This window comes from Pseudoclavibacter sp. 8L (assembly GCF_902506465.1).
Lineage (GTDB): Bacteria > Actinomycetota > Actinomycetes > Actinomycetales > Microbacteriaceae > Pseudoclavibacter.
Genome location: NZ_LR733199.1, coordinates 1 through 55,693 on the forward strand (window position 1 = coordinate 1; position 55,693 = coordinate 55,693).

Here is a 55,693-nt window from a genome sequence, read left to right on the forward strand (position 1 = left end):
GTCCCAGGGGGGGGGTCTTGTTTCAGGGGCTCGCCAACCCTGCAGTACGCCTATTGCAGCAGGCCTCTCCCTCCGTCTGATTTCGACCTCGACTCTCCACCTCCACCTCGACTCTCCACCTCGACTCCGTGCCTCCTCTCCCGCTCCCACTTCTGTCTCGGGATGGAAAAGACACTTCGTTCTGGGAACGTCTCCAGCACGAAGTGACTTCTCCAGCTCGAGACTGCTCGGCCAGCCCGAGACCGGCGCTCGGCGTGGCCGTCGACGCGGCCGTGCTTGCCGCCGCCGTGGCATCCAGGGAGCGGATGGGCCGGATCAGCGATTGCCGCTGTCCGCCTGCCGCGCTCCCTGCTTGAGTTGAGGTGGATGCGCAGAGCCGCGCGCCGAGAGGAGCCCCGTGCCTGAGACCACCAGCGCGTTCGCCGCAGCCGTCGTCGTGACGGGGGCCGCTTCCGGCATCGGCGCGGCCGTCGTCGAGCGGCTCCTCGAGGGCGACGTCCCGGTCATCGCCGCCGACCTGGCATGGCCCGCGGATGCTGCCCAACCGTCGGGCGTGCGACGCGTTGTCCTCGACGTGCGCGACCCGGAGGGCTGGGCGTCGCTCGCCGAGCTCGCCGCGACCACCGGCGCGCTCGCGGGTCTGGTGAACGCGGCCGGCATCACGAGGCGTGCCCGGCTCGAGGCAGCGACTGCGGAGGACTTCGAGCTGGCCTTCGCGGTCAACGCGACGGGCCCCGCCCTCGGAATCCAGGCACTCGCCCCGCTCATGGCGAGCGGCGCATCCATCGTCAACGTGGGTTCCGCGGCGGCGGTCACGGCCCACTACGCGGTGGCGTACGCGGCAAGCAAATGGGCGCTGCGAGGCATCACGAAGACCGCGGCGATGGAGCTGGGGCCGCGGGGGATCCGCGTGAACATCGTGCATCCCGGGTACATCGAGACGCCCATGACGGCGAGCGCCTCGGCGGCGTTCCACGACATCAACGTCGAGCTGACACCGCTCGGCCGGACGGGATCGCCGGGTGAGGTCGCCGACGTCATCGCGAGCCTGCTCTCGCCCGAGACCTCATTCGTGACGGGCGCCGAGCTCGCGATCGACGGCGGCCTCACCTCGCACGGCGTCGGCCTCCCGATCGCCCGCGCGATCAGCTGAGGCGGACGGCTCTCCCGTGCGCTGCACGGCGAGGGACGCCCGGGAGCTCGCGACGCCGAACCCGAGCTCAAGCAGCCCTATGGCCGCGAGGCCGCCGATGATGACCGGCCAGCCGATGCCCGCTCCGGCTAGCAGGCCGGAAAGCAGGGGGCCGGCCGCCGCGGCCCCGTAGCCGATGCCCTGGACCACGGCTGAGAACGCGGCAGTGGATGCGCTGCTCGGTGCGGTGAGCACGATGAGCGCGACGGAGATCCCGAACGCCGAGCTCAGGGCGACGCCGAGCACCGCGACGACTACGGTCATCGCCTCGAGGGGTGCGATCGCGAGGCCCAGCAGGCTCGCGGCGCCGAGCAGCGCGGTGACGACGAGCATCGGCGTGCGCCAGCCAGCTCGGGATGCGAGCATCGGCGCGAACAGGGCCGCCGGGAGCCCGGCGACGCTCATCCACGCGAGCAGCAGTCCGGCCGCCGCCGGGGTGGCCCCGCGGTCCATCGCGATCGTGGGGAGCCACGCGGTCATGGAGAAGTAGAGGAGCGCCTGGCAGGCGAAGAACCCCGTCACAGGCCAGAGCCCGCGGGCGCGCAGGATCGGCTGGCGCTCGCCAGCCGATACCGGCCGTGGCCCAGCGCCGCGGGTCGCGATGCGGCGACCGAAGGCCAGGGCGAACGCGAGAGCGATGAGGAGAGGGACTCCCCACGCTGCGAGCGCCGGCCCGACCTCATCGCCCAAGGCGTGGAACAGCGGCACCGAGAACGCTGCGCCGGTCGCGGCGCTGACGCCGAACGATGCCGTGTAGACGCCCGTCCAGAACCCGCCGCGCGTGGCGAGCGCGCTCCGGATGATCTGCGGGGCGAGGATGCCGAGGATCGCGATGGAGGCGCCGATGAGGACGGTCGACACGAACAGCGGCGCGGGTCCGAGCGGTCGCAGCAGGGTCGCGCCCGCGAGCACCGCGAGGAGCAGCGCGATCGATCTGGGCAGCCCGATCCGGCCGACGAGCAGCGGGGCGAGGGGCGCGGCGAGCGCGAAGAGGAGCACTGGGATCGAGCTGAGGACGGCGAGCGCCGACGGCGAGAGCGAGTAGCCGGTCCCGATCTCTCCGAGCAGCGCCGAAGTGTTCGTGATCGGGAACCTGACGCTCAGCCCGACGGCGATGACGAGGATGCCGGCCGCGACGCCCTGTCGGCGCTGAGCGCTCACCGCAGCACCCGGCCGTCGCGGATGACGCGAAGGGGAGCCGGTCGGTCGACGACGAGCTGAGCGAGATTCTCGGCAGCGAACTCGAGTCGGGTGTCACTGCGCTCATTCCACTCCGCGACGCTCGCGAGGCCCATCATCTCGCCGCCCGAGATGGAGGCGATGCGGAACGCCCGCTCAAGCTCCTCGTCGGTCATCGCACCGGTGCGGTAGGCGAGGAGGTGCGCGCGGTCGACCATGCTGCCCGTGCCGAACGGGCTCCACGCATCCCGCACCCCATCGGAGCCGGCAACCGCCCGCACGCCATGGGCTTCGAAGCGGTCGAGGTTGGGCACCGGGTCGGGGCCGAGCGCGCACACCGCGATCCAGAGGCCCGCTTCGGCGACGAGATCGAGTGTCTCGCCGAGTGACGCGAGTGTGGGATCGCAGAGCGCGAAGGCGTGGCCGATGGTCACGCCGCCCTGCCGGCCGCCGGCGATCGTGCGCCGCGCGATCTCCCGGGTCTGCGCCAAGCCCTCCTCGCCGCCGTCGTGCAGGTGGATGTCCAGCTCGCGTCCGGCGCGATCGGCGAGCCCGAAGATCGCGTCGAGATGCCCGTGCAGGTCGCCTTCCAGCCCCGCGGGGTCGATGCCCCCGACGAGGTCCGCGCCCGACTGCAGCGATGCCGCCATCGCCTCCAGGGTGCCAGGGTTCGAGAGGAGCCCGAACTGGGGGAACGCGACGATCTGCACCGTCAGGTCGCCGGCGAGGCGCTCGGCGGCGGCACGCACCCCCTCCACGTTGCCGATGCCCAGCTCCGAGGAGACGTCGACGTGCGCGCGCATCCCGAACGTGCCGTTGGCGAGCGCCTGCGAGAACAGGCCGAACGCGCGCTCCTCGACGCTCGTGTCGTAGGCCGCCTGGGTTGCGCGGTCGTTCTCGATCAGCTCGGCGAGCGTCGCCGCAGGTCGACGCGACTGCCAGGGCCGACCCCACGAGGTCTTGTCGGGGTGGATGTGCGCGTCGACGAGCCCGGGCGTGCGCAGTGTCTGCGGGGGCGTGGAATCGGTCATGGTGCTGCTTTCCCCGGGATGGTCGTGAGCTCCCGGAAGGCGAGGGCGTGCTGGGGGCCGGGTCACGCCTGGTAGGGGATCGTGGGCATGGCCTCCGTCGATGAGCCGTCGAGCCGGAGCGCGAGGGGCCCTCCGCGGCGCTTGCGGCGAACGAGGTACACGATGACGCCGATGATGAGCCACGCCGTGCCAAGCACGAACGTGAACGGAGCCAGCGAGGTCCACAGCCAGGCGACGGAGACGAACCCGATGATCGGCATGATGAGGTGCCGCAGCAGTCCCCATCCGCTGCGCAGGCGGAGGTCGAAGAAGAGCACCTTGGCGGTCGCGAGGTTCACCATGGCGAACGCCACGAGTGCGCCGAAGTTGATCATGTAGACGGCCTGGTCGAGGGTGACGAAGAGCGCGACCAGGGCGATGACGGAGACGACGATGGCCGCCACGTACGGCGTGCGGAAGCGTCGGTGCAGCTTCGCGAGCACCGGGGGCAGGATGCCGTCGCGGCCCATCGCGAACAGCACACGACTGACGCTCATCTGCGCCGCCGTGCCGCAGAGCACGATGCCGACGGTGTTCACGATCACGAACACGACCATCAGCACGTCACCGCCCGCCTGCTGCATGAGCTCCGTGCCGGCCGCGTCGAGGTTGTCGAGCTGCGTCCAGTCGGGGGCGATGAGACTGCCGGCGATCGAGAAGGCCAGGTAGCCGAGGCCCGCGAACAGCGTCGCGAGCACGATGCCCTTCGGGACCTTGCGACGCGGATCGTGCGTCTCCTCGGCGAGCGTCGAGACCCCGTCGAACCCGAGGAAGGCGAACGCCACGATCGCCGCCGCCGCGAGGATCGGCGCGAGCCCGCCTTCGCCGATCGAGAGCGGACCGGTCAGCGATGCCAAGGTCAGATCTGGGGCGTTGAGCACCGCCAGGACGAGGAAGACGACGATCACGAGCACCGACGCGATGATCACGACGAAGTTCATGCGCTTGAACCACTTGACGCCGATGATGCTGAACAGGGCGACGATCAGGATGCACACGAGCGTGCCGACCCAGGCCGGCACCGCGGTGAACAGGCTGTTGAAGTAGAGGCCGAAGAGCAGGAAGTTCACCATCGGCAGGAACAGGTAGTCGAGCAGCATCACCCAGCCGGTGACGAAGCCGACCGCAGGTCCGAAGCCGCGCGTCACGTAGGCGTAGGCGCCGCCCGTGATCGGCACATGCGCGGCCATGCGTCCGTAGCTGTGCGCTGTGAACAGCATGATGATGATCGCCGCGATGTACGCGGCGGGGAGGTGCCCGTCGCTGAGCTCGGTGGCCGGGCCGTAGACGGAGACGACCGAGAGCACGCCCATGGAGGCGAGTCCGTACCCGATGAGGGCGGGCAGCCCGAGGGCGCGCTTGAGGGTGCGCGGCCGCGCTTCCTCGACTGATGTGACGGTATCGGTCATGCTCAGGCTCCTTTGCGTGGGGGATGCACCGATGTCGGGCTGAGCCCGAACAGGAGCGATGGTATGCCAAAACTCGGCAAACGGGAAGTTGTTCGCACAGATTGCCTGCAACCCGGTGGTCTGGGTCTAAGTTTTGGCATACTAAAGTGTGGAGATGCGGTACTCGTCGGACCGGCCGCGGATGCACGAGCATCCCCGCCGCTGTGGGGTGCGTAACGTAGCCAGTCAGTGGATCGAGGAGGGGATGTTCGTGGCGATGACGAGTCCGAACGTGACGGGGGAGCCCTCGGGGGTCTCGATCTCTCATGGTGAGCGGGTGTACGAGTGGGTGCGCGATCGCATCATCGACGGCAGATTCCCTACAGGCAGTCGGGTGCGTGAGCGCGAGGTTGCCGAGGCGCTCGGCGTCTCGCGCATCCCGATCCGAGAGGCGCTGCCCAGGCTCGAGGCTGAGGGGTACATTCACACGCTGCCGCGTCGCGGTGCCGTGGTGGCGCCCATGGAGCTCGCCGACGTGATCGAGCTGTTCGACGTCCGCGCTTCCCTCGAGGTGCTCGCCGCGCGCCTCGCCGCCGCACGATGCGCCGGAGGGGAGTCGGGGGAGGGGCTCCTGGCGGCCCTCGCAACCGCAGACGCTGCCGTCGATTCCTCGGACGAGTCGAGGATCGCCGACGCCACCTCTGACTTCCACGATGCCGTCGTCGCGCTCGCGGGCAGCCGTCTCCTTCGTGACCTGCTCCTCCCCGTGCAGGGGCGGGTCAAGCGGCTCTTCCACATCGCCAGCGAACGCGATGACGATGACGTCCACCGTGAGCATCGCGACCTCTGCGACGCGATCGTTCGCGGCCAAGTCGAACGAGCGGCCGCGCTCGCTCTCGCACACGTCGAGCGCAGTCGGGCGGAGACCCTGCCGCTGCTCGCCGCCCCGGCCCTGCCTGCCTAGCGGGCCCGAAACTCGAGCTTCGGGCACCTGCTCCGTTGCCAGGCGTCAGCGGACGTGCGCGTCCGAGTGCGAGGCGTCTGGTGACGAGGTGGTGCACGATTCCGTGCGGGCTCGTCCCCCTACCCTCTACCCACCAATCGCACGTGAAATAAGTCAGAATCTCTCGAAATAGGGGATATAGGACTTGCGTGAGTTCGGCTGCGGCTGTGCCAGAAGTGTTCCTCAATTGAGTCGGGAGATTTCTGAGGTGATTTTGTCCGCTAAGTTGCTCTTCGCTGCGTTCCGCGGCGGCGACGAAATTAGGGAGAATGTTGCATTGGAATACGGCTTTCACCCCTCGCGGATTCCTGTCGCGACGGGTCGGAGGTGCCCTCGTCTCGGCTCTTGTTCCCGAGGTGCCCACAAGTTGTGTAGCGGACGTGGCTTCAGTCGTGGGCTGCCTCGGCGAGCGTGGTCACGGCCGGGCTCGTGGCGTTTCCGTCGCCTACATCCATTCTGAAGCCTCGTTGCCAGTTCGGGTCCAATTCACGAGGTTCGAGTCGAAGCTCTCAGAAAGGAATCTCAAGGGTGATCGATTTTCTCTCGAGTAATGCCGCCGCCTACATCGGCGTACTCCTTGCCGCCGTTGGGCTTGGTCTGATGGTGAATGTAGAAGAACGACTCTCGACAGTCGGTTTCATTGCTGCCAATATCTCGTTCGGGTTCCTCTACGACAGTTTGGGTCTTGATGTGCCGTTGGTGATTCCGATTTTGGTGACCGTGAGCGTGCTCGTCGGTTCCATCCGGAATATTTGGGGATATAGGGACAGCCCCCTGCTGGCCGGGGAGTCTCCGGCTCGAAAGATCCTCATCTCAATCGGGCATCCGGCACGTGTTCGTGCGGCGGCGCTTGATCGACGAGCGCAGGCTGATGTCTAAGGCCACAGATTGACGAGTCGTCGAATCCTGTCTCGAAGTTCAACGCGAGACGGTGTTCGGGGCGGATTCCCGAGCTACCGTGGACCGGTATGGCTGACATGAGCGCGTACGCAGGGCTGGCGACTGGCGGCAGGTTCCGTGCGCGTGGGTGGCTCGTGTTCGACCCGGCGCGCGCAGCGTCGTATCTCACTCCGTTCCGGCCATCGAAGGTGTTCGTCTGGGATGACCGTTTCCTGCCACTCCGTCTCGACGAGGTCGCGAAGACGGAACTGGCCTTTCTTGAGGGGTGCGTGGAAGTAGAGGGCTTTTGGGATGGAGAAGCTCTGCTGGTTTCCCGCTGGGATGAGGACGCTGCCGTCGATCCCGCCGTGGCCTCCCTCCGAGTCCTTGCGCAGCGGGTTCGGGAGGCTTTCGTTCACACGCACGAAGAGCATCCAGACTTCGAGGCATTCGCCGCCACGTTGGGGAAGCATCCGTCTGTGCTCGCCATGACTCACATAGCTCTGGCCGAGTACGGTCGGGTCTACGTCCTCTCCTCACCCGAGCCGGAGCGGGTCGAGGCGCTCGTGGCGCAGGGGTCGGCTGGCCCCGTCGTCGTCTTCCCCAGTCGGTGGAATGAGGCGCAGCTCGAAGACGCGCGAGCCCTTGTCGACTCGGTGCCGGCTGATCAGGTGCTGAAGATCGGGGAGGCAACGACCGACCGAGGCGAACGCTACGCACACGCTCTGGTGACCCAGCTGCCAGACGGTTTCGAAGCCGCCAGAGATCTTCTGCCGGAGGGGATCGTCGACGTTCGGCCCTGGATCGAGCACGTGAGCGGCCCCATCACCAGCCCTGATGCCCTGGATAACGGATCCCCGCTTGGCTGATGGCGCCGGACGCGGTTGACTTATGTCACGAACGCACCGAAGCGTCGTGAATTGGAGACCAGCCGTGACATCGTCGTCCGAAGGCCTGACCGCCGACTTCGCTCTTGCCCGCTTCAGTGTGGGGGAGGGGACGCCGCAGCTCGGACTCGTCGTGGCCGGCCGCATCCGCCCGCTGAGCAGCGAGGAGCTCGGCGCAGACTCCCTCAACGACTTCCTCGCTAAAGCGCCCGCCTCATGGGACCGCCTCGCGCAGCTCGCAGCAGCCGCCGATGGCGCCGATTGGCTCGCCCTCGACGACGTCACCCTCGAAGCACCCGTCGAGCCACGCCAAGTGCTGCAGACTGGCGCCAACTACCGCACGCACGTCATCGACCTCGTCGCTGCCGGCCGGGCGAAGAACGACCCGCGCCCCATTGAGGAGCTGCGCGAGTGGGCGGCCGAGATGATGGATGCACGCGCCAGGGACGGCGAGCCGTACTTCTTCATCGGCCTCCCCACGGCCGTCGCCGGCGTCGACGCCGAGCTCGAGCTGCCCGGCTACAGCGACCAGCACGACTGGGAGCTGGAGCTCGCCGTGGTCATCGGCAAGCGCGCGCACCGCGTCTCCCGCGAGGATGCCCTCGGCCACGTCGCCGGGTACACGATCGTCAACGACATCTCGACGCGCGACCTCATCTTCCGGAAGGACATGAAGGAGATCGGCACGGATTGGTACCGGGGCAAGAACGCGCCGGGCTTCCTCCCAACGGGACCCTTCCTCGTGCCGGCGCAGTTCGTGGCCGACCCGCACTCGCTCACGCTGAAGCTCACGCTCAACGGCGACACCATGCAGGACGCCGTCAGCGACGACCTCCTCTTCGACATCCCCGCGCTCATCTCGGCCGCCTCCGAGAACATGCCGCTCCTCCCCGGAGACCTGCTCCTCACCGGCAGCCCGGCCGGCAACGGCATCGTGCACGGCCGCCTCCTCCGCGATGGCGACGTCATGGTGAGCGTCATCCAGGGGCTCGGCACGCAGACCACGCAGGTGCGCGCAGAAGCGGCCTCCTCGTGACCTCCCTCACCGACACCGCCGGCACCGGTGCCGGCGGAGCCCCTGAAGTCACGGGAGCCCCAACCGCGAACCCTGCCGAGCTCGACCGCACCGACCCAACCACCGAGGTCGCCCGCGCGGCGAAGGCCTTCCGCAACTGGGGTCGTTGGGGCGAGGACGACCGCATCGGCACGCTCAACTTCATCGACGACGCCAAGCGCGCCGCCGCGGCCAAGCTCGTGCGCACGGGTAGCAGCTTCTCGCTCTCGCAGCCCTTCGACATGAACGGCCCCCAGATGGGGTGGCGGCGCCGTACGAACCCCGTGCACACGATGCTCGACACGGGCACGGATGCGCAGCTCGCGAACCAGGGGTTCCCGCACGGTCTCGGCGGGGCCGACGACGTCATCGCCATGCCGCTGCAGTGCTCAACCCAGTGGGACGGCCTCGGCCACATCTTCGACCACGGCTACGCGTGGAACGGCCGCCGCTCGGGCGAGGTCGTGACGAGCGAGGGCGACCTCGTGACGGGCATCGAGCACACGGCGGCCGAGATCGTGAGCCGCGGCGTGCTCCTCGACCTCGGCAGGCACCTGCGTGACAACGGAGAGCTCGAGGACGGCTACGCGATCACGACCGCCGACCTCGAAGCGTGCATCCACGCGCAGGGCGCCACCGCGGCGGTCGGCCGCGGCGACATCGTGCTCGTGCGCACTGGCCGCTACGCCCGCGCGCAACGCGACGGCTGGCACGGCTACGCCGGCGGGCCGAGCGCCGGGCTCTCGTTCACGACGGCCGGCTGGCTGCACCGCACCGAGATCGCCGCCATTGCAACCGACACGTGGGGTTTCGAGGTGCGACCCAACGAGTTCGACGAAGCCTTCCAGCCGCTCCACCAGGTGGTCATCCCCAACATGGGGCTCACCATCGGCGAGATGTGGGACCTCGAAGCCCTCGCGTCCGCATGCCAGGCCGACGGCGTCTACGAGTTCCTGCTCGTCGCGCCACCGCTGCCCATCACGGGTGCCGTCGGCTCGCCCGTCAACCCCATCGCCATCCGCTGAGCAACCACTCGACCACCCCAGAGGCAGCCCCGCCGCCGCTGACCCAGACACCTTCATCGTCAACGCAGACGCAGAAAGCAGGACCATCATGAGTGCAGTTTCCAAGGTCGCCATCGTCGGAGGCGGAGTCGCGGGCATGGTCTCGGCGATCATCCTCGCCGACGGCGGCGTCGAGGTCGACGTCTACGAGGCGAAGTCCGAGATCACTGCCCTCGGCTCCGGCATCACCCTGCAGGGCAACGCCCTGCGCGTCTTCGACCAGGTCGGCGTCTGGGAGCGCATCCAGGAGCAGTCCTACTCGTTCGACGACGTCAGCATGCGCGCCCCCGACCCCGCGGGCACCGTCATCGCGAGCCTCACCGAGACCCGCACGGGCGGCCCCGAGTACCCCGCGACGGCCGGCATGTACCGCCCGGACCTGGCCAAGATCCTCGCCGAGCGCGCCCTCGAAGTCGGTGCGCGCATCCACTACGGCACCACGGTCACGGGCCTCGAGCAGGACGCCGACAGCGTGACCCTGACGACGGATGCAGGCGACACGTCGCGTGTCGACCTCGTCATCGGCGCCGACGGCCTCAACTCGCCGACCCGATCGCTCATCGGCATCGAGACGAAGCCGGAGCGCACCGGCATGGGCATCTGGCGCGCCTTCGTGGCCCGCCCCGCCGAGGTCACCCACACCGACCTCTACTACGGCGGCCGCTGCTTCATCGCCGGCTACTGCCCGACCGGCGAGAACAGCATCTACGCGTACCTCGTCGAGAAGGCGCAGGACCGCAGCGGCCTCACGCCCGCCGAGAGCGTCGAGATCATGCGCGACCTCGCCGGCAGCTACGGCGGACCGTGGCAGGAGATCCGGGACTCGCTCACCGAGTCGGCCCGCGTGCACTACACGCTCTTCACCTCGCACGTCGTACCGGATGCGTGGAACCGCGGCCGGGTCGTCGTCATCGGCGACGCCGCCCACAGCTGCCCTCCCACGATCGCGCAGGGTGCGGCCCAGGCCGCCGAGGACGGGCTCGTGCTCGCCACGATGCTGCTCGAGCGCGAGCAGCTCGACCAGCCGTTCTGGGACGACTTCCACGCCCGCCGTCTCCCTCGCGCGGCCCACGTCGTCGAGGCGTCCACGACCCTCGGCCAGTGGCAGCTCGACGGCAAGCGCGACGGCAACGTGCCCGCCCTCATGGGCGGCGTCGCGCAGCTCGTGGCGGTGCCGGCATGACCGCCGCGACCGTTTCCGGCGGTGCTTCCGGCGCTGCCGGCCAGATCGTCGACGTGCACGCCCACCTCCTCCTCCCCGCACTCCAGGGCGCCGTTCAGGGGCGCGACCCGGAGGGCTTCGCCGCCGCTGGCGAGCTCGAAGCCAAGCGCAACGGGCCCGAGAGCCTCGCCGCCTCCGGCGCCATGATCAAGTTGCGCTTCCCGAAGCTCATCTCGCTCGAGGAGCGCCTCGCGATCATGGATGCGCAGGGCGTGGACGTGCAGCTCGTGTCCCCCTCGCCGAGCCACTACTACCCGTGGGCGGGCGAAGAGCTCGCCGTCTGGGCGGCGAAGGAGGCCAACGCGGCCATCGCCGCGCACGTCGCCGGTGCTCCCGACCGCCTCCGCGGGCTCGGTCTCGTGCCGCTCCAGCATCCGCACCGCCTCGTCGAACTGCTCGAGGACGCCGTGCTCGCCAACGGCCTGGCCGGCGTCGAGCTGTCGTCGTTCGCGGGCGATGTCGAGCTGAGCGACGCGCGCCTCGACGACTTCTGGCGCCGCGCCGAAGAGCTCGAGGCCATCGTGTTCCTGCACCCGTTCGGGTGCAGCCTCGACGAGCGCCTCGACCGCTTCTACCTCTCCAACACCGTCGGCCAGCCCGCCGAGAACGCCGCTGCGATCTCGCACCTCATCTTCAGCGGCGTGCTCGACCGCTTCCCGAACCTCGTGCTCATCGCGGCCCACGGCGGCGGCTACCTGCCGACGTTCATCGGCCGCTCCGACCACGCCTGGGAGGTGCGGCCCGAAGCGCGCACGTGCCTGCGCGCGCCGTCCACGTACCTGCGGCAGCTGAGCTTCGACTCGCTCGTGCACACGCCGACCGCGCTGCGCAACCTCGTCGCCGCCGTCGGCGCCGACCGGGTGCTCCTCGGCTCCGACTACCCGTTCGACATGGGCGTCGAGAACCCCGTCGAGCGTGTGCACGACGCGGAGCTCGGCGCCGACGACGAGGCGCAGGTCCTGTTCGGCAACGCCGCGCGCCTGCCGCGCCTGTGGAACACGGTGGAGGCGGCCCGGTGAGATACGCCAGGTGGATGCACGACGGCAGCGCGCGTGACGGGGTTGTCGTCGCGCACGAGGGCGGCGACCGACTCCTCGCCTTCGCCGATGGGCTCACCGTGCTCGGGGCGACCAGGCTCGGGCTCGAGCGCGCCAACGCGGCCGCGACCTCGCTCATCGAGCGGGCCTGGGCGGATGGCTCGCTCGGCCTCGCGCCGTCGGTGTCCGACGTCGAACTGCTCGCACCCATCGAGGCGCCGAGCGTGCGCGACTTCGTGGCGTTCGAGGAGCACGTCGAGGGCGTCGTGAAGTCCATCGACGGCGACTCGGGAGTCGTCGCCGAGTGGTACGACGCCCCCACCTTCTACTTCACGAACCCGCACTCGCTCGTGGGCAGCGGGGCGAGCATCCGCCCGCCCGTGACTGAGCGGCTCGACTTCGAGCTCGAGGTGGCCGCCATCGTCGGCGCGGTCGACGGCAGCGACGGGGCGAACCTCGACGAGGCCAGCGCCGCCGGGCACGTCTTCGGCTACAGCGTCTTCAACGACTGGTCGGCCAGGGACATCCAGTCGCGCGAGATGAAGGTGCGCCTCGGTCCGTGCAAGGGCAAGGACTTCGCGGCGACGCTCGGCCCGTGGATCGTCACGGCAGACGAGCTCTCGGATGCGCACGACGCCGACGGATTCCTCGAACTCGAGCTGCAGGTGCTTGTCAACGGCGAGTTGATTGGCAGCGACCTGCTCTCGAACATGGGCTGGTCGTTCCCTCAGCTTCTGGTCTACGCGTCCCGCAATTCGCGGGTCGTGCCGGGGGATGTGCTCGGCTCCGGCACCGCTGGGAACGGCGGGTGCCTCGCCGAGCTGTGGGGCCGCGCGGGCTCGCTCACGCCGCCCCCGCTCGCCGAGGGCGACGTCGTCGAGCTGCGCGTCGAGCGCATCGGCGAGGTCAGCAACGTCATTGGCGCGGCCGTCGAAGCCGTGCCGGTCCCGCGCGCCCGGGCGGCGTCGCGGGCACGAACGAGAGGGCGCGTCAGCGCATGAGCGTGGGAAACACCGGCACCGATTCGGTAGCCGGACAGGAGACCGGCGGTGCCGCTGGCGATGTCACTGCCCCTGTCTTCAGCGCGGGCGCGGTGCCCAGCACTCCCGCCGACGGCGCAGACCACGTCGGTAGCCGTCTCAACGCGGGCCGCGCTTCCACCCAAGCGGGCGAAAGCGAGCGCCAACTCGTCGATGAGCGGGTCACTCCTACTGGCGAGGCGGCGGGCGTCCAGAGCTCGCGCCCCAGCGACATCGTCATCATCGCCGCCGCGCGCACCCCGCAGGGCAAGCTCAACGGGCAGCTCTCAACCCTGACCGCTCCGCAGCTCGGTGCCGCCGCGATCAGCGGTGCTTTCTTGCAGGCCAGCATCGATGCCTCGCTGGTCGACGCCGTCCTCATCGGGCACGTGCTGTCCGCCGGCGTCGGGCAGAACGCGGGACGTCAGGCGGCGCTCGCCGCGGGCATCCCAGCCTCGGCGCACGTCGCCTCCATCAACAAGGTGTGCCTCTCGGGCCTGACCGCCGTCATCGACGCCGCTCGCCTGCTGAAGACGGGCGACGCGCAGCTCGTCGTCGCGGCCGGTATGGAGTCGATGAGCCAGGCACCGCACCTCCTCGCCGGTTCCCGCAAGGGCTGGGCCTACGGTTCTGTCGAGGCGCTCGATCACATGGCCCACGACGGGCTGACGGATGCGGCCTCCGGCCAGAGCATGGGCTTGCTCACCGAGCAGCACAACACGAGCCTCGGCATCACGCGCGAGGCGCAGGATGCCGTCGCCGCGCGCTCCCATCAGCGTGCCGCCGCGGCCGAGGACGCTGGGCTCTTCGACGCTGAGATCGTCGCCGTCGACGTGCCGGTGCGCCGTAGCGACCCCGTGCGAGTGACGCGCGACGAGGGCATCCGCCCCTCGACCACGGCTGAGTCGCTTGCCGGGCTGCGCGCCGCCTTCGCCGCGGACGGGACGATCACGGCTGGCAACGCCTCACCCATCTCCGACGGTGCTTCGGCGGTTGTGCTCACGACCCGTGCCTTCGCGGACGCGCACGGCTACGACGTGCTCGCCGTGGTCGGCGCCGCCGGCCAGGTCGCTGGCCCCGACGCGTCGCTGCAGTCGCAGCCGTCCCGCGCCATCGCCCGCGCCTGCGAGAAGCAGGGGATCGCGGCTTCCACGCTCGATCACATCGAGATCAACGAGGCCTTCGCCGCGGTTGTCGTCCAGTCGCAGGCCGAGCTCGGAGTGTCCGACGAGGTGGTCAACCCGCACGGCGGCGCGATCGCCCTCGGCCACCCGATCGGCGCATCCGGTGCCCGAGTCGTCGTGCATGCCGTGCACGAGCTTGCCCGTCGAGGCGGCGGAACCGCGGCCGTCGCCCTCTGCGGCGGAGGCGGTCAGGGCGACGCCCTCATCCTGACCCACTGACCCGCCAACCCGCTGACCCGCCGACCCGCCAACCCGCCAACTCGCTGACTCGCTGACCCGCTGACAGCTACCCCCTGGCCTGAACCCCACCTCTCCAGTTTCAGGATGGGTTTGTCACGTCTCGGGATGGGTTTGTCGCTGTTTTCGGGGAACCTTCCCGCAACAATGTGATTTCTCCATCCCGAGGTTGCTGGCCGCCCGAGGTGGCCGGCCTCTCGAGGTGACCGGCCTCTCGAGGTGGCCGGTCTCCCTGAGTTGCCGGCCTCCCGGGGTGCGGCGCCTCGCGAGTCGACCTGCCGTTACGCCGGCACGGCTTCCGATCTGACGCTTCAGCTTGCCCCGGTCCGCTCTCTTCGGGCAGTGTGCTCGTCTCGGTTTCGGGATGGGTTTGTCACGTCTCGGGATGGGTTTGTCGCTGTTTTCGGGGAACCTTCCCGCAACGAGGTGATTTCTCCATCCCGAGGTTGCTGCTCGCCCGAACCGAACCGAACCGAGCCGAACCGAACCGAGCTGCACGCCTACGCCGCGCCGACCTCCGCCTGCATGGCGGCGCCGGCCTGCGCGAAGAGGCGGCGCATCCACGCGTGCTCTGGGTCACTGTTGTGGGTGGGATGCCACCAGAGGGCGGCCGAGATGGGGGTCGCGTCGAAGGGCGGTTCGAGCACTCGGAACCCCTCGCTCGGAATGAGCACGTCGGTGAGCCGCTTCTGCATGAGGGCGAGCCGGTTGGTGCCTTCGACGAAGTGGGGGAGCACGTGGAATCCCTCGACGACGGCGGCCACGGTCGGCTCGATGCCGAGTTCGCGGATCTGCCTGCTCGCCGAGGTGAACGCCGACCGGGAGAGGTAGTTGAACACCCACGGCAGCTCGGCGATGTTCTCCATCGTGATCTGCTCGCCGACGTGCGGGTTGTCGTCGGTGCAGATGATGCGCCACTCGTCGGTGAAGAGGTCGTTGTAGGGGAGGTCGCTGAGGAAGCCGTGGGGGATCATCATGGCGTCGACCGAGCGGAGCTGCGCGATGGCGTCCTCGACGATGGAGGGGTTGTGCATCCGGAACCGGAAGCGCACGCCCGGGGCGGTCTCGGCGGCGAGCTTGGAGACGGCGGCGCCGATGGTCGCGAAGCCGTAGTCGGAGCCGAGCACCGTGAACTCGCGTGTCGACTGCGTCGGGTTCCATTCGGCCTGGCTGTCGAAGACGCGCCTGGCTGAGTCGAGGGCCGTGGCGGTGAGCTCGCTGAGGCGCACGGCGAGGGGCGTCAACTCGTACGTGTTGCCGGTGCGGGCGAGGATCTTGTCGTTGAAGTGCGTGCGAAGACGACCGAGGGATGCGCTGAGCGCCGGCTGGCTGAGGTGCAGTCGCTCTGCCGCTCTGGTGACGCTGCGTTCCGTGAGGAGGGCGTCGAGTGAGACGAGCAGGTTGAGGTCGAGCCTGGAGAGCGGTGTTTCTGTGGTCACGTCGTTGTGTCTCCGGATCGGGGGGTGTGGCGCCAGCATATCCGTCTCGGTGATGCGCTCGGCGGGTTCCGCGCCGTCAGTTATGCGGAGCATCGCAACTACTTATGTGTGTTTTGCGCACAAGCCTGCCAGACTGAACCCAGCTCCGGTACGGCCGGAGGATCTTCGACAACGCTGTCAAGAAAGGCAAAAAATGTCTCACTCCCGTAACCAGCGGATGCGCCTCAGCGCAGCACTCGCCCTCCCGGTTGCCGGTGTCCTCGCTCTCTCCGGCTGCGCAAGCGGCGGCGGCGGCGACACCGCAGGCGGCGGCGCCACCGAGTTCTCCCTCACCTACGCAACCTCGAACAACCTCGAGAACCCGTACGAGGCGCTCGCGAACGCGTACATGGAAGCCAACCCCGACGTGACGATCACGCTCAACCCGCAGCCGAACGACCGCTACGGCGAGACGCTCCGCACGCAGCTCCAGGCGGGCAACGCCCCGGACGTCATCCAGACGGCCCCCGGATCCGGCCAGGGCCAGGCTGTCCTCAGCCTCGGCGAGGCGGGCTTCCTCGCGCCGCTCGGCGAGACCGCATCCGGTGTCATCCCCGACGGCAGCGAGGCGCTCTACACCTACGAGGACCAGGTGCTCGCGCAGCCCGTCGACTTCACCGTCGCCGGCTTCGTCTACAGCAACTCTTCGGCGGAGGCTGCTGGCGTGACCAGCTACCCCGCGGACACGGCCGAGCTCATCGGCAAGTGCGGCGACCTCACCTCGCAGGGCAAGTCGATGATCGTCATCGCCGGTGCCGCAGGCCCCAACACGGGGATGACCGCCATGTCGATCTCGGCGACCCGCGTCTACGCGGAGACCCCCGACTGGAACGAGCAGCGTGAAGCCGGCGACGTCACCTTCGCCGACTCGCAGGGCTGGAAGGACACGCTCGAGACGATCATCGACCTCAAGGATGCGGGCTGCTTCCAGCCTGGTGCCGAGGGCGCTGGCTTCGACGTCATCACGAACAACATCACGCAGGGCACCTCGCTCGGCGGCTTCCTCCCCGGCTCCTCCGCCAACGAGCTGGCCGAGGCCAACCCGGACCTCGACTTCTCCATCGAGCCCTTCCCGTCCGCTGACGGCGGCAAGCCGTACGTGCTCGCCAGCTCCAACTACTCGCTCTCCATCAACGCGGCAAGCGACAAGCAGGAGGCTGCCCAGGCGTTCCTCGACTGGGTCGCGGGCGACGAGGGCGCGAAGCTCTTCTCCGACGTGTCCGGCGCGCTCCCCGTCTCCGGCATCGAGAACTACGAATTCGAAGGCTCCGCGTACGCGAGCGTCGAGCAGGTCCTCGTCGACGGCTCCTACACGCCGCTGCCGAACAGCCTCTGGCCGAACCAGGCCGTCTACGACGAGCTGCAGAAGGGCGTCCAGGGTCTCTTCACCGGTCAGACCACGGTCGATGGCGTCCTCTCGGCAATGGATGCGGCCTGGGACAGCTGACCTCCAAGGTCAGGCACCCACCGCATCCACACGTAGCAAAGGAGCCAGTTCATGACTGCGACACTGCACAGCGACGGCAAGACCGAGTCAGCTGCTGAAGATCAGTCGCCCACGGGGAAGGGTGGCAAGAACGCCGCCCTTCCCCGCAAGGGGCGTCCACTCCTGCAATTCGGTCACTGGTGGTGGGTGCTGCCCGGGCTCGTGCTCGTAGCGTTCATCCACTACGCCGCGACGGCCGCCGGAGGCTTCTTCGCGTTCACGAACTGGACCGGCATCGGCTCGTTCACGTTCGTCGGCTTCGACAACTTCGCCGACATCTTCGCCGACCCGACCAAGATCGGCGCCGTCGGGAACACCCTGTTCCTCGCGTTCGGCTCCGTCATCCTCACCAACGTCGCGGGCCTCATCCTGGCCCTCGCGCTCAACCGCGGCCTCAAGAGCCGCTACATCCTCCGCACCCTGTTCTTCATGCCGGTGGTGCTGAGCCCCCTCGCGGTCGCCTACATCTGGAAGTTCATCTTCGAGTTCAATGGCCCCCTCAACGCCTTGCTCGGGACGCTCGGCTTCGCCGAATACCAGAAGGCCTGGCTCGCCGACCCGAACTGGTCGATCTGGGCGGTGCTCATCGTCATCGTCTGGCAGAACACGGGCTTCACGATGGTCATCTACATCGCCGGCCTCGCCAGCGTGCCCGTCGAGATCGAAGAAGCAGCCGCGATCGACGGAGCGAGCCTCTTCCAGCGCTTCTGGTACATCACGCTGCCCTCCATCCGCTCGGCGGTCGCCATCGCGACGACGCTCGGCCTCGTGAACGGCCTGCGCATCTTCGACCAGGTCATGGCGCTCACGGGTGGAGGGCCGGCAGGTGCCACGGAGACGCTCGCGACCGAGGTCTACAAGCAGACCTTCTCGCTCGGCAACTTCGGCTACGGCGCGGCGCTCGCGCTCATCCTCACCGTCATCATCCTCATCTTCGCCGTCCTCCAGCAGAAGCTCACGGCCGAACGCCCCGAGAAGGGACGCTGACATGTTCAGGTACACCAAGTTCACGCTGATCAGGGAAGTCGCGGTCTGGCTCGTCGCCATCGTGTTCCTGCTGCCGTTCTACTTCCTCGTCATCACTGCGTTCAAGAGCGACCAGGAGGTCTTCTCGACCTCTGCCACCGAGCTCCCCGCAACGTGGACGGTCGAGAACTTCGCCAACGTCATGACGGCGACGGGGCAATCGAACGTGCTCATCGGCCTGCTCAACAGCATCATCATCACGGGCGGCACGATCCTCTGCATGGTGATCCTCGGGGCGCTCGCGGGCTACGTCATCACGCGCAGCACCCGCCGCTGGACGCAGGTGTCGTACTACATCTTCCTCATCGCGATCATCCTGCCAACGCAGCTCGGCACCGTTCCCCTTTACATGGGGGCCCGCGCGCTCGGCCTGACCGGTTCGCTGTGGGGCATGATCGTTCTCTACACGGGGATGCTCCTCCCGCTCGCGATCTTCCTGTACGCCAACTTCTTCCGCGGACTCGGCACCGACTACGAGGAGGCTGCGGCCCTCGACGGGGCGAGCCCCACGCAGGTGTTCTTCCAGATCATCCTGCCCCTCATGGCACCGGCTACCGGGACGGTCGCGATCCTCGCGGGCCTCATCGTGTGGAACGACTTCTTCACGTCGCTCATCTTCCTCGGCGGCTCCGACTTCCAGACGCTGCCCGTGGCCATGTACTACTACGTCGGCGCGCTTGTCTCGCAGTGGAACCAGATCTTCTCCATCGTCATCATCTCGATGGTGCCGATCCTCATCTTCTACCTCGTCGCCCAGAAGCAGTTCATGCAGGGCTTCGCAGGCGGACTCAAGCACTAGGAATCGAGACCTCACATGGCAACGCAAGACACCCTGCTCAGCGAGCAGAGCCTCTTCCCCCACCCGGACGGCGCGGCGCTCAGCCTGCAGCTGCCCTGGTACCGCAGCGTGTGGCTCTCCTCGGTCACGGGCCTCGCCCTCGAGATCGACGGCGCCGCGATCGACGCCTCGAAGCTGCGCCTCGAGCACCGTGGCGTGAGCTACCGCCTCGACGAGATCGCCGAGCAGTCGGAGGTGCTGTGGTTCCTGCAGGACCGCCCGCGCCTCGTCGTCGAACTCGACGAGCCGATCGCGGATGGCAGCGAGCACGAGGTCCGTCTCGTCGCCGACCTGCGACTGCCGTACATGCAGATCAAGCCGGGCAGCGAGACCGAGCCGGGCCTCTACGTCCCGAACCACGTCGACGTGACCCGCGCGCTCGTCGCGAGCGCGGCCGTCGAGGCTGCGACCACCCCGTACTTCGAGGCATCAGCAGCGGATGCGCTCGGCGAGTTCGCCGAGCCCCGCGACAGCGACCCGTTCAAGCTCGGCCTCACCCTCTACTCGGCGACCGCCGAGTTCGCGGCCGGCTGGTACGACTTCGACTCCCTCCTGGCGCGCGTCGCCGATCTCGGCGTCGGACCCGGCATCGAGATCGTCGCCTCCCAGATGGTGCCCACGTACCCGCACGTCTCCGACGAGTTCGTCGCGAAGTGGCGCAGCGCGTTCGACAAGTACGGCTTCGACGCCAGCTCCTTCGGCGCGAACCTCGACATGGGCCGCAACCGCTCCCGCGACATGAGCCTCGACGAGGAGTTCGAGTTCACCGAGACGCTGCTGCAGTCGGCGAAGAAGCTCGACTTCCCGCTCGTGCGCATCCAGAGCGCGAAGCCGGAGCTGCTGCGGCGCATCCTGCCCATCGCGGAGCGGCTGAACCTCAAACTCGGCTACGAGATCCACGCACCCCTCGGGCCGAACGCCGAGCCGATCGTCAAGGTGCGCGAGGTCTTCGAGGAGTTCGACTCCCCGCTGCTCGGCTTCGTCGCCGACTTCTCGTCGACCATGCACAGCATGGCGCCGACGCTGCTGCGCTCCGTGAAGAAGCGCGGCCTCGACGACGCGGCCGTCGAGAAGCTGCAGGAGATCTGGCGCACCGATGTACCCATGCGCGAGCGCCAGCAGGCGTTCATCGCGTACCTCCAGGGCCGCGGCATCAACCCGGGCATCCTCGGCTCGCTCGCCCATCTGTCCTTCAACATGCAGGGGCGAGTGGATGTGCGCGAGTGGTCGGACATCATGCCGCAGATCCTGCACGTGCACGCCAAGTTCTACGACATCGACGAGAACGGCGACGAGCCGGCCATCGACTACCGCGCGATCACCGAGGAGTTCGTGCGCGGAGGCTTCTCGGGCTACATGTCGAGCGAGTGGGAGGGCCACGCGTTCGCGGACCTCGGCGAGGTCGACCCGCTGGTGCTCGTGCAGCGCCAGCACGCCCTCATCCGCCGCAGCATGCGCGAGGTGCAGGCGCTCGCCTGACCGGCCAGCCGCGCTCCTCGCTGACCAGACGTGGGGGTTGCGCACGTGAATCCGGTGATTCACGTGCGCAACCCCCACATCTGCGCTCGGAGGGTGCGTGGGTGGCGTTGGTGGCGGCCCGGGGAGGCGGGGGTGTGGGTGGACCGGGTGGAGGCGCGAACCCGGCCGCCGCGCAGACCTTGGGGTTGTGCAGGCGCTGAGGCTCAGGTGGATGCGCGAGCCCCAGGTCTGTGGGCAAGTGGGCGCGCGGGCAGGGGGTTCTGCGCAGACCTGGGGTTTGCGCAGGCGGAGGGGCTCCCGCAGGTGCGCGAGGCCCAGGTCTGTGGGTGCGCGGGCGGGGTTCTGCGGAGACCTGAGGGTTGTGCAGCTGCTGAGGCTCAGGTGGATGCGCGGGGCCCAGGTCTGTGGGCACCGCGTGGGTGCGCGGGCGGGGGTTTTGCGGAGACCTGGGGGTTGTGCAGGCGGAGGGGCGTCTGTAGGTGCGCAAGCCCCAGGTTTGCGGACCGGCTGAGTTGAGGGCGGCTGGCCGGCCGGGCGGCCGGCCGGCCGGGCGGCGGCGGGTTCCGGCTGCTCCGGCGCGGTTCCTGTTGCCGGACTGCCCGCATCCGCAGCACCTAAGGCGCACATCAGCCTTTCTTATGACTGAAACCGACATAAGTGCGTAGAGTGGACGCACAGACACAGAGAGTGAGCAACGATGCTTCTCGAGAGAGACCTCATCCAGTCCGTCGGCTTCCGCAACGTGCGCGAGGGCGACAAGGTCACCGGATTCCAGTTCCAGCTGCGCATGCCGTCGTACCGCGGCATGGCCGCCTCCCTCATCGACGGGGTGGGCGTGCAGATCCCGGGCGTCGTGGACGTCGACCCGACCATCCCTCTGTGGACGCTCCAGGGGAACACGTACACGCTTGAAGAGCTGTGGGTGTCGAAGCATGTGCGCTGGCAGCTCGACGAACCGGCCACCGTCACCGTTCCGCTCGAGGGCGGCCTGCCCGACGGCGTGCACGAGCTCTCGGTCGACCTGCGCCTGCGCATGTCGTACATCCCGCTCGAGCACCAGCCGAGCCGATACCAGGTGACGAAGCACGTCACCCTCACCCCCGAGGCAGCAGGCGCTCAGTTCAAGTACGGCGTCTCCCTCTACAGCTACATGGGCGACTTCGGCACGGTCATGGACCTCGAGACGTCACTCCGCACGATCGCCGACCTCGGCGCGACGGGCGTCGAGATTCTCGGCGAGGGGCACATCCCGAACTACCCGAACCCGAGCGACGAGTGGGTCGATGAATGGTTCGCGCTGCTCGACAAGTACGCGCTCGAGCCCACCAACTACGGTTCCTGGATCGACACGCGGCTGCACTCGAGCGGACCGCAGGCCCGCGACCTCACGGCCGCGGAGGGCGCCGAGATCCTCCAACGCGACCTGCGCCTCGCCAAGCGCCTCGGCTTCAGGTTCGTGCGCCCGAAGATCGGCGTCGTCACGAGCGACCTCGTGCCCCACCACAGTTGGACGGAAGCCGTCGAGCTGAGCCTCCCGCTCGCCGCAGAGCTCGACGTCATCATCTGCCCGGAGATCCACTCGCCGACGCCCATCAAGCACGAGGTCGTCGACGACTACATCGCGCTCATCAAGCGCACCGGCACGAAGCACTTCGGGCTGCTCCTCGACACGGGCATCTTCCAGGACCGGCCGATCCCGCTGCGCCCGGGCGAGCTGCCGGGCAAGCGCCCCGACTTCCTCGACGGCATCGGCGTCGACCCCGCCGATATCGCCAGCATCATCGAGCACGTCGTGTTCATCCAGGCCAAGTTCCACGACATCGACGAGCACCTCGAGGACCAGCAGATCCCGTGGGAGCCCGTGCTCAAAGCGCTCAAGGACGTCGGCTACACGGGCTACCTCTCGAGCGAGTACGAGGGCGAGCGGGAGCCGTGGCGCTCCATCGAGCAGGTCCGCCGCCAGCACTCCCTCATCCGTCAGCTCGCAGACCGCCTCTGAAGCGTCGACCTCCCCACTTTCGATCACCGCAAAGGATCCACACATGTACCAGCTCGCACCGAACATCGAACTCCTCTTCGCCGAGGCAGGCGACTACCACGACCGTGTCCGCGCGGCCGCCGCAGCCGGCTTCGACGCCGTCGAAATGTGGGGCGCAACGGGCAAGGACGCGCCCGCCAAGCCCAAGGACATCCCCGCCCTCAAAGCGGCGCTGGAGGAGACCGGCACGCAGCTCACGGCGCAGCTCGCCGAACCGCGCACGCAGTTCATGATCCCGCCCAAGGACCACTCCTTCTTCTACCAGTGCCTCGATGAGGGCGTCGCCATCGCCCAGGAGCTCGGCTGCCCGCGCCTCGTCGTCGGCAGCGGCACGGGCTTCGGCGGCTCCAAGCGCCAGACGCAGCTCGACGAGCTCATCGCCATCTACGAGAAGGCCATCGCCCAGATCGACGGCTCCGGCATCACCCTCGTGCTCGAGCCGGTCAACATCCGCGTCGACCACCCGGGCGCGCTGCTCGACCGCACCTCGGAGGCCGTCTACGTCGCCCGCGGCGTGAACTCGCCCAAGTTCGGCGTGCTCTACGACATCTACCACTCCGCCGTGGAGGGGGAGGACATGGCGGCCGAGCTCGCCAACGCTGGAGACATCGTCAAGTACGTGCAGCTGGCGGATGCGCCGGGCCGCGGCGAGCCCGGCAGCGGCTCGCTCGACTGGGCCGAGAAGTTCTCCGTGCTGCGCGCATCCGGCTACGACGGCCCCATCGGACTCGAGTACTACCCGACCACGGAGTCGGCTGCATCGGTGGCCTTCGTGAAGGAAGCCGCGGCATCGGCATGAGCCGCTACCCGGAGCGCGTCGACGTCGCCATCGTCGGCAGCGGACCAGCCGGCGCGAGCTACGCGCGCATCCTGAGCGAGACGGCACCCGAGCTGCGCGTCGCGATGTTCGAGGTCGGGCCGACCGTCTCGAACCCGCCAGGCGCGCACGTCAAGAACATCGAGGACCTCGAAGCTCGGAGTTCCGCCCAGCGCCGCTCCGAGGGGACCGGGGAAGCGGCCTCCAAGCTCAACAGCCCCGTCGCCCTCGCGCAGGGGAAGCGACAGTCGCGCCCGGGCACGTACATCCTTCCCGACGGCGACTTCTCGGTCGACGGCGGCGACGGGATGCCCGTCGCTGCCATGTCGAGCAATGTGGGCGGCATGTCCGCCCACTGGACGGGCGCCTGCCCGCGCCCGGGCGAGAGTGAGCGCATCAGCTTCCTCGACGCGACGGGCGAGCTCGACGAACTCCTCGGCGAGGCCGAGCGCCTGCTCGGCGTCACGACCGACGCGTTCGAGGGTGCACCCTTCAGCCAGCTCATCCGCGACCGGCTCTCGCCCGTCGTCGACGAGGGCCGCGAGCCTGCCGCCCGCGTGCAGCGGATGCCGCTCGCCGTGCGGCGCCGTGACGATGGGCGCCTCGTCTGGTCGGGCTCCGACGTCGTCCTCGGTGACGTGACGCGCGAGAACCCCAACTTCGAGCTCCTCGACGAGTCCCTCGTCACCCGGACCGTCCTCGGCGACGACGGCGCGGTCGCGGGAGTCGAGGTGCGCGACCTCAGCGAGGCCGGCGCAGAGCAGCTCAGCGTGGTCGCGGCCCGAGTGGTCGTCGTGGCCGCGGACGCGCTCCGCACCCCGCAGGTCCTGTGGGCCTCCGGGATCCGACCCGACGCGCTCGGCCGCTACCTCAACGACCAGTCGCAGGTCGTCTTCGCCGCCCGGATCACGGGCATCGAAGCGCCGGAGGCGTCGGCAGCCGCCGTGCAGGACAAGGCCGCTGGCGCCATCAGCGAGACCAGTGGCGTCAGCTGGGTGCCGTACACGGACGCGAAGCCGTTCCACGGGCAGATCATGCAGCTCGACGCGTCCCCCGTGCCGGTCGCGGTCGACGACGCCGTCATCCCCGGCTCCATCGTGGGGCTCGGCATGTTCTGCGCGAAGGAGCTGCAACGCGACGACCGCGTGCTCTTCACCGAAGGGCACCTCGACAGCTACGGGATGCCCGCCGTGCGCATCCACTACACCGCCACCGACAAGGACCGGGCGGTGATGGATGCGGCGGAGGCCGAGCTGCGCGTGCTCGGCGACGCCGTCGGCGAACCCCTCGACGAGCGGGTCATCCGCCTTCCCTTCGGCGCGTCCCTGCACTACCAGGGCACGACCCGCATGGGCGAGACCGACGACGGCGAGAGCGTCTGCTCGCCGACGAGCGAGGTCTGGGGAGTGCCGGGGCTCTACGTCGCCGGCAACGGCGTCATCCCGACCTCGACCGCCTGCAACCCCACCCTCACGAGCGTCGCGCTCGCCGTGAAGGGCGCCCGCGACGTCGCGGCGAAGCTCACCACCGCACCAGCGCTCGCGTCGCAGACGACCGAGCACTGACCATGACTGACAACTGGCTAGGAGGCCACCATGATTCCTGATCGGATCATCGAGCAGGACACGCTCAAGACGAACGGCACGCGAACCTCGGTCGAGGTGCGCCTGCCCTGGTACCGCTCGCTCCCCGCATCCTGCATCTCGGAGTTCGGCCTCTCGGTCGACGGCATCGCCGCCCCGCTCGAGTCGCTGCGCTGGACCATGAACGGCCGGACTTACGCACCGGATGAGCTCGCCGGCGACACGAGCGAGTGGTGGTTCCCGACCGACTCCGTCGTCGTCGAAGGCGACATCCCCATCACGGCGGGAGACGGAGACCACACGGTCGACGTCGACCTGAAGCTCTACATCCCGTACATCATCACCGACCACGGGGTGCTCCGCATCGAAGAACACAACTCCAAGACGATGAAGGCGGTCTCCGCATGAGCAGCGAGCTCGGCACCCCCATCCAGGGGGTCACCCTCTACAGCTTCACCCGCGCGTTCCACGGGCGCGAGTACGACCTCGAAGGGCTCATCCGCAAGGTCGCGGCCGAGGGGTTCGGGCCCGGCCTCGAGCTCATCGGGTTCTCGAGCATCCGAGGCTTCCCGAACATCACCGACGAGTTCGCCGGCTGGTTCTTGGACCTCGTCGAGGAGCTCGACCTGGTCCGCACCTCGCTCGCGGTCAACGCCGACATCGGCATCCACCGCGACCGCCTGCTCTCGCAGGACGAGCTCGTCGAGTACATGACGCGGCAGATCGAGGCGGCCGCCAAGCTCGGCTTCCCCGTCGCCCGCGTGCAGATCTCCATCACGCCGGACTCGATGGAGCAGCTCGCGCCGATCGCCGAGAAGCACGGCGTGACGCTGGCCCTCGAGGTGCACGCCGACCAGTACGCCTCGCACCCCCGCATCCTCGCGCTCCGCGACCGCTTCGAGCAGGTCGGCTCCCCGTTCCTCGGCTTCACCGCCGACTGGGGCGCCACCACCAAGGCGTTCGCCCCATCGGCCGTCGAGGCCTACCGCCGCCGCGGCGCCTCGGAGGAGCTGCTCGCCGAGCTCGTCGAGCTGTGGGACGGCTACTACGCCGAGGGCCCGCCGGCCGACCAGGGCGTGCACGGCAAGCGCTTCGGCTCGTTCATCGGCCTCGCCGCCAAGCACGGCCGTCCAGACTTCGGCATCGACTTCGCCATCAACGGCACCGGCCTCTTCGGCCCGGCCCGCGTCGAGGACTGGCTCGAGATCATGCCGTGGGTCAAGCACGTGCACGGCAAGTTCTTCGGCATCGACGAGCACGGCGAGGAGCCCTCGGTTCCCGTGCGCGAGCTCATCGCGCTGCTTGTCGAGCAGGGCTACTCGGGCGCCGTCTCGAGCGAGTACGAGGGCTGGCACTGGAACCACTGGCAGAGCCCGTTCGACATCATCCGCGCCGAACACGCCGTGCAGCGCTCCGCTGCAGCGGATGCGGGATCGCGCATGATCACCGACCCCGCCGAGGCGCGCCGCATCCTCGCCGCCCACCATGCGCTGCCCGTACGCAGCTGACCGCCGGGACCAGAAGGAGAACACCATGACAGATGGAATCGCAGGAACGGGCATCAAGCTCGGCATCACCCTCTACTCGCTGACCTCGGAGTTCGCGGCCGGCCTCTACACGCCGGAGACGCTTGTCGAGGCGGTGCACAAGGAGGGCCTCGGCACTGGCGTCGAGTTCAACATCGCGCAGCTGCTGCGCACCTACCCGGACACCGACAAGGAGTTCGTGAAGTTCTGGCGCGACACCCTCGAGCGCGACGGCCTCGAGCCCAGCGCCGTCGGCACCAACCTCGACATGGGGCGCCGCAAGGACCGCGACATGACGCCGGACGAGGAGTACGAGTTCTTCGCGCGCCAGCTCGCGACGGCCAACGACTTCGGCTTCCGCACCGTCGTCATCCGCTCGGCGGGCAAGGAGCTGCTCGCGCGTCTCCTGCCGCTCGCCGAGAAGTACGACCAGCGCCTCGGCTACGAGATCCACGCCCCCTCCGGCCCGAACGCCCCGCAGATCCACGCGATCCGCGAGATGTACGAGGAGCTCGGCAGCGAGCGCCTCGGCTTCACGGCCGACTTCAGCTCGACGATGCACAGCCTCTCGCCGCGCCTGCTGCGCACGCTCAGCAGCATGGGCATGCCGGAGGAGTACTTCCCCGTCATGGACGAGATCTGGCGCCGCCCGCAGCCGATGCACGTGCGCAACCAGGCCTTCGAGGACTTCCTCACGGAGGAGAAGTTCGACTTCGCCCGCCTCGGCCCGTTCACGCGCCTGGCCTTCAACATGCACGGCCTCGTCGAGCCGGAGGAATGGCTCGACATCATGCCGCAGATGTTCCACGTGCACGCGAAGTTCTACGACATCGACGAGCACGGCGAGGAGCCGGCCATGGACACGGCGCGCATCGTGCGCCAGTTCGTCAAGGGCGGCTACCAGGGCTACCTCTCCAGCGAGTGGGAGGGCCACGCGTTCGCCGACCTCGGCGAGAGCGACCCGGTCGAGCAGGTGCGCCAGCAGCACGCGCTCATGCGCCGTGCCATCGAAGAGACCGCGGCCGAGGCGAACAGCCTCACGGTCGCCTGAGGCTAGGGAACAGACACATGGCAACACACAATTCGCTCTTCGCCGAGAAGGACGTCACCCGGCGCGAGGACGGCATCAGCGTCTCCGTGCAGATCCCCTGGTACCGCAGCCTCTGGCTGTCGGCCGTCGACAACGTCGAAGTCAACGTCAACGGGGTGTCCGTCCCGAAGGACAAGCTGCGCTTCGACCTCGCCGGGCGCTCCTACACGATCGACGAGCTGCCCGAGCAGTCGGAGACCCTCTGGTTCCTCTCCGACCGGCCCGACATCGTCATCCAGCTGGATGAGGTGCCCGCCGCCGGCGACAAGCTCACGGTCGAGGTCGTGCTCACGATGCGACTCCTCTACATGCAGATCGCGCCGGGCCGCTATGTCACCAACCGCGTCCCCGTCGAGCGCGAAGTGGTCCTCGCATGACCCGGCCGTTGCGCGTGGCCATGATCGGCTACGGCTTCATGGGAGCCGCTCACTCGGTCGGCTGGCGGCAGGCGCCTCGCGTCTTCGGCCTGCCAGCCGAGGTCGAGATGGCGGTTGTGGTCGGGCGCAACGGCAACGCGGTCGCGGAGGCCGCGAAGCAGTGGGGCTGGCAGGAGTCGGCCACCGACTGGCGTGAGGTCATCGCGCGAGACGACATCGACATCGTCGACATCGTCACGCCCGGTGACTCGCACGCCGAGATCGCCATCGCGGCGCTCGAGGCGGGCAAGCACGTCATCGTCGAGAAGCCGCTCTCCAACACGGTCGCCGAGGGCGAGGCGATGGCGGATGCTGCTGCGCGTGCAGCAGAGCGTGGCGTGAAGTCGATGGTCGGCTTCACCTACCGCCGCGTGCCGGCCGTCACCCTGCTCCGCGACCTCATCGCCGAGGGCAAGATCGGGCGCATCCACCGGGTGCGTGCGTCCTACCAGCAGGACTGGCTGGTCGACCCGGACGCACCGCTCTCGTGGCGCCTGCAGAAGGAGCTCGCGGGTTCGGGCGCGCTCGGCGACATCGGGGCGCACGCCATCGACCTCACGCAGTTCGTCACGGGCCAGAGCGTCGACCGGGTCTCCGGCACGATCGACACGATCATCGCCGAGCGTCCGCTCGCCGACGGCTCGGGCACTGGGGCGGTGACTGTCGACGACATCGCGATCTTCACCGGACGGCTCTCAGGCGGGGCGCTCGCCTCGTTCGACGCGAGCCGCTTCGCAACGGGCCGCAAGAACGCGCTCTCCATCGAGGTCTCCGGCGAGTTCGGCGCCCTCGCCTGGAACTTCGAGGACCTCAACTCGCTGCAGTACTACGACCGCACGGCGGATAGCCGGGCGCAGGGATTCGCGCAGGTCCTCGTGACCGAGCCCGAGCATCCGTACGTCGCAGCCTGGTGGCCGGCCGGTCACATGCTCGGCTACGAGCACGGCTTCACCCACCAGGTCGTCGACCTCGTCACCTCCATCGCAGACGGCACCCCGCTGCACTCGAGCTTCGAAGAGGGGCTCAGCGTGCAGCGTGTGCTCGACGCCGTCGAGCGCAGCTCGGCCGTGGAGAGCGCGTGGGTCGAGACCCGGTCCGCTGTCGCTGTCTGAGCAGCGCGGCCCAAGCATTCTGGAACGTTAGTTAAGAGGAGAAGCATGTCTCGTCCTGTCACGTTGTTCACCGGTCAGTGGGCCGATCTACCGTTCGATGAGGTCGCGCGCCTCGCGGGGGAGTGGGGCTACGACGGCTTGGAGATCGCCTGCTGGGGTGATCATCTGGATCCGTGGCGGTGGGACGACGCCGAGTACGTCCAGGGCAAGCTCGACGTGCTCGAGCGCAACGGTCTCAAAGTGTGGACGATCTCGAACCACCTGAAGGGTCAGGTCGTGTGTGATGACCCGATCGATCAGCGCCACCGGGACATCGTCTCCGACCGCGTGTGGGGTGACGGCGAGCCGGAGGGGGTGCGGCAGCGTGCGGCGGAGGAGCTGAAGAACACCGCCCGCCTCGCGGCGGCGCTGGGTGTGAAGACGGTCACCGGCTTCACGGGCTCGAGCATTTGGAAGTACGTGGCGATGTTCCCTCCCGCGACGGAGGCGATGGTGGACGCGGGGTATCAGGACTTCGCGGATCGGTGGAACCCGATCCTGGATGTGTTCGAGGAGGTCGGGGTGCGGTTCGCGCACGAGGTGCATCCGTCGGAGATCGCGTATGACTACTGGACCACGAAGCGTGCGTTGGAGGCGATCGGGCATCGGGAGTCGTTCGGGTTGAACTGGGATCCGTCGCACATGGTGTGGCAGGACATCGACCCGGTGGGGTTCTTGTGGGACTTCCAGGACCGCATTTATCACGTGCACTGCAAGGACACGAAGAAGCGCCTCAGCAATGGTCGGAATGGGCGGTTGTCGTCGCATCTGCCGTGGGCGGATCCGCGGCGTGGTTGGGACTTCATCTCGACCGGGCACGGGGACGTGCCGTGGGAGGACTGCTTCCGCATGTTGAACGCGATCGGCTACGAGGGTCCGCTGTCGGTGGAGTGGGAGGACGCGGGTATGGACCGTCTCATGGGTGCTCCGGAGGCGTTGGGGTTCGTGCGCAAGCTGTCGACGTATCGTCCGTCGGAGGCGGCGTTCGACTCGGCCTTCTCCAGCAAGCAGGACTAGCCACTGGCGGGTTCGCGTGGCTCGAAGAGTGCGGCAGATGCAGGCTCCCGAGAATGGGAGCCTGCATCTGCCGCACTTCTCTGCGTGGGCGGGGCAGTTCAGGCAGGCGCCGACGTGGAGGCGCCTTCCGAGATCGCCTCGCGGGCGAGGGCCAGGTGGGAGCGGGTTGCCTGCTCCGGCGTGAGCGAGTCGATCCACTCGTGGCCGCCCCACTCGCTGCAGAGCGTGCCCGTGAAGCCGACGGCGGCAAGCTCGGCGGAGATCTCGCGGATGGGGTTCGAGATGCGGCCACCGGTGTCGTCGAGGTCCCAGAACTTCAGGTGCACGCCGCGGACGAGGGGCAGGATCTCGCGCAGCTCGCGCGCGTCCGACCGCCCAAATCGGATGACGAGGTTCATGAACAGGGTGTGCACCTGCGGCGGCACGGTCCCGCCGCGGAGCGAGGCCTGGACGGCGTCGAGCGTCGCCGGGCTCCGCCAGTCGTGCTCGAGCGCGTCCACGAGTGACGCATCCACCCCGCCCGCGCGCAGCCTCGCGAGGTAGCTGGGCGGCAGCGACGGCATGAGCATGCTGATGTCGAGGAGCAGGCGGATGCTCGTGTCGTCCATCGCCGCGAGGGCCTCGACGGCCGCCGCGTTCTGCGGCTTGTCGAGCGACTGCTGGCCCTGCAGCTCCTCGTAGAGCGTGAGGCCGTGCTCGTGCAGGCGGGGGAGGAGGCGCTCGAGGAGGGCGGGGCCAGCCTGTCCCAGCGGAAGCCGGATGCCCTCCGCGCCGAGCCGCTCCGCTGCCCGAAGCTGGGGGAGCAGGAACTCGTAGCGCTCATCCTCGGAGCGGCGTGTGGTGGCCGTGAGCCAGTCGTCGAGGCTCGCGCCGACGATGCTCACCGAGGTGTCCGTGGCGTCGAGGGCGGAGCGGATGCTGGAGGTCTCCGCATCCGTCGGATCAGGGAACGTGCGCCACGTCTGGGCGGCCTCGAGCTCGATGACGTTCGCGACGCCGGATGCCCCGATGGAGGCCGCGATCTCGGGGGAGGTGCGGTCGGCGACCATGAGCTCGGGCGACCAGTTGAACGCCGAGGCGGCGAGCGTCCATCCCTCGGGCAGCTGCGTGCTCACGCGGGGCTCCCGACGGCTTCGAGCGGCAGGTCGCGGGATGCGCGCGGCGCGGCCAGCGGCGCGTCCAGCTCCAGGCGACGGGCGGCGGCGAAGGGCAGGATGAGCGGCTGGTTCGGGCCTGCGCCCATATTGGGGATGAGGAGCTTGAAGCCCACGAGCACCTCGTGCTGGCCGGGCTCGAGCCGCACGTTCGAGTGCACGACGATGCGGTCCTGCACGAACCACCACGTGGGGCTCGGCGCCAGCTCGGGGAGCGGGGCGCTCTGTCCGTCGATCGTGACGCGCAGCTCGTGGAGGCTGGCGAGGGGGAGGGATCGGATCCAGGGCAGGGAGACGCGCAGGGAGAAGCCGTCGCCATCGCTGCGGAGGGCGTCGTCGAGCAGGATCGCGAGGCTCACGGGCGTGCTCCCCGGTGGTCGGGGCAGCACGGGTCGATTCTGGGCATGACACTCCTTTGTGACGGCCGATACCGGCTTTAGGAGTGAACCTACAGGCTTATGTCGAAAATCGGAAGAAGTTCCAGGTGTGCCCGGGGTAGTGCGCTGGTGTCAGCGGCCGAGGGCGAGCCCCGCGATCGTGGGGCGCCCATCAGCGAACCAGCGCGTGAACGTCTCCTCGAAGAGCTGTTCGCGCACCATCGCGGCGCCCCCGCGCAGTGGTTCGCGGACATCGTTCGCGGAGACCACGATGTTGAGGTCGCGGGTCGCCAGCGGGAGTGAGTGCTCGTAGACCCGCTGCCGGACCTCGGCGAGGAAGATCTCGCCGGCCGAGGCGAGGGCGCCGCCGACGACGATGACCTTCGGGTTGAACATGTTGACCAGCGCGGAGATCGACTCGCCGATGATCTTCGCCGAGCGCTGCGCGAGCTGGATGGCCAGCGCGTCGCCGTCTTCGGCGCACAGTGCGATGAGCTCCGGGTTGAGTTCCTCCCCCTCCTTCGAGCGCCGCGCGAGGAGTCCGTCGTCGCCCGCTTCGATCGCGAGCTGGGCATCCCGAACGAGGGCCCATCCGCCGGCCTCCGCCTCGAGGCAGCCGATCTTCCCGCAACGGCACTGCGAGGTCGACCCGAACACCTTCACGTGCCCGATGTCTCCCGCCGCGCCGTTCGCGCCACGGTGGATGCGCCCCCGCGAGACGAGGCCAGCGCCGATTCCCGAGCCGACCTTGACGTAGATGAGATCGACCGACGGGACCTGGCGGTTGGTGCGCTCGTTGAGCGCAAGCAGGTTGGCGTCGTTGTCCACCCAGACGGGTGCGTCGAAGCGCTGCTCGAAGCGGCGGCGGATGTCGAAGCCGTTCCACCCGGGCATGATGGGCGGTGCAACGGGCCTGCCGGACTCGAAGTCGACAGGGCCGGGGACGCCGACCGCGATGCCCCAGACGGGGAGCTCGCTGCCTCGGCTCTTCGTGTCTGCGGCGAGGAGTTCTTCGACGAGCCCGAGAGCTGCGTCGAGGGTCGCGGCTGGTCCGCGCGAGATCTCCCAGTCGAGGTGCGCCTGTGCGATGACATCGCCTTCGAGCTGTGCGAGGCCGACGTGGATGTGCAGCGCGCCGAGGGCGCAGACGACGATGAGTCCGTTCTCTCCGCGGAAGCGCAGCGTGCGTGGCGCTCGCCCTCCCGAGGAGGGGCCGACGTCGCCCTCTTCGAGGTAGCCCATGCTGATGGCCTGCTCGACGCGCTGGGTGACGACGCCGCGGCCGAGGCCGGTGACGGTGCCGATCTGCGGGCGGGTCAGTGCCTCGCCCATGCGCACGAGGTTGACGACTCGGAGAAGGCTCGTGACCTCATCGGTCTGGGCACCGAAGCGCAACGTTGACTCTCTCATGGCCGAACTGTACCCAATATGTCGACCTTGCGCCGCAGAGAACGCCCAGATACGTTCGTGCACAGCAAACTTTCGTATCAAACACACAAAAGCGCACAAGGAAGTGGTCGCATGTGGTCAGTCGGCGTCATCGGGGCCGGGCCGGGCGTCTCCGCGCTCCACCTCCCCACGCTCGCGCGTCTCCCCGAGCTGTTCCGGGTCGTGCACATCGCGGACTCCGGGAGCGGCCGTGCGGAGGAGCTCGCTCGGCGCATCGGCGCGCGCAGCAGCTCCGGCATCGGCGAGGTGTTCCAGGACGAGCGGGTGCAGCTCGCCTTGATCTGCTCCCCACCCGCCGACCACGCGAGCCACGTGCGGGCCGCGCTCGATGCGGGGGTCGCGGGCATTCTGTGCGAGAAGCCGCTCGCGACGTCCGTTGCCGAGGCGGAATCGCTTGTCGTCGCCTGCCGGGAGCGGGGGGTGGCGCTGCTGATCGGCACCAACCACCTCTATGACCCCGGCTGGGTGCAGGCGCGACGACTCATCGGCGAGCTGCGGGCTCCCGTCGACAGCGTGCGGGTCACGCTGTCGCTCCCGCCGAACGGGCGGTACCACCGGCTCGTCACCGAGTTCGCCGAGGGTGTCGAGTCTCCCGTGCGTCATCCCCCATCTGGACTGCCCGCACACGTGCAGGCCGGCATCGTGCGGCAGCTCGTCTCCGGCCTCGCGGTGCATGACCTGCCCGCCATCCGCGACCTCGTGCCGGGATTCGATGGCGTCGACTTCGCTCGCTTCGTCGCACCGCTCGGCTACGCCGTCGGGTACCGGGCTGGTCGCGCCCGGGTGCAGCTCGGTGCCGTCATGCGCGCAGAGGGGGCGGATGCTCGCTGGCGCCTCACGGTCTCGGCGGGGGAGTCGCGCGTCGACGTCGACTTCCCGCCGGCGTTTGTGCACGACGGCGCGGCGAGTGTCGCCGTTCGCGGGTCGGAGGGTGGCGTCATGGTGCCCCCGAGGTCGCAGCTCGACGGCTACGAGGCGGAATGGCTGGCGCTTGCCGAGCTGCTCTCGGGTGAGGCGCCGCTCGAGTACGAGGAGCAGCTCGAGGACACGCGCTACGCCATCGTGCTCGCCGAGGCAGTCGCCGCCCACATCGAGGGACCTTCGTCGTGAGTCTTCGCATTCCGGTTCTGGTGTCGAGTGCGCCGGGCGCACGAGGGGCGGACGGTGACCGGCTCGCGCCCTATCGCGTCGCGGTTGCCGAGCTGCCGCTGAGTGCGAAGCTCGCCTCGAGTGCGACCGGCGCGGTCGTCGTGATCGACGCTCGCGGTTCCGGGGGCTGGCTGTGCGCGGTCGAGGCGGCGCTGGCCGACGGCGCCCGGGGCGTGGTCGTCGACGAGGCCGTCGTGCCCGACGCAGGTTGCCGCGATCGGCTGCCAGCAGGTGGCGCGCACGTTCTGGCCGCGCGGCGCTTCCTCCCGAGAGATCTGGTGGAAGTGGCTCGGGCGATCGTGGCCCCGACCGGAGCGGAGGCTGTCCTCGTCACGGTCGAGGTCAGCGGTCCGTCCTCGAGCGGGGTGCTGCGGGACGCGCTCGGCTGGGCGCGTGTGCTGACCGGTGGGGGCGAGCTCGGGCTGGGATCCGTGTTTCCGGAGAACGAGAGTGGCCCGACCGTGTCCCTTCTGCTCGAATCGCACGATGGCATCCCCGTCCTCTTCTCCTGGGCCCCGGACGCGGGGGCACCGTGGCTGCGAGTCTCGGCGCTCGGCGCGGTCGAGGTCGAGGTCGCCATCGATGCCGGGGCTGGCGTCGCACGCCTCACGAGTCGCTCCGCGGAGGGGGAGCGGGGCGTGCGGAAGGCGTTCGAGGGCGGTGCCCGTCGGGAGCTGCGGTGTGCCATCGAGGCGCCGTGTGCATCGGACTCGCCCGATGAGCTGTCCTGCTTGCTCGAAGATCTCGAACTGAGTCGGCGGATTGAACACGGGTGCGCGTGGGCGTGACTCCCCGTAATTGCCGTTCGCGGACACTCTTTAGTTGATTTTAGACATAAGCCTCGGTAGGCTGACCTCGACGCAGGGGTTCCACGAACCCGTCACCGGCCGCGACGCAGCGACCGGAGGCACACCATGTCGCGTAGATCGTCCGATCGTTCGGGCCCTTTTATGCCACTCTCACCGGCGAGACTCCGCCTCCTTGTTGCTTCCCTCCTCACCGTCTCCTTCCTGGGCGCGCTCGACCACACGGTCGTATCGACGTCGCTCGCGACCATCGCCGGTGACCTCGGCGCGCTCGAGCAGATGGGCTGGGTCGTCGTCAGCTACACGCTCGCGAGCACCGTCCTCCTGCCCGTGCTCGGCAAGCTCGGCGACATCGTCGGCCCCCGAGCGGTCTTCCTGACCTCCCTCGTGCTCTTCCTGCTCGCCTCGCTCGCCTGCGGCTTCGCGCCGAACATGGGCTTGCTCATCGTCGCCCGTGTCTTCCAGGGGATGAGCTCGGCGGGCCTGCAGCTGATGTCGCAGACGATCATCGCCCAGGTCACGAGCCCGAGGGCCCGGCCCAAGTACATGGCCATCATCGGAGCGGCGTTCCCCGTCGCCATCCTCATCGGCCCGTTGCTCGGCGGTCTCATCGCCGACAACTGGGGCTGGCAGTGGGTGTTCTGGGTGAACCTCCCCGTCGGCGTCGCCGCGCTGATCTTCGCGCTCGTCGCGATCCCGAGCATCCCCCGCACGTCTGCCCCGCGCTTCGACGTGCTCGGCTCGCTCGCATTCACGATCGCGCTCGTCGCGCTCGTGCTCGGCGTGAGCTGGGTCTCCGACGCCGAGCTCCTCACTTCGGCGCTCTCGGCGTTCGGTGTCGCCCTGGCATCGTTCGCGCTCTTCTTCTGGGCTGAGGTGCGCGCCGAGAACCCGGTCGTGCCCCTGCACATCTTCAAGAACCGCACCGTCGCGGCCGGTACGGCACTCTCCGCCATCATCGGCGTCGGCCTCTTCTCCATCACCGCCTACCTGCCCACCTACGTGCAGATGGCGTACAGCACCACGGCGACCGTCTCCGGGCTCGTGCCCATCGCGACCGTCATGGGGATGCTCGTGAGCAACCTCCTCACGGGCTTCCTCGCCAGCCGATCGGGTCGCTACCGCGTCTACCCGATCGTCGGCACCGCCCTCGGCGCCGTGGGCCTGCTCATCATGGCCACGCTCCCCGTCGGGCTCCCGCTCTGGGCGCCCATGCTCGTCATGTTCGGCGTCGGCCTCGGCACGGGCTCCTTCATGAGCCTCATTGTCGCCGTCGTGCAGAGCGCCGCCCCCAAGAATGCGACGGGCGCCGTCACCGCGAGCGTCAACATCGTTCGCCAGGTCGGCTCCACCGTGACGACCGCCATCATCGGCGGCGTCATCGGTGCCGGTGTCGCGGCGCTGCTCCCCATCGGCTTCGACGCCGCCAGCCTCACCCCGCAGCTCGTGCACGCGAGCGACCCCGCCTTCCAGTCGACCGTCGCAGAGATCTACCGCGACGTGTTCGCGCCCATCTTCATCGGCCTCTCGATCGCCTACGCCATCGGCTTCGTCGCGGCGCTGCTGCTGCCGCCCGGTCGCCTGTCCAACGAGACGGGGAGCATCCCCGTCGTCGAAGCGCAGAACATCCCGGCGTCGCGCGCCTGACCGCGTCCGCCGCATCCACTCACCAGCCGCCCTTCCAAGGAGGAAGCACATGACCACCAAACCAGTCGTCGCGATCGTCGGCAGCGGACCCATCGGGGCCGCCTACGCGCGGACCCTCCTCGAGCAGAACCCGGACGTGCGCGTCACCATGTTCGAGGCGGGCCCCCAGCTCACCGACATCCCGGGCGAGAGCGTGCGCAACATCGCCGACCCCGACGAGAAGGAGCGCGCCCGCGAGCGGTCGCAGGGGCCGCAGGCCGGCGACTTCCGTGACTCGCTGGGCATCCCGAAATCGGCCGTCGTCGAGGGCATGTTCACGGCCCGCCAGGGCACGCACCTCCTCGACTTCGGCGGCGAGGGGTCGGCCCACACGGACACGTTCCCTGCGGCGGCCGCGTCGACCAACGTCGGCGGCATGGGCGCGCACTGGACCTGCGCGACGCCGGCCCCCGAGTTCAGCGAACGCGTCGACTTCATCGAGAGCGGCGAGTGGGATGATCTGCTCGCGAACGCAGAGCGGCTGCTGCACGTGCAGTCCGCCGCGTTCGCCGACTCCGGCGTCGGCGGTGCCATCCGCTCGATCCTCTCCGAGGAGTTCGCCGCCGAGCTGCCGGATGGCTTCGGCCCGGGCACGCTCCCCGTCGCGGGAGACGCGCAGCCCGACGGCACCGTTCGCTGGGCCGGCGCCGACGTCGTCTTCGGGCCGCTCGTCGAAGCGGGCAACCCCCTCGCCTTGCGCTTCGAGCTGCGCGACCTCCACCTCGTGCGCCGCGTCGAGCGTGACGGCGACGGGGCAGACGCCCGCGTCACGGGCGTCACCGTCGAAGACCTCCGCACCGGAGAGACGAGCTTCTTCCCCGCAGATGCCGTCGTCGTCGCGGCCGACGCGTTCCGCTCCCCGCAGCTCCTCTGGGCCTCCGGCATCCGCCCCGCCGCCCTCGGCCGCTACCTCACCGAGCACCCCGTCGTCATCTCGACCGTCGCCCTCGACCCCGCCGGCATGAGCCGCTTCGCCACCGACGCCGACCTCGAGGAGGAGCTCGCCCGCCGAGCCCTCAACCCGGCCGACCCCGTGGGCGCCGTCAACCGCATCCCCTTCTCCGAGCCAGACCACCCCTTCTCCCTGCAGGTCATGTACGCCGAGAACCCGCCATTCCCGCTCGACCCCGCGCATCCGCACGCCGGCAACCGCTGGGGCTACGTCAACATGGGGTACGGCATGCGCAAGCATCCGCGCGTCGAAGACGGCATCACGTTCCACGACGACGAGCTCGACTACCGCGGCTTCCCCAACATGACCGTCGAGTACGCGCTCACCGACGTCGAGAAGGCGGAGATCGCCGACGGCGAGGCGCACCTGCGCCGTGCCGGTGAAGCGCTCGGCACGTTCATCGCAGAGCCGCGCCTCCTCCCCAACGGCTCGAGCCTCCACTACCAGGGCACGATGCGCGCCGGAGCGAACGACGACGGCACCACCGTCGCCGACCCGTACTCGCGCATCTGGGGCATCGACAACCTCTACGTCGGCGGCAACGCCCTCATCCCCACCGCGACGACCATGAACCCCACCCTCATGAGCGTCGCCATCGCGGTCCGCGGAGCCAGGAAACTCGCGGAAGAACTGGCGTAGACGGTCGGGCGCGGAGCTCCTCGCGAGCCCCGCGCCCGACCGCCGCAGCGGCCCGTCTACGCGATCGGCGCCCGCGTCGTCATCTTGCGCTCCGCATCCAGCGCCGCGTTCTCGGCCTCGAAATCGATCTCCGGCGGCTGGCGACGGAACCCACGCGTCAGGAACGCGAGGTAGACGAGCCCGATCGCGAACCAGCCGAGGCCAACGACGAGGGCGAGGCCCGAGAGGCTCGTCCAGAGCCAGACCGTCATCGCGAAGCCCAGGATGGGCAGCACCCCGTAGGCGAGCACCGCCTTGCCGCCGCGCTCCTTGCGGTCGAAGAGGAAGAACTTCACGACAGACAGGTTGACGAGGGAGAACGCGGCCAGCGCGCCGAAGCTGATGAGCGACGCGATGGTCGCAAGGTCGACGACGAGCGCCAGCAGCGAGACGACGGCGACGAAGAGCGTCGAGCCGATGGGCGTGCGGAAGCGCTCGCTGAACGCTCCGAACAGCCTCTTCGGCAGCACCCCGTCGCGGCCCATGGCGTACAGGATGCGGGAGACGCTCACCTGCGACGCCATGGCCGCGGCCACACAGCCTGCGATGTAGGCGACGAGGAAGAAGATCTCTAGCCACTGGCCCGCCGCGATGCGCATGATCTCGACGGCTGCGGCATCCGGATCGACCATGTCCTGCCAGGCCGGCTGGATGATGTGGCCCGCGTAGGCGACGGCCGTGAAGATGAGCCCGCCGAGCACCGTCGTGATGAGGATCGCGCGCGGCACCGTGCGCCGCGCATCCTTCGCCTCCTCCGACAGCGTCGAGATGGCATCGAAGCCCAGGAACGACAGGGCGATGACCGCGGCACCGCTCGCGAGGGCAGGGATGCTCATCCCCGTGTCGTAGAGCGGCTGCAGCAGAGAAGCGCCAGGGTTGTTCGCCGCGTAGGCGACCGCGACGACCAGGAACACGGCGACGAACACGAGCTGCACCCCGACGAGGAACAGGTTCGCGTTCTTCACGATCGAGATGCCCACGATGTTGAGCGCCGTCACGATGAGGATCGACGCGAGCGTGAACACCCAGATCGGGACCGCCGTGAACTGCGCGTTCAGGTAGATGCCGATGAGGAGGTAGTTGATGAGGGGGAGGAAGAGGTAGTCGAGCATGAGCGTCCACCCCGTCAGGAACCCGACGTGCCCGCCGAACGCCTTCCGGGCATACGTGTACGCGCTGCCCGCGCGGGGGATCTCCCGCACGAGCACGGCGTAGCTGCACGCCGTGAGCAGCATCGCGACGAGGGTGATGAGGTACGCCGCGGGCAGGTGCCCCTCGGTGATGCTCGTGACCTGCCCGTACGTCGTGAAGACCGTGAGCGGGACCATGTAGGCGAGGCCGAAGATGATGAGCGCCGGGATGCCGAGGGTGCGTTTCAGGGTGACGCCCTGGGAGTGCGGGGCTGGGTGTGCGGTCATGGGGTTCCTTGGGGTGAGGGGTCGATCGGGGAGGTCAGAAGGTGCGCTGCCCGTTGCGCCAGGTGCCGAGCACCGTGATGTCGCCGAGCTGCTCAGGGGGGACGGCACGCGGGTCCGCGGAGAGCCAGACGAGGTCGGCGCGAGAGCCAGGCGTGAGGGTGCCCCGCGTGGCTTCGGCTCTCGCCTGGTAGGCGACGGCCGACGTCGCGGCTTCGAGAGCGGCATCGACGGAGATCCGCTCGGCGGGATGCCACCCGCCGAGCGGTGTGCCGTCCGGGTTCTGCCGTGTCACGGCGGTTCGGATGCCCGCGAGCACGTCCGGGCTTGTGACGGGCCAGTCGCTGCCGAAGCTCAGGCGGGCACCGCTCTCGAGCAGCGACCGCATCCGGTAGTGCAGCTCCCGCCCCGGGCCGAGCAGCGGCAGGGTGAGCTGCACCATGACCTCGTCGGCGGTGGCCCACAGCGGCTGGAAGCAGGCGGTCACGTCGAGCTGGGTGAAACGGTCGAGGTCGCTGTCGTCGAGCAGCTGGACGTGGGCGATCGTGATGCGCCTGTCGGCCCCGTCCGGGCGCTCGCGAATGCGCCGCGCCGCGTCGAGGGCCGAACGCACGCCGGCGTCGCCGATCGCGTGCAGGTGCAGGTCGAAGCCGAGCTCGTGTGCGTCGAGCGCCGCCTGCTGCAGCTCGCCGTCGTGCCACACGGGGAGTCCGCGCGTGCATGCATCGGCGTAGTCCTCGAGCAGGTGCGCGGTGTGGTTCTCGATGATGCCGTCGAGGAAGAACTTGACGGTCTGCGCCGTGAGCCCGGGCGCCGCTTCGATGCGGGTGCGGCGCTCGCGGAGAAGCGTCCGCTGCTGCGGCCACGCCTTCGGGTCGGCGCGCTGCGCGAGGTCCGCGTCGACGGAGAGGGCTCCCGCCTCGGCGGCGGTGACCCACACCTCGATGTCCGCTGGCTCGACCCACGCCTCCTGCACCCAGGTGATGCCGAGGGAGGCGAGGACCGCGGTGGATGCGCGCAGTGCCTCGACTCCGTCGGTTACGGGGCGCCGCGGGGCGCGGCCGAGGACACGCTCGACAGCCCCGGACTCGAGGAGCGTGCCAAGCGGGGTGCCGTCCTCCCGGCGCACGAAGACCCCGTCTTCGGGGTCGACCGTGTCTGCCGTGATGCCTGCCGCCTCGAGGGCCGCCGTGTTGCACCACGCGGAGTGGTAGTCCCAGGAGCGCAGCACGACGGGGCGGTCGGGCACCGCGGCATCCAGCCAGGCCGCATCGAAGCTGCCGAGCGGGGCAAGCGTCGAGTCGTAGCTGCCACCGACGATCCAGGTGGCCTCGGGGTGCGCATCCGCCCAGAGCCGCACGCTGTCGACGATGTCGGCGACGCTTCCGGCTCCTCGGATCTGCGGCCCCTGGAGCTCGAGTCCCGCGAAGAGCGGATGCGCGTGGCCGTCTCCGAACGCGGGGCCGAGATACCCGCCGCCGAGGTCGATCTGTTCGGTGCGCCCGGCAGCTGGTGCGCCGTTCGCTGTGACGATCATGCCGTCGTGCACGACGAGGGTCGTCACGTCGGGCGTCCCGTGGGGGACCCCGATCGTGCCGCCAGCGAATTCGATGTGAGGCATCGGTCTCCTTCTCCGTTGAACGAGTGACGTAAACGTACACCGTTCGTTTTCATGACGCTAGAGTGAGAATGCGCAGGATCCGGGCCTCGAAACGAAGCTGTAACACGCTCTTCACGCGAGTGGCAGATACGGGCCCCGGAACCGGCCGCTGAGCCTCGACGCAGCGAAAGGCGGAGACATGGGGCGACCCACAACGAGCATCCTGACGAGAGACGGCATCGTCGACGCTGCCGTGCGCCTCATCGACAGGGAAGGCTCCGAGGCAGTGAGCATGCGCCGCATCGCGTCGCACTTCGGCGTCGCCCCCTCGTCGCTCTACAACCACATCGGCTCGCGCCTCGAGCTCATCGAGGAGGTGCGCACGCGCATCTGCGGCCGCATCGACGGCGAGGCGTTCGACCGGCTGCCGTGGGAGGACGCCGTCCTCGTCTGGGCGCACTCCTACCGCGACGCGTTCGCCGCGCATCCGCGCAGCATTCCCCTTCTCATGTCGTCGCAGGTGCGCTCTCCCGCGATCCTCCGTGTGCACGAGAGCTTCACGAAGGGCGCGCTCGCCGCGGGCTGGCCCGAGGAGGAGATCGTGCGGATGCTCACGGCCTACGAGTCGTTCATCCTCGGCTCGGTGCTCGACATGTCTGGCCCGAGCGTGCTCTTCGACCCTAGCGGTCAGGAGACCGAGGTGCCCGCCTTCGCCTCCGCCGTCGCGCGCGTAACCAAGGAGGGGCTCGACGACCCCGTCGCCGGCCCGGCCTTCGAACTCGGGCTCGCCGCACTCGTGCGCGGCCTGGCGCGGTGAAGACCTCCATCACGCGCGGCGCCGCCCGCATCCATCCACTCGCACTGCACTGATCTGACCGCTCGCCGGTCGCCGACTCGAAGAGGAGTAGCCATGCCCGAATCCAACGCAGGTCTTCCATCGTTCTCTGAGGGCCTGCCGCGCCCGAACATCACCATCGACGAGGTTCGTCGCCTGGCCGGTGAGCTCTACGGGGTCTCCGGCGAGGTGCGCGAGCTCGGCAGTCAGCAGGACCGCAACTTCCTCTTCACCGAGCCCGCCTCGCCCGCGCGGCCTGCCGGCCGTCGGGTGCTCTTCAAGGTCAGCAACAGGGCGGTGCGCCGCGACGAGATCGAGGCGCAGAACGAGGCCATGCGGCGCATGCACGCCGCGGGCCACCCGTCGCCAGCCCCCGTCGCCAGCCTCGCCGGCCTCGACATCGAGACGGCTGACGTCGACGGTGCTCCCCACAGCATCCGCCTCCTGACCTTCGTCGACGGCACGCCGCTCATCGACTTCGAGCACTTCTCGGCGTCGACCATCGCAGCCATGGGCACACTCGTCGGCCAGGTCGTCCAGACGCTCGACGGCTTCGAGCATCCCGGCCTCGACCGCGAGCTCCAGTGGGACCTTCGCGTCGGCGAGCGGCTCGTCGACGAACTCATCGGCCACGTGACCGACCCCGAGCGGCAGGCGCTTGTCCTCGCCGCGCTCGAGGCGACCGCCGCGGCGCTGGCGCCGCTGAAGGACGAGCTGCCTCTGCAGGCCATCCACGGCGATCTCACCGACGACAACCTCGTCGCGACCTCCGGCGTGCTCGGCCGCCCCGAGCTCTCCGGCATCATCGACTTCGGCGATGTGGGCACCGGATGGCGCGTCGCCGAGCTGGCCGTGGCCTGCACGGCCGTGTTCCATCACGACCCCGCGCGACCACTCGCGGTGCTGCCGCTCATCCGCGCCTTCGACGCGGTCGTGCCCCTCACCGACGCCGAGATCGACGCGCTCTGGCCGCTCATCGTGCTCCGCGGCGCGGCGCTTGTCGTCAGCGGGCTGCAGCAGGTCGCCATCGACGATGGCAACGACTACGCCGAGGCAGCCCTCGAACGGGAATGGACGATCTTCGCTGTCCCTGCGGGGTTGGATGCGCGGGCCGCGACGGCCGCCATCCGCCGCGCCCTCGGCCGCGAGGCCGCAGCCGGCCCCAGCTCCTCGTCTGACGGCGGCGCCACGCTCCTCGACGCGGACCTCGCCCGCCGCGCCCGCGTCATCACCCTCGACTACACGAGCACGGCGCTGCGCGATGGCTCCTGGCTCGGCGAAGAAGGGGCCGAGGCGGAAGCGCAGCTGCTCCTGCTCGGCGCCCGCAGCGGCGGAGTCGCAGCGACCCGCTTTGGTGAGGCCCGCCTCACGCGCTCGCTCGGGGTCTCCCACGATGCGCCCGTCAACGTCGCGACCGGGGTGGAGCTGTACAGCGCGAGCGACCTCGCGCTCACGGCGCCCTTCGGCGGGCTCGTCTCCGCGGCCGAAGGCCACGTCACCATCTCCGACGGCGCGCGCACCATCGTCATCGCGGGAGCCCGCGGGCTCACGGAAGCGCGAACGCTGGACGGCGAGAGCGCCGCCGCGCCGGCTCGAGTCGAGTCCGGCGAGTCGTTCGCCGAGATCGCGGGCTGGGCGCAGGTCACGCTCCAGGCGGGCGAGGTCTCCGCTCTGGATGCCGCCGCCGCGCCCCTGCCACGCTTCGTGACGGCCGAGGAGTTCCCGGCCTGGTGCGCCGTATTCGGCGACCCGAGCGAGCTCATCGGGCTCGCTCCGAGCAGCATTGGCGGGGCCGGGGCCGACGAGACGCTCCGCGCGCGCCTCGACGCCTACGCGCCGCTGCAGGGCCACTACTACGCGCATCCGCCGCAGATCGAACGCGGCTGGCGCGAGATGCTCATCGACACCGACGGCCGCCACTACCTCGACATGGTCAACAACGTGACGGCGCTCGGTCACGGGCACCCCGTGCTCGCCGACACGGTGGCCCAGCAGTGGCGCATGCTCAACACCAACTCGCGGTTCAACTACGCGTCGGTCGCCGAGTTCAGCGAGCGCCTCCTCGAGACGCTCCCGGACAGCTTCGACACCGTGCTGCTCGTCAACAGCGGCACCGAGGCCGTCGACCTCGCGCTGCGCCTGACGAAGGCCTACACGGGCCGCGACGACGTGGCCTGCGTCGAGGAGTCGTACCACGGCTGGTCCTACGCCTCGGATGCGGTCTCGACCTCCACCTCCGACAACCCCCTCGCCGCTGAGCTCCGCGCCCCCTGGGTGCACGCCTTCGACGCCCCGAACGCGTACCGCGGCACCCACCGCGGAGCGGACGCCGGCGAGCGCTACGCGGCCGACGCGATCGCCGAGATCGAGCGCCTCGCCGAGGCCGGCACCCCTATCGGAACGTTCATCGCCGAGCCCCGCAACGGCAACGCTGGCGCCATCGAGGTGCCCGCCGGCTACCTCGCCGCGGTCTACGACGCCGTGCGCGCCGGCGGGGGCGCCGTCATCGCCGACGAGGTCCAGGTCGGCTACGGACGCCAGGGCGACGTGTTCTGGGGCTTCGAGCAGCACGCGGGGCCGGGCGGCGATCCGATCGTTCCCGACGTCGTGACCGTCGCGAAGGCCATGGGCAACGGGCATCCGCTCGGTGCCGTCATCACGCGCTCCGAGATCGCGCAGGCCCTCGCCGACCAGGGCACCTTCTTCTCGTCGGCAGGCGGTTCGACGCTCAGCGCGAAGCTCGGCGTCACCGTGCTCGACATCATGCGCGACGACCGCCTGCAGGAGAACGCGCACGAGGTCGGCGGCTACCTCCGGGAGCAGCTGGTGGCGCTCGCCGAACGACAGCCCCTCATCGGCGCGCTGCACGGGCGAGGGCTCTACCAGGGCATCGAGCTCGTGCGCGACCGCGAGACCCTCGAGCCCGCCACGTCCGAGACGCAGGCGCTCTGCGACCGGATGCTCGCCCTCGGCGTCATCGTGCAGCCCACGGGCGACCGCGGGAACGTGCTCAAGGTGAAGCCCCCGCTCTGCTTCACGAAGGAGAGCGCGGACAGGTTCGTGGCGACCCTCGACGAGGTCCTCACGCGCGGCCTCTAGTCGCGGCGCCTCCCGACGCTGGCCTCGTGGCGCTCTTCGGAGCGCTCACTTCCCGCCAGGCGATCACTGCCAGTCGAAGTGCCCCTCCACGCCGCCTCGGAGCGGCACTTCGGCTGGCAGCGATTGCGGCGCGGCGTTTCGACGCGGCGTTCCAGAGCGGCACTCCGGCAGGCGGTGCTTGGCGGTAGGATCTACTCTCGGTGTGCCGGGAAGTCTGGTCGGCGGCCGAGTCGGGATTCGCCGGCCGGTCTCAGACGTCAGGAGAACCATGACTGCACCCGCCACACGACCGACAGGCTTCGCGCGACTGAACGCGTGGATCATGCGCGAGACCACTGGGGGAGCGCTTCTCCTCTTCGCCGCCGCAATCGCCCTCATCTGGGCCAACTCGCCGTGGCGCGGTGGCTACGAGGCGCTCAGCGCGATCACGATCGGGCCCGCCGCCATCCACCTCGACCTGTCGCTCGCCACGTGGGCGGCCGACGGCCTGCTCGCGGTCTTCTTCTTCACCGTGGGCGTGGAGCTGAAGCACGAGTTCGTCTCGGGCAGTCTCCGCAAGCCGAAGGAAGCGGCTGTCCCCGTTCTCGGGGCTGTCGCGGGAATGGCGATGCCGGCCATCTTCTACGTGATCGCGGTGTCCGTCCTCGGCGACACCTCGGCGCTCCACGGTTGGGCGATCCCGACGGCGACGGACATCGCCTTCGCGCTCGGAGTCCTCGCCATCTTCGGGCGAGGGCTTCCACGTGGAGTGCGCACCTTCCTGTTGACGCTCGCCGTCGTCGACGACCTGCTCGCGATCCTCATCATCGCCATCTTCTATACGGCGGGCATCAACCTGCTCGCGCTGCTCGGATCGCTCGTCGCCGTCGCCGTCTTCCTGCTGGTCGTCCGCTCCAAGCGGCCTTCCTGGTGGTTGCTGCTGCCGATTGCCCTCGTCGCCTGGGTGCTCATGCACGAGGCAGGCGTGCACGCGACCATCGCGGGAGTGCTCCTCGGCTTCTGCGTGCCGTCCAAGAAGATCCACGGTGAAGCCGATTCGCGCACGCACCGGTTCGGCGACAAGATCGGCCCGTTCTCCTCGGGCTTCGCACTGCCCGTCTTCGCGTTCTTCGCCGCCGGAGTGAACATCGTGGATGGAGATGGGCTCGGGGCGGTGCTCTCCCAGCCCGTGTTCGTGGCGATCGCAGCGGCGCTCGTGCTCGGAAAGCTCATCGGCGTGCTCGGCATGACCGCACTCGTCGTGAAGCTCACACCGCTCCGCCTCCCCGACGCGATCGGCGTCAGGGACCTGCTCCCAGTGGGCTTCCTCACCGGCATCGGCTTCACGGTCTCCCTGCTCATCGCCGAGCTGTCGTTCCCCGACTCGGAGCACACGGCGGCTGCGAAGCTCGCGGTGCTCGGCGGCAGCCTCCTCGCGGCGGTGCTGGCCGCGATCACCCTGCGCCACGACGCGAAGCGCGCTCGCAACGACGACATGAACGAGGACGGTATCCCCGACATCGACCGGACGCCGATCGGAAGCGAAGCCGACGAGTCCGCCATCGACGCGCAGGTCGACGGGCGTGATGCACAGCCGCACACCAAGGAGAGCTGACCGCAGAGCTCCGAGGAGAGACAGGTCGGGCCCGCATCCACGTGACAGTGGATGCGGGCCCGGCCTCGTCACCAACGACTCTCGGGATGGGTTTCGCGCTTCGGGATGGGAAGCTACCCATCCCGAAGCGCGAAACCCATCCCGAGAAATCGTGCGGGCCGGGCGCGGAGGCGTTGACCTCCGCACCCGGCGGTCGTGGACTAGTGCGCCATCTCGCCCTGGAGCGATGCGGCGACCGGCACGTCGGCGTCGACGGGCGCCTTGCGTACCCACTTCTTGAGGGCGACGACGGTGAGCGCCGAGATGACCATGCCGATGATGATGGCGAGGACGAACCAGAGCAGGTTGCCGATGGCGAAGAACACGAAGATTCCGCCGTGGGGTGCCTGCGAGGTGACGCCCATGGCCATGGTGATGGCGCCCGTTGCCGCGCCGCCGAGCATGCTGGCAGGGATCACGCGCAGCGGGTCGGCTGCGGCGAACGGGATGGCGCCTTCGGAGATGAAGGCGGCACCGAGCAGCCAGGCCGCGCGACCGTTCTCCTTCTCCACGGGGGAGAAGAGGCGGGGCGCGATGGACGTTGCGAGTGCCATGGCGAGCGGCGGGACCATACCGGCGGCCATGACGGTTGCCATGATCATCCACGGTGCCTGGTTGTCGAACGAACCCGCACCGAGGCCGGCGACGGCGAACGCGTAGGCGACCTTGTTGACGGGGCCTCCGAGGTCGAAGCACATCATGGTGCCGAGGATGATGCCGAGGAGGACCGCGCTTGCGCCGGTGAGGCCCGTGAGCCAGCTGTTGAGGCCGTTCGTGAGGGCTGCGATGGGTCCGCCGAGGAGGATGACCATGAGTCCGGAGGCGATGATGGAGGCGATCAGCGGGATGATGACGACGGGCATGAGGCCGCGCATCCACCGCGGTACGTTCCACGAGCCGATCCAGTAGGCCGCGCCACCTGCGATGAGGCCACCGACGATGCCGCCGATGAAGCCGGCGCCCATGATGCCTGCGACGGCACCGGCGACGAATCCGGGTGCGATACCTGGCCGGTCCGCGATGGCGTAGGCGATGTAGCCGGCGAGGGCTGGTACGAGGAAGCCCATCGAGGCCTGCCCGATGGCGGATGCGACGGCGCCGAGGTAGACGAGGAGGCCCGAGCGGGTTGCCTCGTCTGGGGGCAGGTTGAAGAGGGAGTTCTGCAGGATGATGTCCGTGTTGCGGCCATCGCTGACGATGTCGTAGCCGCCGAGGAGGAATCCGAGGGCGATGAGGAGGCCACCACCTGCGACGAACGGGATCATGTAGCTGACGCCGGTGAGCAGCCAGCGCTTGATGCGGGCGCCGACGCTCTCGTTTGCGGTGTTCTCGGAGGCTTCGCTGGAGTCCGCTGCGGGGACGCGCTTCGCGTTCGGGTCCTTGGCAGCGGCGACGGCTTCGTTGAGCAGCTCGTCCGGGTGGTCGATGCCGCGCTTCACGGGCGACTGCACGACGGGCTTGCCGGCGAACCGGCCGCGGTCGCGCACGTCGACGTCGTTGGCGAAGATGACGGCATCGGCGCGCTTGATGATGGCGGGGTCGAGGGGGGTGACCTTCGAGGAACCCTGCGGCTCGACGTAGAACTCGATGCCCATCTCCTTGGCCTTCGCCGTGAGCGCATCCGCCGACATGAAGGTGTGGGCGATGCCGGTGGCGCAGGAGGTGACGGCGACGATGACGGGGCCGGTCGATGCGCCGCTCGTGGCGGGGGTTGCCTGTGCGGCCGCTGGCTTCTCTTCCTCTGGCTCGAGTGCTTTCTCGACGATCGCGACGATCTCTTCCGGGGTGGTCGCGGCGCGGAGCGAGTCGTTGAACTCGGGAACCATGAGGGAGCGGGCGAGCTTCGAGAGCATCTGGAGGTGCTCGTCGTGGGCGCCATCCGGGGCCGCGATGAAGAAGACGAGGTCGCTTGGGCCGTCGTGAGCGCCGAAGTCGACGCCTGGCGTGAGGCGCGACATGGCGAGCGTGGCCTCGGTGACGGCGCCGGAGCGGCAGTGGGGGATGGCGATGCCGCCGGGGACGCCTGTGGCGCCCTGCTCTTCGCGGGCGAGGGCGTCGGCGGCGAGCGCCGCGGCGTCGGTCGCGCGGCCTTGCGAGACGACGCGTTCGGCCAGGTTGCGGATGACATCGGTCTTGTCCGCACCCAGGTCGACGTCGAGGGCGACGAGCCCTGGCGTGATGTAGGTGGTCATGATGCGTTCTCCTTGGTGCTGCTTGCGAGGTGGGTGATGCGGACGAGGTCCGGTCGTGTCTGTTCTGGGGAGGGGACGCCGCTGCCCGGCAGGGAAGCGGCGGCGCTTCCGTGGGCGACGGCTTGGGCGAGGGCGCGTTCGGGGGCTGCCCCGGTGACGCTCGCGAGCAGGTAGCCGGCGAGCGACGAGTCGCCCGCTCCGACGGTGCTGCGCACGCGAGTGGGTGGCGGGGCGGCGAAGAGGCTTGTCGTGGCGTCACGGTAGATGGCGCCTGCTCCGCCGAGGGTGGCGAGGACGGCGTCGGCTCCGTGCTCGAGAGCCCAGCCTGCTGCGTCGGCAGCGAGCTGCGGGTCGGCTTCGAGGGCGTCCCCGTCGGCGATGCCGCTCAGCTCGGCGAGCTCGAAGGCATTCGGCTTGATGAGCTGCACGCGGGTTCCGGATGCGAGGAGCGCTTTGAGCGGTGCGTCGGAGCTGTCGACGGCGACGCTGGGTGCGGCCTCGCCGAGCTCTGCGCGAACCGCCTCGATGAGGGCCGCGTAGAAGGAGGAGTCGAGGCCGAGTGGCAGGGAGCCGGCGAGGACAAGCCATTCGGCGTCGCGGGATGCTGCGATGACGGCTGCGACGAGGGCGTCTGCTTCGTCTGCGGTGAGGTGGGGCCCTGGCTCGTTGAGCTTGGTGGTGGTTCCGTCCCCCTCGGTGATGGCGAAGTTGGTGCGAACTCTGCCTTCGATGCGCACGGGCAGCATCCGCAGTCCTTCGGCTTCGACGAGGTGCGTGAAGTCGTCATCGGCGGAGGCTGGGAAGACGGCGAGGTTGTCGAGCTTGGAGGCGCGGAGGGCGCGGGACACGTTGATGCCCTTGCCGCCGGCCTGCGATTCGCTGCCGGTGAGGCGCTGGACGTCGCCGCGAGCGAGCTCGTGGGGGAGGGCGAGGGTTCTGTCGATTGCCGGGTTGGCGGTGACGGTGACGATCATGCGAGCACTGCTTCCACGTCGTTCTCGGTGAGCGCGGCGGCGAGTGCCGTTCGCGGGGGCTGGTCGGTGACCAGTGCATCGACGCTGGAGAGCGGTGCGATGTGGGTGAGGGCGTCTTGGTCGAACTTGGAGGCGTCGACGGCCACGACGACGCGTCTGGCGCCTCGGCACATGGCGGATTTCACGGCTGCTTCGTCGGGGTCCGGGGTGCTGAGCCCGAATTCGGCGCTGATGCCGTTGGTGCCGATGAAGGCGAGGTCTGGGCGGAGCGCGGCGAGCTGCGTGAGGGCGCTGGGGCCGACGGCGGCGCTGGTGAGGCCTCGCACGCGTCCGCCGATGGCGATCGTGGTGAGTTCGCTGCGTGCGGCGAGGAGAGCGAGGATGGGGAGCGAGTTGCTGATGACCTGCAGCTTGGCGAGTTCGTCGGCGGGGCGTCGGACGAGGGCGGCGGCGATCTCGGCGGTTGTCGTTCCGGCATCGATGAGGATGGACCCGTTAAAGCCGCGGGGGATGAGCCGCTCTGCGGCTTCGCCGATGCGGACCTTCGCGTCGTGGTTGAGGGGCTGGCGTTCGGCGACTGCGGTTTCGGCGAGGCTACCGAGGGAGTTGCCGACGGCGCCGCCGTGGACCCGCCTGACGAGGCTCTCCAGCTCGAGCTGGTCGAGGTCTCGGCGGATCGTCTCGGGGGTGACGTCGAGGTCGCTCGCGAGTTCTCGCACGGCGACTTTCCCGTGCTGCGTGATGCGTTCGAGGATGAGCGCGTGCCGCTCCGTTGCGTACATGGATGCTCCTGTGCGATCCGGGTGTTGGTTCTGGTGGAGAGCGTACGCGGCAAACGGACGTAAAACAAGAGAAGCAAAGATAAACACAGAAAGGCGCCGGAAGCCCGGCGTTGCTACGCTCCAGGGCGTGCCAGAACTCGACGATGCTCAGACCGTTCACGACGCCGACCAGTTCACTCCCGATGAGCTCCGAGCGTTCCTCGACCTCGCGGTGACGGTGGCGACGGAGGCCGCCGAGCTCGTCGCTGCTCGCCGCCTGGAGGGGGTGGCCGTCGCCGACACGAAGTCGTCGTCGGTCGACATCGTCACCGCCTCCGACAGGGAGTCGGAGGCGCACATCCGTCGTCGTCTCGAGGCGCTGCGCCCCGGCGACGGGTTCTTCGGCGAGGAATCGGACGCGTCTGCGAGCACGACGGGGCTCACCTGGGTGGTCGACCCCATCGATGGCACCGTCAACTATCTCTACGGCTACCCCAACTACGCGGTGAGCGTCGCCGTGGTCGTCGGCGACCCGGGGTCGGAGCCCTCGAGCTTCACGACCCTCGCCGCGGCCGTCGTGAACCCGGAGGGGCGCGAGACCTTCACGGCGGTGCGTGGCCAGGGTGCGTGGTGCAACGGCGAGCGACTTGAAGTGGATGCTGCCCCTCCTCTCGAGCTCGCTCTTGTCGGCACGGGGTTCAGCTACTCCGCCCAGCGCCGGGTGCAGCAGGCTGAGCAGTGGATGACACTGTCCGGGCACGTGCGCGACCTGCGCCGTGTGGGGGCCGCTTCCCTCGACCTGTGCAACATCGCGATCAACCGACTGGATGCCTACTACGAGTCGGGGCTGAACCCCTGGGATCATGCCGGTGCTGCTCTGGTTGCCCGTGAGGCGGGTGCAGTTGTCGTGGGTGAGGGGCTCGGGCGCGAGGGGCGGCGGCTGATCATCGCCGCGAGGCCGGGTCTGGAGCAGGAGCTCGTTCGCTACGTCAAGGTCCTGACGGACGAGTAGCGCTGCCCCTCGCGGGCGGCTCCTGACGGCTCGGCGTGGTTGGTAACGGCTCAGGCTGGGTTCGGCTCGCCCGGGTGTGGGGTGAATTCAGACGCGATCGAGGACGCCTCCTCCTGTCCGTCTCCCGCGTGTTTCCGGGCGAGGCGGCCCGAGTCGCAGCCGTCTCGACCGGGCGAGGCCGAGGAGGATTCCCTGGAGACCTTGAAGTTTCCGTGACCTGCGCGTTACTATTTACCAGTTCGTTATAAACCGCGGTAAGGATATGAATCGTTGACTTCCCTTCTCACATCGGGCCAGGAGCAGGCTCTGCCGGCGCCCATGACCCGTCGAGAACTCCGCGAAGCAGAGCGTCTCGCATCGCTCGCGACCATCGCACCGGCGGCAACTCCCGAAGCCTTCAGCTCGCGCCGCGCTCGGCGTGAGGCGGAGCGCACGACGGCTCCCGTCGCCTCGGCCCCAGTCATAACGGCAGCGCTCGCACCGAAGATCGTCTCGGCTGGCCAGGCCGAGACTGCTCCGGTCGTCTCCGCACCAGCCCCGGCCCCGGCGTCCATCTCCACGCCGAGCATCGCCGAGGTTGCCCAGATCCGCTCGGACGACACCGAGTCGACGGCACGCATCGAGCGAGCCTCGGTCGCGGTGCTCGAGGTTCCGCTGAGCTTCGCTCGCAACGAAGAGGCGCTCCGTCCCGAGGTCGACAGCAAGACGGGCCGTCGCGGACTCGTTCGCGTCAAGAACTCGGAGAAGTCGCACAAGAAGCGCGGCGCGCTCCTTCGCGGCGCAGCTGGCGTCACGGCGCTCGGCTTCGCCGCCACCATCGCCGTCGTCTCGACGATGCCCGCGAACGCCACCTCCACGCAGGAAGATCAGGTCGCAGGCGACAGCTCAGCAGCGCTCGCCGACGCCGTCTCCTCGGTCCCCGGCCAGACCCTCACGGTCGCCGGCGGCGAAGCCACCACGGTCGAGCGCGAAGACGCCTACGCCGTCACGACCATGGGGTCGGCCACGGCGGCCAACCTCATGAGCCTCGTCGACCGCGGCACGTACAAGAACGACCTGTCCTCGACGGTCCAGTGGCCCTTCCCGGTCGGCGTCGCCATCACCGACGACTTCGGTCCTCGCGTCTCGCCCGGCGGCATCGGCAGCACGAACCACATGGGCATCGACTTCGCACCTGCGCAGGGCACGCCGATCGGCGCGATCGCCGGTGGCACGGTCACGAGCGTCACCCCGACCGACAACGGCGGACTCGGCGTGCACGTCATCGTGCAGCACGTCATCAACGGCCAGAGCTACGAGAGCGTCTACGGCCACATGCTGACCGGCTCCATCGGCGTCAAGGTCGGCGACGTCGTCAAGGTCGGCGACGAGCTCGGCAAGGTCGGCAACACGGGCGCATCCACTGGCCCTCACCTGCACCTCGAGGTGCACACGGCGGATGGCAACAAGATCGACCCGATCGCCTTCCTCACGCAGTTCAACAACGTTTCCACGGTCGTCACGATGCCCGGCGAGAGCGCGGGCGCGTAACACGCGGCACACCACGAGGGTGGTGTTCTCACGGGGTTCCGTGAGGTGCTATCCTCATCTGGTGCCATTCCGAGCCACAAGCTCGATTGGCATCTTGCCCCGATAGCTCAGTGGTAGAGCACTTCCATGGTAAGGAAGGGGTCGTCGGTTCAAACCCGACTCGGGGCTCTGATCTTGGGTGCGAAAGCATCCTCGACACCCATGGCTGGGTAGCTCAGTTGGTGAGAGCGCACGACTCATAATCGTGAGGTCGAGAGTTCGAATCTCTCTCCAGCTACAGATCAAGACCCGGTTGCCATTCTGGCCACCGGGTCTTCTGCATTCCGGATGCTCCTCTGGGCCCCGGTCGCTCTTCTGCATTCCGGCATGGTCCTCTAGGTTCGGGGCGGCATAGGCTTGTCTGGCCGAGCCCCCTCTCGGCGGAATCATCGTGAGGTCACATGCCAGAACGCTCGTCCACTCCCAAGATCGCCTTCCTCGATGTCGACGGCACGATCCTCGACCACGGTCGCCGGATAGCGCCCTCCACCGTTCGCGCGATTCGGGAGGCTCGCGCCGCTGGCCACCTCGTCTACCTGTGCACGGGGCGAGCAGCGGGGCACATCCCTGAGTCGGTTCTCGAGATCGGCTTCGACGGTGCCGTGACGAACGGGGGTGCGTTCGCCAAGGTGGGTGACGTTCTCGTGCACGGGGAGACCATGCCGAGGGCAGAGCTCGACGCGCTGCTCGCGCACTTCGAGGAGTACGAGCTCCACTACCTCCTGCAGACCAACCGGCGGGTGTACGCCTCGGCGCGTACTCGAGCTGCCATCCAGGAGCACCTTGCGGCTGCCCGCGTCGACAAGTCGGAGCCGCAGACGGCGCCGCAGGCCGGCTTCTCTGCAGAGCCGATCGAGGACGCCCCGCTCGACGAGATCGCGAAGGCCGTCTTCTTCACCGAGGAAGCCGGTGCTGTGGAGCGTGCGCGGCAGGAGTTCGGCGAGCGATTCCACATCGTGCGCGGGAGCATGCCCCTGCCTGGTGGTTCGGATGGCGAGATCGGGTTGCACGGAACGACGAAGGGCGCCGCGATCGAGAAGGTGCTCGAGCACCTCGGGCTCGACCGTGCTGATGCGATCGGCATCGGCGACAGCTGGAACGATGTCGAGATGTTCGAGGTGTGCGGCGTCGGAATCGCGATGGGCAACGCAGCCCTTGAGCTGCAGGAGCTCGCGGACGAAGTCACATCGACGGTGCTGGAGAACGGCATCTTCGACGCGTTTGCACGCCACGGGCTCGTGACGGCGGATGCGGCTGCCCTGAGCTGAGTTTCACTCAGGCAGGCGGGCGCGTCCCTCCTCACGTCAGGGTGCGCCGGCCGGGATAGTCGATCCGGGCGACGACTGGCCGTTCCAACGGGGGCCCGCCCTCCGGGGCAGGCCGAAGCGAGGCGGGCACCGCATGCCGGCTCAGCACTCGACCGCCGAGTCAACGTCCCTCCTGGTGTGCGACACGCCCGGGTTGCGCCCTGGTTTGACCCCAGGATCGGCGCGAGGGTAAGTTACACAGGTTGCTTCCGAGCGGCCGGAAAATCGGCTTGAAGGAGCACAACGAAACTGAACATCAGGACCTGGAATGTCCAGTGGCAATTGCGAATCTCGCACAGCCCAAGTTGACAAGGTTCCAAACCTGATGTAGGTTAGAGAGGTTGCTCTCGGGAGAAGGTCGAACAGGCCGGAAACGAGAAGCGTCCGATTCTTGAGAACTCAACAGCGTGCACTATGTCAAATGCCAATTTGATCCCGTGCCTCTTCCTTTGGAAGGGGTAAGGATTCCTTTTGGAAACATATTTGGACAATACAAGTCAGTACTGAACTTTCGGGTTTGGTGTTGTTTTGTTTTTTGTCAGTTTCAAACTTGTCATCGCACTTCGGTGTGGTGGCGTGATGTTTACCGGCGAGCCTTTGGGTTTGTTTGGTTGTTATTCATTTACGGAGAGTTTGATCCTGGCTCAGGACGAACGCTGGCGGCGTGCTTAACACATGCAAGTCG

General features: G+C 68.9%; 45 protein-coding genes, 2 tRNA genes and 1 rRNA gene. 36 read left to right on the forward strand and 12 right to left on the reverse strand.

Annotation, left to right across the window (positions count from 1 at the left end; all coding sequences use genetic code 11):
- Positions 1 to 397 precede the first annotated feature (397 nt).
- On the forward strand, positions 398 to 1,153 hold the full coding sequence (locus GV007_RS17300; RefSeq protein WP_201297769.1) for an SDR family oxidoreductase: 756 nt from the start codon (positions 398 to 400) through the stop codon (positions 1,151 to 1,153).
- On the opposite strand, the gene GV007_RS17305 is transcribed toward GV007_RS17300, so the two are convergent.
- From GV007_RS17305 to GV007_RS17315, 3 genes are all read right to left on the reverse strand, one after another.
- Positions 1,067 to 2,353 carry a hypothetical protein gene (locus GV007_RS17305; RefSeq protein WP_160074838.1) on the reverse strand — a complete coding sequence of 429 codons (1,287 nt, stop codon included), beginning with the start codon at positions 2,351 to 2,353 and terminating at the stop codon, positions 1,067 to 1,069. The two genes, GV007_RS17300 and GV007_RS17305, sit on opposite strands and share 87 nt — an antisense overlap.
- Positions 2,350 to 3,402 (reverse strand): amidohydrolase family protein, encoded by a 1,053-nt coding sequence (locus tag GV007_RS17310; protein WP_160074840.1) that lies wholly within the window; start codon positions 3,400 to 3,402, stop codon positions 2,350 to 2,352. The genes GV007_RS17305 and GV007_RS17310 overlap by 4 nt, the downstream gene beginning before the upstream one ends.
- A gap of 62 nt (positions 3,403 to 3,464) precedes the next feature.
- The gene (locus GV007_RS17315; protein ID WP_160074842.1) at positions 3,465 to 4,850 is read right to left on the reverse strand and encodes an APC family permease; all 1,386 of its coding nucleotides are present in this window, start codon (positions 4,848 to 4,850) and stop codon (positions 3,465 to 3,467) included.
- A gap of 256 nt (positions 4,851 to 5,106) precedes the next feature.
- On the opposite strand from GV007_RS17315, the gene GV007_RS17320 reads away from it, so the two are divergent.
- The 9 genes from GV007_RS17320 (at position 5,107) to GV007_RS17360 (ending at position 14,397) form a co-directional block, all read left to right on the forward strand.
- Positions 5,107 to 5,793, forward strand: coding sequence for a GntR family transcriptional regulator (locus GV007_RS17320; RefSeq protein WP_160074844.1), 687 nt, complete (start codon positions 5,107 to 5,109; stop codon positions 5,791 to 5,793).
- Between the two features lie 567 nt (positions 5,794 to 6,360).
- Positions 6,361 to 6,711, forward strand: a complete 351-nt coding sequence (locus tag GV007_RS17325) for a hypothetical protein (protein ID WP_160074846.1) — start codon at positions 6,361 to 6,363, stop codon at positions 6,709 to 6,711.
- An 89-nt stretch (positions 6,712 to 6,800) separates the two neighbouring features.
- Entirely contained in the window at positions 6,801 to 7,580 is a 780-nt protein-coding gene (locus GV007_RS17330) for a hypothetical protein (protein ID WP_160074848.1), read from the forward strand.
- A gap of 64 nt (positions 7,581 to 7,644) precedes the next feature.
- The gene (locus GV007_RS17335; RefSeq protein ID WP_236558612.1) at positions 7,645 to 8,634 is read left to right on the forward strand and encodes a fumarylacetoacetate hydrolase family protein; all 990 of its coding nucleotides are present in this window, start codon (positions 7,645 to 7,647) and stop codon (positions 8,632 to 8,634) included.
- Positions 8,631 to 9,677 carry a cyclase family protein gene (locus tag GV007_RS17340; RefSeq protein WP_160074852.1) on the forward strand — a complete coding sequence of 349 codons (1,047 nt, stop codon included), beginning with the start codon at positions 8,631 to 8,633 and terminating at the stop codon, positions 9,675 to 9,677. Before GV007_RS17335 ends, GV007_RS17340 begins: the two co-directional genes overlap by 4 nt.
- Positions 9,678 to 9,765: 88 nt before the next feature.
- The gene (locus GV007_RS17345) at positions 9,766 to 10,899 is read left to right on the forward strand and encodes an FAD-dependent monooxygenase (RefSeq protein ID WP_160074854.1); all 1,134 of its coding nucleotides are present in this window, start codon (positions 9,766 to 9,768) and stop codon (positions 10,897 to 10,899) included.
- Positions 10,896 to 11,957 (forward strand): amidohydrolase family protein, encoded by a 1,062-nt coding sequence (locus tag GV007_RS17350; RefSeq protein WP_160074856.1) that lies wholly within the window; start codon positions 10,896 to 10,898, stop codon positions 11,955 to 11,957. Before GV007_RS17345 ends, GV007_RS17350 begins: the two co-directional genes overlap by 4 nt.
- Positions 11,954 to 12,976 (forward strand): fumarylacetoacetate hydrolase family protein, encoded by a 1,023-nt coding sequence (locus GV007_RS17355; RefSeq protein WP_236558613.1) that lies wholly within the window; start codon positions 11,954 to 11,956, stop codon positions 12,974 to 12,976. The genes GV007_RS17350 and GV007_RS17355 overlap by 4 nt, the downstream gene beginning before the upstream one ends.
- Positions 12,973 to 14,397, forward strand: a complete 1,425-nt coding sequence (locus GV007_RS17360; RefSeq protein ID WP_160074858.1) for an acetyl-CoA C-acetyltransferase — start codon at positions 12,973 to 12,975, stop codon at positions 14,395 to 14,397. Before GV007_RS17355 ends, GV007_RS17360 begins: the two co-directional genes overlap by 4 nt.
- A 518-nt stretch (positions 14,398 to 14,915) precedes the next feature.
- Here GV007_RS17360 and GV007_RS17365 read toward each other — a convergent pair.
- Positions 14,916 to 15,854 carry a LysR family transcriptional regulator gene (locus GV007_RS17365; protein WP_194676868.1) on the reverse strand — a complete coding sequence of 313 codons (939 nt, stop codon included), beginning with the start codon at positions 15,852 to 15,854 and terminating at the stop codon, positions 14,916 to 14,918.
- Between the two features lie 193 nt (positions 15,855 to 16,047).
- Here GV007_RS17365 and GV007_RS17370 point away from each other — a divergent pair, with 193 nt between their 5' ends.
- The 13 genes from GV007_RS17370 (at position 16,048) to GV007_RS17430 (ending at position 30,360) form a co-directional block, all read left to right on the forward strand.
- Positions 16,048 to 17,340 (forward strand): ABC transporter substrate-binding protein, encoded by a 1,293-nt coding sequence (locus tag GV007_RS17370; protein WP_160074860.1) that lies wholly within the window; start codon positions 16,048 to 16,050, stop codon positions 17,338 to 17,340.
- A gap of 51 nt (positions 17,341 to 17,391) precedes the next feature.
- Complete coding sequence (locus GV007_RS17375; protein WP_160074862.1) at positions 17,392 to 18,366, forward strand: carbohydrate ABC transporter permease; 975 nt, start codon at positions 17,392 to 17,394, stop codon at positions 18,364 to 18,366.
- A 1-nt stretch (position 18,367) separates the two neighbouring features.
- Positions 18,368 to 19,204, forward strand: a complete 837-nt coding sequence (locus GV007_RS17380) for a carbohydrate ABC transporter permease (RefSeq protein ID WP_104239792.1) — start codon at positions 18,368 to 18,370, stop codon at positions 19,202 to 19,204.
- Positions 19,205 to 19,219: 15 nt separating this feature from the next.
- Entirely contained in the window at positions 19,220 to 20,722 is a 1,503-nt protein-coding gene (locus GV007_RS17385; protein WP_160074864.1) for a C-glycoside deglycosidase beta subunit domain-containing protein, read from the forward strand.
- 697 nt (positions 20,723 to 21,419) lie between these two features.
- On the forward strand, positions 21,420 to 22,721 hold the full coding sequence (locus GV007_RS17390) for a C-glycoside deglycosidase beta subunit domain-containing protein (RefSeq protein WP_160074866.1): 1,302 nt from the start codon (positions 21,420 to 21,422) through the stop codon (positions 22,719 to 22,721).
- A 43-nt stretch (positions 22,722 to 22,764) separates the two neighbouring features.
- Positions 22,765 to 23,559, forward strand: a complete 795-nt coding sequence (locus tag GV007_RS17395) for a TIM barrel protein (protein WP_160074868.1) — start codon at positions 22,765 to 22,767, stop codon at positions 23,557 to 23,559.
- Complete coding sequence (locus tag GV007_RS17400; RefSeq protein ID WP_160074870.1) at positions 23,556 to 25,142, forward strand: GMC oxidoreductase; 1,587 nt, start codon at positions 23,556 to 23,558, stop codon at positions 25,140 to 25,142. The genes GV007_RS17395 and GV007_RS17400 overlap by 4 nt, the downstream gene beginning before the upstream one ends.
- 30 nt (positions 25,143 to 25,172) lie before the next feature.
- The gene (locus GV007_RS17405; RefSeq protein ID WP_104239787.1) at positions 25,173 to 25,568 is read left to right on the forward strand and encodes a C-glycoside deglycosidase beta subunit domain-containing protein; all 396 of its coding nucleotides are present in this window, start codon (positions 25,173 to 25,175) and stop codon (positions 25,566 to 25,568) included.
- The gene (locus tag GV007_RS17410; RefSeq protein WP_160074872.1) at positions 25,565 to 26,668 is read left to right on the forward strand and encodes a sugar phosphate isomerase/epimerase family protein; all 1,104 of its coding nucleotides are present in this window, start codon (positions 25,565 to 25,567) and stop codon (positions 26,666 to 26,668) included. Before GV007_RS17405 ends, GV007_RS17410 begins: the two co-directional genes overlap by 4 nt.
- Positions 26,669 to 26,693: 25 nt before the next feature.
- The gene (locus tag GV007_RS17415; protein ID WP_104252287.1) at positions 26,694 to 27,737 is read left to right on the forward strand and encodes a sugar phosphate isomerase/epimerase family protein; all 1,044 of its coding nucleotides are present in this window, start codon (positions 26,694 to 26,696) and stop codon (positions 27,735 to 27,737) included.
- A gap of 17 nt (positions 27,738 to 27,754) precedes the next feature.
- Positions 27,755 to 28,153, forward strand: a complete 399-nt coding sequence (locus GV007_RS17420; RefSeq protein ID WP_160074874.1) for a C-glycoside deglycosidase beta subunit domain-containing protein — start codon at positions 27,755 to 27,757, stop codon at positions 28,151 to 28,153.
- The gene (locus tag GV007_RS17425) at positions 28,150 to 29,304 is read left to right on the forward strand and encodes a Gfo/Idh/MocA family protein (RefSeq protein WP_160074876.1); all 1,155 of its coding nucleotides are present in this window, start codon (positions 28,150 to 28,152) and stop codon (positions 29,302 to 29,304) included. Before GV007_RS17420 ends, GV007_RS17425 begins: the two co-directional genes overlap by 4 nt.
- A 45-nt stretch (positions 29,305 to 29,349) precedes the next feature.
- Positions 29,350 to 30,360, forward strand: coding sequence for a sugar phosphate isomerase/epimerase family protein (locus GV007_RS17430; protein WP_160074878.1), 1,011 nt, complete (start codon positions 29,350 to 29,352; stop codon positions 30,358 to 30,360).
- 98 nt (positions 30,361 to 30,458) lie between these two features.
- Here the strand turns inward: GV007_RS17430 and GV007_RS17435 are convergent, their stop codons facing one another.
- The 3 genes from GV007_RS17435 to GV007_RS17445 all read right to left on the reverse strand — a co-directional run bounded on the left by GV007_RS17435 (position 30,459) and on the right by GV007_RS17445 (position 33,301).
- Positions 30,459 to 31,475: a restriction endonuclease subunit R gene (locus GV007_RS17435; protein ID WP_160074880.1), complete on the reverse strand. Its 1,017-nt coding sequence runs from the start codon at positions 31,473 to 31,475 to the stop codon at positions 30,459 to 30,461.
- A complete protein-coding gene (locus GV007_RS17440; RefSeq protein ID WP_160074915.1) occupies positions 31,472 to 31,873 on the reverse strand; it encodes a hypothetical protein in 402 nt (133 codons plus the stop codon). The genes GV007_RS17435 and GV007_RS17440 overlap by 4 nt, the downstream gene beginning before the upstream one ends.
- Before the next feature lie 150 nt (positions 31,874 to 32,023).
- On the reverse strand, positions 32,024 to 33,301 hold the full coding sequence (locus tag GV007_RS17445) for an ROK family protein (RefSeq protein WP_104239779.1): 1,278 nt from the start codon (positions 33,299 to 33,301) through the stop codon (positions 32,024 to 32,026).
- Between the two features lie 111 nt (positions 33,302 to 33,412).
- Here GV007_RS17445 and GV007_RS17450 point away from each other — a divergent pair, with 111 nt between their 5' ends.
- The 4 genes from GV007_RS17450 (at position 33,413) to GV007_RS17465 (ending at position 38,572) form a co-directional block, all read left to right on the forward strand.
- Positions 33,413 to 34,450 (forward strand): Gfo/Idh/MocA family protein, encoded by a 1,038-nt coding sequence (locus tag GV007_RS17450; protein ID WP_160074882.1) that lies wholly within the window; start codon positions 33,413 to 33,415, stop codon positions 34,448 to 34,450.
- Entirely contained in the window at positions 34,447 to 35,277 is an 831-nt protein-coding gene (locus GV007_RS17455; protein WP_160074884.1) for a hypothetical protein, read from the forward strand. Before GV007_RS17450 ends, GV007_RS17455 begins: the two co-directional genes overlap by 4 nt.
- 162 nt (positions 35,278 to 35,439) lie before the next feature.
- Positions 35,440 to 36,942, forward strand: coding sequence for an MFS transporter (locus GV007_RS17460; protein ID WP_160074886.1), 1,503 nt, complete (start codon positions 35,440 to 35,442; stop codon positions 36,940 to 36,942).
- A 49-nt stretch (positions 36,943 to 36,991) separates the two neighbouring features.
- Positions 36,992 to 38,572, forward strand: a complete 1,581-nt coding sequence (locus tag GV007_RS17465) for a GMC oxidoreductase (protein WP_160074888.1) — start codon at positions 36,992 to 36,994, stop codon at positions 38,570 to 38,572.
- Between the two features lie 56 nt (positions 38,573 to 38,628).
- Here the strand turns inward: GV007_RS17465 and GV007_RS17470 are convergent, their stop codons facing one another.
- Together GV007_RS17470 and GV007_RS17475 are read right to left on the reverse strand one after the other, a co-directional pair.
- Entirely contained in the window at positions 38,629 to 40,029 is a 1,401-nt protein-coding gene (locus tag GV007_RS17470) for an APC family permease (protein WP_160074890.1), read from the reverse strand.
- Positions 40,030 to 40,063: 34 nt separating this feature from the next.
- Positions 40,064 to 41,647, reverse strand: a complete 1,584-nt coding sequence (locus GV007_RS17475) for an amidohydrolase (protein WP_160074892.1) — start codon at positions 41,645 to 41,647, stop codon at positions 40,064 to 40,066.
- A gap of 178 nt (positions 41,648 to 41,825) precedes the next feature.
- On the opposite strand from GV007_RS17475, the gene GV007_RS17480 reads away from it, so the two are divergent.
- The 3 genes from GV007_RS17480 to nhaA all read left to right on the forward strand — a co-directional run bounded on the left by GV007_RS17480 (position 41,826) and on the right by nhaA (position 47,154).
- A complete protein-coding gene (locus GV007_RS17480) occupies positions 41,826 to 42,443 on the forward strand; it encodes a TetR/AcrR family transcriptional regulator (RefSeq protein WP_104299900.1) in 618 nt (205 codons plus the stop codon).
- 93 nt (positions 42,444 to 42,536) lie between these two features.
- Positions 42,537 to 45,560, forward strand: coding sequence for an aminotransferase (locus GV007_RS17485; RefSeq protein ID WP_160074894.1), 3,024 nt, complete (start codon positions 42,537 to 42,539; stop codon positions 45,558 to 45,560).
- Between the two features lie 268 nt (positions 45,561 to 45,828).
- Positions 45,829 to 47,154 (forward strand): Na+/H+ antiporter NhaA, encoded by a 1,326-nt coding sequence (nhaA, locus tag GV007_RS17490; protein ID WP_160074896.1) that lies wholly within the window; start codon positions 45,829 to 45,831, stop codon positions 47,152 to 47,154.
- A 200-nt stretch (positions 47,155 to 47,354) separates the two neighbouring features.
- On the opposite strand, the gene GV007_RS17495 is transcribed toward nhaA, so the two are convergent.
- From GV007_RS17495 to GV007_RS17505, 3 genes are read right to left on the reverse strand one after another with little or no spacing between them, the layout of a single operon-like run.
- Positions 47,355 to 49,385, reverse strand: coding sequence for a PTS fructose transporter subunit IIABC (locus GV007_RS17495; protein WP_160074898.1), 2,031 nt, complete (start codon positions 49,383 to 49,385; stop codon positions 47,355 to 47,357).
- A complete protein-coding gene (locus GV007_RS17500) occupies positions 49,382 to 50,359 on the reverse strand; it encodes a 1-phosphofructokinase family hexose kinase (protein ID WP_160074899.1) in 978 nt (325 codons plus the stop codon). Before GV007_RS17500 ends, GV007_RS17495 begins: the two co-directional genes overlap by 4 nt.
- A complete protein-coding gene (locus GV007_RS17505) occupies positions 50,356 to 51,141 on the reverse strand; it encodes a DeoR/GlpR family DNA-binding transcription regulator (RefSeq protein WP_160074901.1) in 786 nt (261 codons plus the stop codon). The genes GV007_RS17500 and GV007_RS17505 overlap by 4 nt, the downstream gene beginning before the upstream one ends.
- 127 nt (positions 51,142 to 51,268) lie before the next feature.
- Between GV007_RS17505 and GV007_RS17510 the strand changes: the two genes are divergently transcribed.
- The 6 genes from GV007_RS17510 to GV007_RS17535 form a co-directional block, all read left to right on the forward strand.
- Positions 51,269 to 52,132 carry an inositol monophosphatase family protein gene (locus tag GV007_RS17510; RefSeq protein ID WP_236558615.1) on the forward strand — a complete coding sequence of 288 codons (864 nt, stop codon included), beginning with the start codon at positions 51,269 to 51,271 and terminating at the stop codon, positions 52,130 to 52,132.
- 270 nt (positions 52,133 to 52,402) lie between these two features.
- Positions 52,403 to 53,662, forward strand: a complete 1,260-nt coding sequence (locus GV007_RS17515; protein ID WP_160074905.1) for a M23 family metallopeptidase — start codon at positions 52,403 to 52,405, stop codon at positions 53,660 to 53,662.
- 96 nt (positions 53,663 to 53,758) lie between these two features.
- Positions 53,759 to 53,830, forward strand: a tRNA-Thr gene (locus GV007_RS17520).
- A 35-nt stretch (positions 53,831 to 53,865) separates the two neighbouring features.
- A tRNA-Met gene (locus tag GV007_RS17525) sits at positions 53,866 to 53,939 on the forward strand.
- 163 nt (positions 53,940 to 54,102) lie between these two features.
- Positions 54,103 to 54,969, forward strand: coding sequence for a Cof-type HAD-IIB family hydrolase (locus GV007_RS17530; protein WP_160074907.1), 867 nt, complete (start codon positions 54,103 to 54,105; stop codon positions 54,967 to 54,969).
- A gap of 660 nt (positions 54,970 to 55,629) precedes the next feature.
- Positions 55,630 to 55,693 (forward strand): 16S ribosomal RNA (locus GV007_RS17535); the annotation flags it as partial.

Excerpts from the sequence above, each read along its gene's own strand:
- GV007_RS17310 (WP_160074840.1), bottom strand. The coding sequence starts at position 3,402 with ATGACCGATTCCACGCCCCCGCAGACACTGCGCACGCCCGGGCTCGTC.
- GV007_RS17315 (WP_160074842.1), bottom strand. The coding sequence starts at position 4,850 with ATGACCGATACCGTCACATCAGTCGAGGAAGCGCGGCCGCGCACCCTC.
- GV007_RS17320 (WP_160074844.1), top strand. The coding sequence starts at position 5,107 with ATGACGAGTCCGAACGTGACGGGGGAGCCCTCGGGGGTCTCGATCTCT.
- GV007_RS17330 (WP_160074848.1), top strand. The coding sequence starts at position 6,801 with ATGGCTGACATGAGCGCGTACGCAGGGCTGGCGACTGGCGGCAGGTTC.
- GV007_RS17345 (WP_160074854.1), top strand. The coding sequence starts at position 9,766 with ATGAGTGCAGTTTCCAAGGTCGCCATCGTCGGAGGCGGAGTCGCGGGC.
- GV007_RS17350 (WP_160074856.1), top strand. The coding sequence starts at position 10,896 with ATGACCGCCGCGACCGTTTCCGGCGGTGCTTCCGGCGCTGCCGGCCAG.
- GV007_RS17360 (WP_160074858.1), top strand. The coding sequence starts at position 12,973 with ATGAGCGTGGGAAACACCGGCACCGATTCGGTAGCCGGACAGGAGACC.
- GV007_RS17370 (WP_160074860.1), top strand. The coding sequence starts at position 16,048 with ATGTCTCACTCCCGTAACCAGCGGATGCGCCTCAGCGCAGCACTCGCC.
- GV007_RS17375 (WP_160074862.1), top strand. The coding sequence starts at position 17,392 with ATGACTGCGACACTGCACAGCGACGGCAAGACCGAGTCAGCTGCTGAA.
- GV007_RS17380 (WP_104239792.1), top strand. The coding sequence starts at position 18,368 with ATGTTCAGGTACACCAAGTTCACGCTGATCAGGGAAGTCGCGGTCTGG.
- GV007_RS17385 (WP_160074864.1), top strand. The coding sequence starts at position 19,220 with ATGGCAACGCAAGACACCCTGCTCAGCGAGCAGAGCCTCTTCCCCCAC.
- GV007_RS17390 (WP_160074866.1), top strand. The coding sequence starts at position 21,420 with ATGCTTCTCGAGAGAGACCTCATCCAGTCCGTCGGCTTCCGCAACGTG.
- GV007_RS17395 (WP_160074868.1), top strand. The coding sequence starts at position 22,765 with ATGTACCAGCTCGCACCGAACATCGAACTCCTCTTCGCCGAGGCAGGC.
- GV007_RS17400 (WP_160074870.1), top strand. The coding sequence starts at position 23,556 with ATGAGCCGCTACCCGGAGCGCGTCGACGTCGCCATCGTCGGCAGCGGA.
- GV007_RS17405 (WP_104239787.1), top strand. The coding sequence starts at position 25,173 with ATGATTCCTGATCGGATCATCGAGCAGGACACGCTCAAGACGAACGGC.
- GV007_RS17410 (WP_160074872.1), top strand. The coding sequence starts at position 25,565 with ATGAGCAGCGAGCTCGGCACCCCCATCCAGGGGGTCACCCTCTACAGC.
- GV007_RS17415 (WP_104252287.1), top strand. The coding sequence starts at position 26,694 with ATGACAGATGGAATCGCAGGAACGGGCATCAAGCTCGGCATCACCCTC.
- GV007_RS17420 (WP_160074874.1), top strand. The coding sequence starts at position 27,755 with ATGGCAACACACAATTCGCTCTTCGCCGAGAAGGACGTCACCCGGCGC.
- GV007_RS17425 (WP_160074876.1), top strand. The coding sequence starts at position 28,150 with ATGACCCGGCCGTTGCGCGTGGCCATGATCGGCTACGGCTTCATGGGA.
- GV007_RS17430 (WP_160074878.1), top strand. The coding sequence starts at position 29,350 with ATGTCTCGTCCTGTCACGTTGTTCACCGGTCAGTGGGCCGATCTACCG.
- GV007_RS17445 (WP_104239779.1), bottom strand. The coding sequence starts at position 33,301 with ATGAGAGAGTCAACGTTGCGCTTCGGTGCCCAGACCGATGAGGTCACG.
- GV007_RS17450 (WP_160074882.1), top strand. The coding sequence starts at position 33,413 with ATGTGGTCAGTCGGCGTCATCGGGGCCGGGCCGGGCGTCTCCGCGCTC.
- GV007_RS17460 (WP_160074886.1), top strand. The coding sequence starts at position 35,440 with ATGCCACTCTCACCGGCGAGACTCCGCCTCCTTGTTGCTTCCCTCCTC.
- GV007_RS17465 (WP_160074888.1), top strand. The coding sequence starts at position 36,992 with ATGACCACCAAACCAGTCGTCGCGATCGTCGGCAGCGGACCCATCGGG.
- GV007_RS17470 (WP_160074890.1), bottom strand. The coding sequence starts at position 40,029 with ATGACCGCACACCCAGCCCCGCACTCCCAGGGCGTCACCCTGAAACGC.
- GV007_RS17475 (WP_160074892.1), bottom strand. The coding sequence starts at position 41,647 with ATGCCTCACATCGAATTCGCTGGCGGCACGATCGGGGTCCCCCACGGG.
- GV007_RS17480 (WP_104299900.1), top strand. The coding sequence starts at position 41,826 with ATGGGGCGACCCACAACGAGCATCCTGACGAGAGACGGCATCGTCGAC.
- GV007_RS17485 (WP_160074894.1), top strand. The coding sequence starts at position 42,537 with ATGCCCGAATCCAACGCAGGTCTTCCATCGTTCTCTGAGGGCCTGCCG.
- nhaA (WP_160074896.1), top strand. The coding sequence starts at position 45,829 with ATGACTGCACCCGCCACACGACCGACAGGCTTCGCGCGACTGAACGCG.
- GV007_RS17495 (WP_160074898.1), bottom strand. The coding sequence starts at position 49,385 with ATGACCACCTACATCACGCCAGGGCTCGTCGCCCTCGACGTCGACCTG.
- GV007_RS17500 (WP_160074899.1), bottom strand. The coding sequence starts at position 50,359 with ATGATCGTCACCGTCACCGCCAACCCGGCAATCGACAGAACCCTCGCC.
- GV007_RS17505 (WP_160074901.1), bottom strand. The coding sequence starts at position 51,141 with ATGTACGCAACGGAGCGGCACGCGCTCATCCTCGAACGCATCACGCAG.
- GV007_RS17530 (WP_160074907.1), top strand. The coding sequence starts at position 54,103 with ATGCCAGAACGCTCGTCCACTCCCAAGATCGCCTTCCTCGATGTCGAC.